This window comes from Streptomyces sp. NPDC037410, from assembly GCF_055602235.1.
Window position 1 is genome coordinate 1 of the sequence record NZ_JBVJWR010000001.1, and the last position, 54,895, is coordinate 54,895.

47 protein-coding genes and 1 pseudogene are annotated in these 54,895 nt (G+C 72.7%); 28 read left to right on the forward strand and 20 right to left on the reverse strand.

Features of this window, described 5'->3' with window-relative positions:
- Positions 1–132: pseudogene (locus ACZ7HT_RS00005) on the forward strand (SAM-dependent methyltransferase); the annotation flags it as partial.
- A 125-nt stretch (positions 133–257) separates the two neighbouring features.
- On the opposite strand, the gene ACZ7HT_RS00010 reads toward ACZ7HT_RS00005, so the two are convergent.
- A complete protein-coding gene (locus ACZ7HT_RS00010) occupies positions 258–614 on the reverse strand; it encodes a HesB/IscA family protein (protein ID WP_015033024.1) in 357 nt (118 codons plus the stop codon).
- Between the two features lie 239 nt (positions 615–853).
- On the opposite strand from ACZ7HT_RS00010, the gene nadA reads away from it, so the two are divergent.
- The gene (gene nadA / locus ACZ7HT_RS00015) at positions 854–2,032 is read left to right on the forward strand and encodes a quinolinate synthase NadA (RefSeq protein WP_471158047.1); all 1,179 of its coding nucleotides are present in this window, start codon (positions 854–856) and stop codon (positions 2,030–2,032) included.
- Positions 2,033–2,104: 72 nt separating this feature from the next.
- Here the strand turns inward: nadA and ACZ7HT_RS00020 are convergent, their stop codons facing one another.
- The 5 genes from ACZ7HT_RS00020 to ACZ7HT_RS00040 form a co-directional block, all read right to left on the reverse strand.
- Entirely contained in the window at positions 2,105–5,227 is a 3,123-nt protein-coding gene (locus ACZ7HT_RS00020; RefSeq protein WP_471158049.1) for an efflux RND transporter permease subunit, read from the reverse strand.
- 178 nt (positions 5,228–5,405) lie between these two features.
- Entirely contained in the window at positions 5,406–6,095 is a 690-nt protein-coding gene (locus tag ACZ7HT_RS00025) for a response regulator (RefSeq protein ID WP_471158051.1), read from the reverse strand.
- Positions 6,092–7,348 (reverse strand): sensor histidine kinase, encoded by a 1,257-nt coding sequence (locus ACZ7HT_RS00030; RefSeq protein WP_471158053.1) that lies wholly within the window; start codon positions 7,346–7,348, stop codon positions 6,092–6,094. The genes ACZ7HT_RS00025 and ACZ7HT_RS00030 overlap by 4 nt, the downstream gene beginning before the upstream one ends.
- 275 nt (positions 7,349–7,623) lie before the next feature.
- Positions 7,624–7,902, reverse strand: coding sequence for a PspA-associated protein PspAA (gene pspAA / locus ACZ7HT_RS00035; protein ID WP_471158055.1), 279 nt, complete (start codon positions 7,900–7,902; stop codon positions 7,624–7,626).
- A gap of 38 nt (positions 7,903–7,940) precedes the next feature.
- Entirely contained in the window at positions 7,941–8,720 is a 780-nt protein-coding gene (locus ACZ7HT_RS00040) for a PspA/IM30 family protein (RefSeq protein ID WP_471158057.1), read from the reverse strand.
- A 272-nt stretch (positions 8,721–8,992) separates the two neighbouring features.
- Here ACZ7HT_RS00040 and ACZ7HT_RS00045 point away from each other — a divergent pair, with 272 nt between their 5' ends.
- The 3 genes from ACZ7HT_RS00045 to ACZ7HT_RS00055 all read left to right on the forward strand — a co-directional run bounded on the left by ACZ7HT_RS00045 (position 8,993) and on the right by ACZ7HT_RS00055 (position 11,586).
- Complete coding sequence (locus ACZ7HT_RS00045; protein ID WP_471158059.1) at positions 8,993–9,598, forward strand: DUF3043 domain-containing protein; 606 nt, start codon at positions 8,993–8,995, stop codon at positions 9,596–9,598.
- Positions 9,599–9,663: 65 nt separating this feature from the next.
- On the forward strand, positions 9,664–10,440 hold the full coding sequence (locus ACZ7HT_RS00050; RefSeq protein ID WP_471158061.1) for a class I SAM-dependent methyltransferase: 777 nt from the start codon (positions 9,664–9,666) through the stop codon (positions 10,438–10,440).
- A gap of 72 nt (positions 10,441–10,512) precedes the next feature.
- Positions 10,513–11,586, forward strand: a complete 1,074-nt coding sequence (locus ACZ7HT_RS00055; protein WP_471158063.1) for a S1C family serine protease — start codon at positions 10,513–10,515, stop codon at positions 11,584–11,586.
- Between the two features lie 353 nt (positions 11,587–11,939).
- Here ACZ7HT_RS00055 and ACZ7HT_RS00060 read toward each other — a convergent pair whose 3' ends face one another.
- Positions 11,940–12,146, reverse strand: a complete 207-nt coding sequence (locus tag ACZ7HT_RS00060; RefSeq protein ID WP_319308805.1) for a hypothetical protein — start codon at positions 12,144–12,146, stop codon at positions 11,940–11,942.
- Between the two features lie 80 nt (positions 12,147–12,226).
- Here ACZ7HT_RS00060 and ACZ7HT_RS00065 point away from each other — a divergent pair, with 80 nt between their 5' ends.
- The 4 genes from ACZ7HT_RS00065 to ACZ7HT_RS00080 all read left to right on the forward strand — a co-directional run bounded on the left by ACZ7HT_RS00065 (position 12,227) and on the right by ACZ7HT_RS00080 (position 17,135).
- Positions 12,227–13,432, forward strand: coding sequence for a bifunctional adenosylcobinamide kinase/adenosylcobinamide-phosphate guanylyltransferase (locus tag ACZ7HT_RS00065; protein WP_471158065.1), 1,206 nt, complete (start codon positions 12,227–12,229; stop codon positions 13,430–13,432).
- Positions 13,433–13,480: 48 nt separating this feature from the next.
- A complete protein-coding gene (gene cobT / locus ACZ7HT_RS00070; RefSeq protein WP_471158067.1) occupies positions 13,481–14,557 on the forward strand; it encodes a nicotinate-nucleotide--dimethylbenzimidazole phosphoribosyltransferase in 1,077 nt (358 codons plus the stop codon).
- Positions 14,558–14,664: 107 nt separating this feature from the next.
- On the forward strand, positions 14,665–16,428 hold the full coding sequence (locus tag ACZ7HT_RS00075; protein WP_471158068.1) for a phosphatidylglycerol lysyltransferase domain-containing protein: 1,764 nt from the start codon (positions 14,665–14,667) through the stop codon (positions 16,426–16,428).
- Positions 16,425–17,135, forward strand: a complete 711-nt coding sequence (locus ACZ7HT_RS00080; protein ID WP_471158070.1) for a hypothetical protein — start codon at positions 16,425–16,427, stop codon at positions 17,133–17,135. The genes ACZ7HT_RS00075 and ACZ7HT_RS00080 overlap by 4 nt, the downstream gene beginning before the upstream one ends.
- On the opposite strand, the gene ACZ7HT_RS00085 is transcribed toward ACZ7HT_RS00080, so the two are convergent.
- On the reverse strand, positions 17,075–17,839 hold the full coding sequence (locus ACZ7HT_RS00085; RefSeq protein WP_471158072.1) for a hypothetical protein: 765 nt from the start codon (positions 17,837–17,839) through the stop codon (positions 17,075–17,077). The genes ACZ7HT_RS00080 and ACZ7HT_RS00085 overlap by 61 nt on opposite strands.
- A gap of 67 nt (positions 17,840–17,906) precedes the next feature.
- Between ACZ7HT_RS00085 and ACZ7HT_RS00090 the strand changes: the two genes are divergently transcribed.
- Positions 17,907–18,671, forward strand: a complete 765-nt coding sequence (locus tag ACZ7HT_RS00090; protein WP_471158074.1) for an adenosylcobinamide-GDP ribazoletransferase — start codon at positions 17,907–17,909, stop codon at positions 18,669–18,671.
- 18 nt (positions 18,672–18,689) lie between these two features.
- Here ACZ7HT_RS00090 and ACZ7HT_RS00095 read toward each other — a convergent pair whose 3' ends face one another.
- From ACZ7HT_RS00095 to ACZ7HT_RS00115, 5 genes are all read right to left on the reverse strand, one after another.
- Positions 18,690–19,478 (reverse strand): endo alpha-1,4 polygalactosaminidase, encoded by a 789-nt coding sequence (locus ACZ7HT_RS00095; protein ID WP_471158076.1) that lies wholly within the window; start codon positions 19,476–19,478, stop codon positions 18,690–18,692.
- Positions 19,475–20,095: a spherulation-specific family 4 protein gene (locus ACZ7HT_RS00100; RefSeq protein ID WP_471158078.1), complete on the reverse strand. Its 621-nt coding sequence runs from the start codon at positions 20,093–20,095 to the stop codon at positions 19,475–19,477. The genes ACZ7HT_RS00095 and ACZ7HT_RS00100 overlap by 4 nt, the downstream gene beginning before the upstream one ends.
- Before the next feature lie 201 nt (positions 20,096–20,296).
- Positions 20,297–21,982 carry a hypothetical protein gene (locus ACZ7HT_RS00105; protein WP_471158080.1) on the reverse strand — a complete coding sequence of 562 codons (1,686 nt, stop codon included), beginning with the start codon at positions 21,980–21,982 and terminating at the stop codon, positions 20,297–20,299.
- Entirely contained in the window at positions 21,979–23,505 is a 1,527-nt protein-coding gene (pelF, locus tag ACZ7HT_RS00110) for a GT4 family glycosyltransferase PelF (protein ID WP_471158082.1), read from the reverse strand. The genes ACZ7HT_RS00105 and pelF overlap by 4 nt, the downstream gene beginning before the upstream one ends.
- A 26-nt stretch (positions 23,506–23,531) precedes the next feature.
- A complete protein-coding gene (locus ACZ7HT_RS00115; RefSeq protein WP_471158084.1) occupies positions 23,532–25,613 on the reverse strand; it encodes a hypothetical protein in 2,082 nt (693 codons plus the stop codon).
- A 304-nt stretch (positions 25,614–25,917) separates the two neighbouring features.
- Here ACZ7HT_RS00115 and ACZ7HT_RS00120 point away from each other — a divergent pair, with 304 nt between their 5' ends.
- The 5 genes from ACZ7HT_RS00120 (at position 25,918) to aceE (ending at position 34,691) form a co-directional block, all read left to right on the forward strand.
- The gene (locus ACZ7HT_RS00120; protein WP_471158086.1) at positions 25,918–27,426 is read left to right on the forward strand and encodes a leucyl aminopeptidase; all 1,509 of its coding nucleotides are present in this window, start codon (positions 25,918–25,920) and stop codon (positions 27,424–27,426) included.
- A 277-nt stretch (positions 27,427–27,703) separates the two neighbouring features.
- Complete coding sequence (lpdA, locus tag ACZ7HT_RS00125) at positions 27,704–29,092, forward strand: dihydrolipoyl dehydrogenase (protein ID WP_471158088.1); 1,389 nt, start codon at positions 27,704–27,706, stop codon at positions 29,090–29,092.
- A 62-nt stretch (positions 29,093–29,154) separates the two neighbouring features.
- Complete coding sequence (gene sucB, locus ACZ7HT_RS00130) at positions 29,155–30,927, forward strand: 2-oxoglutarate dehydrogenase, E2 component, dihydrolipoamide succinyltransferase (RefSeq protein ID WP_471158090.1); 1,773 nt, start codon at positions 29,155–29,157, stop codon at positions 30,925–30,927.
- Positions 30,928–31,057: 130 nt separating this feature from the next.
- Complete coding sequence (locus ACZ7HT_RS00135) at positions 31,058–31,681, forward strand: GntR family transcriptional regulator (protein ID WP_359518192.1); 624 nt, start codon at positions 31,058–31,060, stop codon at positions 31,679–31,681.
- 304 nt (positions 31,682–31,985) lie between these two features.
- Positions 31,986–34,691 carry a pyruvate dehydrogenase (acetyl-transferring), homodimeric type gene (gene aceE, locus ACZ7HT_RS00140; protein ID WP_471158092.1) on the forward strand — a complete coding sequence of 902 codons (2,706 nt, stop codon included), beginning with the start codon at positions 31,986–31,988 and terminating at the stop codon, positions 34,689–34,691.
- Between the two features lie 64 nt (positions 34,692–34,755).
- Here aceE and ACZ7HT_RS00145 read toward each other — a convergent pair whose 3' ends face one another.
- A complete protein-coding gene (locus tag ACZ7HT_RS00145; protein ID WP_471158094.1) occupies positions 34,756–36,303 on the reverse strand; it encodes an MFS transporter in 1,548 nt (515 codons plus the stop codon).
- Between the two features lie 91 nt (positions 36,304–36,394).
- Here ACZ7HT_RS00145 and ACZ7HT_RS00150 point away from each other — a divergent pair, with 91 nt between their 5' ends.
- Positions 36,395–37,363, forward strand: a complete 969-nt coding sequence (locus ACZ7HT_RS00150) for an Lrp/AsnC family transcriptional regulator (RefSeq protein WP_471158096.1) — start codon at positions 36,395–36,397, stop codon at positions 37,361–37,363.
- Between the two features lie 18 nt (positions 37,364–37,381).
- The gene (locus tag ACZ7HT_RS00155; protein ID WP_471158098.1) at positions 37,382–38,380 is read left to right on the forward strand and encodes a helix-turn-helix transcriptional regulator; all 999 of its coding nucleotides are present in this window, start codon (positions 37,382–37,384) and stop codon (positions 38,378–38,380) included.
- Here ACZ7HT_RS00155 and ACZ7HT_RS00160 read toward each other — a convergent pair.
- Positions 38,371–39,297 carry an SDR family oxidoreductase gene (locus tag ACZ7HT_RS00160; RefSeq protein WP_471158100.1) on the reverse strand — a complete coding sequence of 309 codons (927 nt, stop codon included), beginning with the start codon at positions 39,295–39,297 and terminating at the stop codon, positions 38,371–38,373. The two genes, ACZ7HT_RS00155 and ACZ7HT_RS00160, sit on opposite strands and share 10 nt — an antisense overlap.
- 99 nt (positions 39,298–39,396) lie before the next feature.
- Between ACZ7HT_RS00160 and ACZ7HT_RS00165 the strand changes: the two genes are divergently transcribed.
- Positions 39,397–39,918, forward strand: a complete 522-nt coding sequence (locus tag ACZ7HT_RS00165) for a DUF4240 domain-containing protein (protein WP_471159004.1) — start codon at positions 39,397–39,399, stop codon at positions 39,916–39,918.
- 34 nt (positions 39,919–39,952) lie between these two features.
- Here ACZ7HT_RS00165 and ACZ7HT_RS00170 read toward each other — a convergent pair whose 3' ends face one another.
- Together ACZ7HT_RS00170 and ACZ7HT_RS00175 are read right to left on the reverse strand one after the other, a co-directional pair.
- Positions 39,953–40,786: an SDR family NAD(P)-dependent oxidoreductase gene (locus tag ACZ7HT_RS00170; RefSeq protein WP_471158102.1), complete on the reverse strand. Its 834-nt coding sequence runs from the start codon at positions 40,784–40,786 to the stop codon at positions 39,953–39,955.
- Positions 40,786–41,580, reverse strand: a complete 795-nt coding sequence (locus tag ACZ7HT_RS00175) for an SDR family NAD(P)-dependent oxidoreductase (RefSeq protein ID WP_471158104.1) — start codon at positions 41,578–41,580, stop codon at positions 40,786–40,788. The genes ACZ7HT_RS00170 and ACZ7HT_RS00175 overlap by 1 nt, the downstream gene beginning before the upstream one ends.
- Before the next feature lie 127 nt (positions 41,581–41,707).
- Here ACZ7HT_RS00175 and ACZ7HT_RS00180 point away from each other — a divergent pair, with 127 nt between their 5' ends.
- On the forward strand, positions 41,708–42,373 hold the full coding sequence (locus ACZ7HT_RS00180; protein ID WP_471158106.1) for a TetR/AcrR family transcriptional regulator: 666 nt from the start codon (positions 41,708–41,710) through the stop codon (positions 42,371–42,373).
- Between the two features lie 13 nt (positions 42,374–42,386).
- On the opposite strand, the gene ACZ7HT_RS00185 is transcribed toward ACZ7HT_RS00180, so the two are convergent.
- Positions 42,387–42,887 carry a GNAT family N-acetyltransferase gene (locus ACZ7HT_RS00185; protein WP_471158108.1) on the reverse strand — a complete coding sequence of 167 codons (501 nt, stop codon included), beginning with the start codon at positions 42,885–42,887 and terminating at the stop codon, positions 42,387–42,389.
- 38 nt (positions 42,888–42,925) lie between these two features.
- Between ACZ7HT_RS00185 and ACZ7HT_RS00190 the strand changes: the two genes are divergently transcribed.
- Both ACZ7HT_RS00190 and ACZ7HT_RS00195 read left to right on the forward strand, forming a co-directional pair.
- Positions 42,926–43,846, forward strand: a complete 921-nt coding sequence (locus ACZ7HT_RS00190) for a TIGR01777 family oxidoreductase (RefSeq protein WP_471158110.1) — start codon at positions 42,926–42,928, stop codon at positions 43,844–43,846.
- Positions 43,847–44,035: 189 nt separating this feature from the next.
- Complete coding sequence (locus ACZ7HT_RS00195; RefSeq protein WP_471158112.1) at positions 44,036–45,397, forward strand: FAD-dependent oxidoreductase; 1,362 nt, start codon at positions 44,036–44,038, stop codon at positions 45,395–45,397.
- A 41-nt stretch (positions 45,398–45,438) separates the two neighbouring features.
- On the opposite strand, the gene ACZ7HT_RS00200 is transcribed toward ACZ7HT_RS00195, so the two are convergent.
- Positions 45,439–46,923, reverse strand: a complete 1,485-nt coding sequence (locus ACZ7HT_RS00200; protein ID WP_471158114.1) for a regulator — start codon at positions 46,921–46,923, stop codon at positions 45,439–45,441.
- 287 nt (positions 46,924–47,210) lie between these two features.
- Between ACZ7HT_RS00200 and lipB the strand changes: the two genes are divergently transcribed.
- The 4 genes from lipB (at position 47,211) to ACZ7HT_RS00220 (ending at position 50,345) form a co-directional block, all read left to right on the forward strand.
- Complete coding sequence (lipB, locus tag ACZ7HT_RS00205) at positions 47,211–48,032, forward strand: lipoyl(octanoyl) transferase LipB (RefSeq protein WP_471158116.1); 822 nt, start codon at positions 47,211–47,213, stop codon at positions 48,030–48,032.
- A gap of 103 nt (positions 48,033–48,135) precedes the next feature.
- A complete protein-coding gene (gene lipA / locus ACZ7HT_RS00210) occupies positions 48,136–49,104 on the forward strand; it encodes a lipoyl synthase (RefSeq protein WP_471158118.1) in 969 nt (322 codons plus the stop codon).
- 310 nt (positions 49,105–49,414) lie between these two features.
- Positions 49,415–49,630, forward strand: a complete 216-nt coding sequence (locus tag ACZ7HT_RS00215) for an SCO2195 family GlnR-regulated protein (RefSeq protein WP_471158120.1) — start codon at positions 49,415–49,417, stop codon at positions 49,628–49,630.
- A 10-nt stretch (positions 49,631–49,640) separates the two neighbouring features.
- Complete coding sequence (locus tag ACZ7HT_RS00220; RefSeq protein ID WP_471158122.1) at positions 49,641–50,345, forward strand: DUF4191 domain-containing protein; 705 nt, start codon at positions 49,641–49,643, stop codon at positions 50,343–50,345.
- Between the two features lie 62 nt (positions 50,346–50,407).
- On the opposite strand, the gene ACZ7HT_RS00225 is transcribed toward ACZ7HT_RS00220, so the two are convergent.
- Entirely contained in the window at positions 50,408–50,875 is a 468-nt protein-coding gene (locus ACZ7HT_RS00225) for an RDD family protein (RefSeq protein ID WP_471158124.1), read from the reverse strand.
- Positions 50,876–51,097: 222 nt separating this feature from the next.
- Here ACZ7HT_RS00225 and glnA point away from each other — a divergent pair, with 222 nt between their 5' ends.
- The 3 genes from glnA to ACZ7HT_RS00240 all read left to right on the forward strand — a co-directional run bounded on the left by glnA (position 51,098) and on the right by ACZ7HT_RS00240 (position 54,774).
- The gene (gene glnA, locus ACZ7HT_RS00230) at positions 51,098–52,522 is read left to right on the forward strand and encodes a type I glutamate--ammonia ligase (protein WP_471158126.1); all 1,425 of its coding nucleotides are present in this window, start codon (positions 51,098–51,100) and stop codon (positions 52,520–52,522) included.
- Between the two features lie 345 nt (positions 52,523–52,867).
- The gene (locus ACZ7HT_RS00235) at positions 52,868–53,581 is read left to right on the forward strand and encodes a cyclodityrosine synthase (protein WP_471158128.1); all 714 of its coding nucleotides are present in this window, start codon (positions 52,868–52,870) and stop codon (positions 53,579–53,581) included.
- The gene (locus tag ACZ7HT_RS00240; RefSeq protein ID WP_471158130.1) at positions 53,578–54,774 is read left to right on the forward strand and encodes a cytochrome P450; all 1,197 of its coding nucleotides are present in this window, start codon (positions 53,578–53,580) and stop codon (positions 54,772–54,774) included. The genes ACZ7HT_RS00235 and ACZ7HT_RS00240 overlap by 4 nt, the downstream gene beginning before the upstream one ends.
- Positions 54,775–54,895 lie beyond the last annotated feature (121 nt).

A 54,895-nucleotide genomic window follows, 5' to 3' on the forward strand; every position in this document is an offset into this window, starting at 1 on the left:
GTCCCCGCCGACGCGGGCCTGCCGGCCGCCGAGGAGCTGGACCGGCTGCTCGCCGCCGAGGACCGGGCCGGGCGCACGGAGTCGTACCGGCGGATCGCGGCGCTGCTGCACCTGTGCGGGGTCCGGGGTTAGAGCGGTGGGGGGGGGGACCGCGGGAGGTCATCGCCCCCCGCCCCTCCCCCCCCCCCCCCCCCCCCCGCCCCCCCCCCCCCCCCCCCCCCCCCCCCCCCCCCCCCCCCCCTCAGCCACGTACAGGCTTAGCTGAACGAGTCGCCGCAGGCGCAGGAGCCCGTGGCGTTCGGGTTGTCGATCGTGAAGCCCTGCTTCTCGATCGTGTCGACGAAGTCGATCGACGCGCCGCCCAGGTACGGGGCGCTCATGCGGTCGGTGACGACCTTGACGCCGTCGAAGTCCTTCACGACATCGCCGTCGAGCGAACGCTCGTCGAAGAACAGCTGGTAACGCAGGCCGGAGCAGCCGCCGGGCTGAACGGCGACGCGCAGGGCCAGGTCCTCGCGGCCTTCCTGGTCGAGGAGGGCCTTGACCTTGGCCGCGGCGGCGTCGGACAGGAGGATGCCGTCGCTGACAGTGGTCTTCTCGTCCGATACGGACATCTGCTTCTCTCCCGGTGTGTACGGAGACTGCTTGCCGACGGTTGCAACCGACGGTGCCCCGGAATCATTCCGGGCCGAGGAAGGGTCTTTCCTTCTTTCATGCTCGCACACCCTGTCCAGGAGCGCGGACGGCGAATTCGTCACATCGACACTATGGACATCGTCAATCTGACGTGAACCGGTTATGATAGATAGCGTCATTTCGACGAAAAGGTTTCCCCGAAGAAAGGGTGCGTGACGTGACCACCGCCCAGCCCCTGGATGTCCAGCCGACGCCGCTCGCCCTGCTCCTGCTCGGCCGCGAGGCCGACCCGAAGAGCGAGCGCGGAGTGGAGTGTCCCGGCGATCTCCCGTCGCCCTCCGACCCTGACCTCGTGGAGCGTGCCCGCGCCGCGAAGGAGAAGCTCGGGGACAAGGTCTTCGTCCTCGGCCACCACTACCAGCGCGACGAGGTCATCCAGTTCGCCGACGTGACCGGTGACTCCTTCAAGCTCGCTCGCGACGCCGCCGCCAAGCCCGAGGCCGAGTACATCGTCTTCTGCGGTGTGCACTTCATGGCGGAGTCCGCCGACATCCTCACCGGCGACGAGCAGAAGGTCGTCCTGCCCGACCTCGCGGCCGGCTGCTCGATGGCCGACATGGCCACCGCCGAGCAGGTCGCCGAGTGCTGGGACGTGCTGACCGAGGCCGGCATCGCCGAGCAGGTCGTGCCCGTCTCGTACATGAACTCCTCGGCCGACATCAAGGCCTTCACCGGCAAGCACGGGGGCACGATCTGCACCTCGTCCAACGCCGAGCGGGCCCTGAACTGGGCCTTCGAGCAGGGCGAGAAGGTGCTGTTCCTGCCGGACCAGCACCTGGGCCGCAACACCGCCGTCCGCGACATGGGCATGTCCCTGGACGACTGCGTGCTCTACAACCCGCACAAGCCGAACGGCGGTCTCACCGCCGAGGAGCTGCGCGCCGCCAAGATGATCCTGTGGCGCGGCCACTGCTCGGTCCACGGGCGCTTCTCGCTCGACTCGGTGAACGACGTGCGCGAGCGCATCCCGGGCGTGAACGTGCTCGTCCACCCCGAGTGCAAGCACGAGGTCGTCGCCGCCGCGGACCACGTGGGCTCGACCGAGTACATCATCAACACCCTGGAGGCGGCCCCGGCCGGTTCCAAGTGGGCCATCGGCACGGAGCTGAACCTCGTCCAGCGGCTGGCGAACCGATTCGCCGACCAGGACAAGGAGATCGTCTTCCTCGACAAGACGGTCTGCTTCTGCTCGACCATGAACCGCATCGACCTCCCCCACCTGGTGTGGACCCTGGAGTCCCTGGCCGAGGGCAACCTCGTCAACCAGATCCAGGTCGACAAGGAGACGGAGAGCTTCGCCAAGCTCGCCCTGGAGCGGATGCTGGCTCTGCCGTAACGATTCCTCGTACGGACACACGGAAGGGGCGCCCCGCACACCGCGGGGCGCCCCTTCGTCATGCCGTACGGATCAGACCGCGGCCGGCTCCTTGGCCTGCGGCGGGACCGGGGCCTCGCCGCCCGCCTTCTTCTCCCGCTTCGCCGCCTTCTTCTTCGCGCGGCGCTCCTTGCGGAGCTCCACCATCGCGTAGAGCGTCGGGACGAGGAGGAGGGTGAGCAGCGTCGAGGTGATCAGACCGCCGATCACCACCACGGCCAGCGGCTGGGCGATGAAGCCGCCCTCGCCGGTGACGCCGAGGGCCATCGGCAGCAGGGCGAAGATCGTCGCCAGGGCGGTCATCAGGATCGGGCGGAGCCGGTGCCGGCCGCCCTCGACCACCGCTTCGACGACGCCCAGGCCCTGCGCCCGGTACTGGTTGATCAGGTCGATCAGGACGATCGCGTTGGTGACGACGATGCCGATGAGCATCAGCATGCCGATCATCGCCGGGACGCCCATCGCCGTGCCGGTGGCCACGAGCAGACCGATCGCGCCGGTCGCCGCGAACGGGATCGAGACCAGCAGGATCAGCGGCTGGACCAGCGACCGGAAGGTCGCGACGAGCAGCATGAAGACGATCGCCACGGCGGCGAGCATCGCCAGGGCCATCTTGCCGGTGGCCTCGGACTGGTCCTGGGAGACGCCGCCGATGGACGCGGTGGCACCCTCGGGCAGGTCGAGCGCGTTGATCTTCGTCTGGAGCTCGGCGCTCACCGCACCGGTGTTGTCCGTGGTCGGCTTCGCCGTGATCGTGGCGGCGCGGGCGCCGTCGATCCGGGTCATGGAGACCGGTCCCGGGACCAGGTCGACGTGCGCGATGTCGCCGAGCTTCACCGGGCCGAGCGGCAGAGCCTTCAGCGCGGCCAGCGTGGTGGCCGGGTGGGCCGAGGTGATCAGGACGTCCCGCTCGGTGTCGTCGAGGACCGCCTTGGCGGCCGGGGTGCCGTGCACCGCCTGGGCCACGACCATGCCGAGGGTGGTGTCGTCGAAGCCGGCGTCGGCCGCCTTCTCGTTGGCCCGGACCGAGATCCGCGGCACGGACTGGGACAGGTCGCTGCGCACGTCGGAGACGTTCTTCAGCTTGGCGACGGCCTGCGTGACCTGCTCGGCCGCCTTCTTCAGGGTCGCCGGGTCGGCGGCCTTGACGACCACGCTGAGGTCCTGGTTGCCGAAGCCGTCACCGGCGGCGACGCTCGTGTCGCCGATGCCGTCGAGCCTGCCGAGCGCCGCGTGCAGGGCGTCCCGGGTCTTCTCGTACGAGGCGGAGTCCTCCAGGGTCACCTGGTACGACGCCTGGTTGGAGCCGGTGCCGCCGCCGAAGGCCGCCATGAAGCCGGAGGAGCCGACGGTGACCTGGTAGTCCTTGACGCCCTTCGTGTCGGCGAGGACCTTCTCGACCTTCTTCGCGGCCTCGTCGGAGGCGGCGAGGCTGGTGCCCGGGGCCAGCTTCTGCTTGACCGTCAGGACCTTCTGCTCGCCCTGGTCGAAGAAGTTGGTCTTCAGGAGCGGCGCCATGCCGAAGGTGCCGAAGAGGACCACGAGGGCGATGACGATGCTGGTGAAGCGGCGCCGGGTGGCGAACCGCAGCACCGGCACGTACGCGCGCTGCAGGCGGCTCTTCGTCTCCTTCTCCTCGGCCAGCCTGCGGGCCTCCTCCGGGTCCGCGGAGGTGCCCTTGGGGGCGCGCAGGAACCAGTACGACAGGACCGGGACGACCGTCAGCGAGACGAGCAGCGAGGCGAGCAGCGCGGCCGTGACGGTGAGGCTGAAGGAGCCGAACAGCTCGCCGATCATGCCGCCGACCAGGCCGATCGGCAGGAAGACGGCGACGGTGGTGAGGGTCGAGGAGGTGACCGCGCCGGCGACCTCCTTGACCGCGGTGATGATCGCGGCCTGCCGCTCCTCGCCGTATCCGAGGTGCCGCTTGATGTTCTCCAGGACCACGATCGAGTCGTCGACGACCCGGCCGATGGCGATGGTGAGCGCGCCGAGCGTCAGCACGTTCAGGGAGAGGTCGCGGGTCCACAGCACGATCAGGGCGAGGACGACCGAGAGCGGGATGGAGACCGCGGTGACCAGCGTGGAGCGGAGCGAGGCCAGGAAGACCAGGATGACGAGGACGGCCATGACGAGGCCGAGCGCGCCCTCGGTGGTGAGGCCGGAGATCGACTTGGCGACGGCCGGGCCCTGGTCGGAGACGACGGTCAGCTCGGCGCCCGCGCCGAGGTCCTTGCGGAGCTCGGGCAGCTTGTCCTTGACGGCGTCGGAGATGGCGACGGCGCTGCCGTCCTTGTCCATGGTGGCCATGACGGCGAGGCTGGGCTTGCCGTTGGTACGGGTCAGGGAGACCGGGGTGGCCTCCGTCTGCCGCACGGTGGCGACGTCGCCGAGCCGGACCGCCTTGCCCTTCGCGGGCTTGATCCGCAGGTCCTGGATCTGCCGCAGCGAGGTGTAGCCGCCGCCGACCTGGACGGTGCGGCTCTTGCCGGCCTCGGAGAAGGCGCCGGCGGGCATGGTGCCGCCGCCGTTGCGGATGGCCTCGGCGAGCTTCATCGGGCTCAGGCCGGCCGCGGCGAGCTTGCGGTCGTCCGGGGTGACGGAGACCTGGACGTCGCGGACGCCGTCGACGTTGACGTGGGAGACGCCGTCGATGTCCTCCAGGGCCGGGACGACGGTCCGGTCGAGCTGGTCCGCGAGGGCCTGCTGGTCCTTGTCGGAGCTGACGGCGAGCACGACGGTCGGGATGTCGTCGGTGGAGCCGGCCACCACCTGCGGGTCGACCGAGTCCGGCAGCTGGGCGCGGGCCCGGTTGACGGCCTGCTGGACGTCGGCGACGAGCTGCTTGGTGCCCTCGTCCCCGTAGTCGAAGCTGGCCATGATGACGGCGCTGCCCTCGGAGGCGGTGGACGTGATGCCCTTGATGCCGTCGACGGCCTTGAGGTTGTTCTCCAGCGGCTGGACGACCTGCTTCTCGACCACATCGGGAGAGGCGCCCTGGTACGGGGCGAGGATCGAGACCATCGGCAGCTCGATCGAGGGGAACAACTGCTGCTTCAGCTGCGGGATCGCGATCGCCCCGAACACGATCGCGACGATGGACATCAGCCCGATCAGGGCCCGTTGCGCGAGGCTGAATCTGGACAGCCAGGACATGGGGTCTCTCTTCTGTGGCGTACTCGTCGGCAGGCGGGAGCAGCCAAGACCCCGGTCCGGACCCGCTGGATCCGCCCGGAGGTGCCCCCCGTCCCTACGATCTGCCATCGGGGGGCGGAATTCCTCGCCCCCCGGGTCCACTTCCTTATCCCGCGCATACTCCGTCTGGAGTACGAGCTCACTCCACCCGGGGGCGTACGAGACCGGACTCGTACGCCGTGACCACCAGCTGGGCCCGGTCGCGGGCGCCCAGCTTGGCCATCGTCCGGTTGACGTGTGTCTTCACGGTGAGCGGGCTGACGTCGAGCCGCTCGGCGATCTCGTCGTTCGACAGACCGCCCGCGACCAGGACGAGGACCTCGCGCTCCCGGGCGGTGAGCGCGCCGAGCCGCTCGGTGCGGGCCCCGCCGGCCGCGTCCGCGGGGTCCGCGCCGGAGCCCTGGGCGAGGAAGGAGGCGATCAGGCCCTTGGTGGCGGCCGGCGAGAGCAGCGCCTCCCCGGCATGGGCGATGCGGATCGCGCCGAGGAGCTCCTCCGGCTCGGCGCCCTTCCCGAGGAAGCCCGAGGCGCCGGCGCGCAGCGACTGCACGACGTACTCGTCGACCTCGAAGGTGGTCAGCATGACGATCCGCACGTCGGCGAGCTCGGGGTCCGCCGTGATCATCCGGGTGGCGGCGAGGCCGTCCGTGCCCGGCATGCGGATGTCCATCAGGACGACGTCGGGCCGGGTGGACCGGGCCAGCGCGACCGCGCCGTCGCCGTCGGGCGCCTCCCCGACCACCTCCATGTCGGGCTCGGAGTCCACCAGGACCTTGAAGGCGCTGCGCAGCAGGGCCTGGTCGTCGGCGAGCAGTACGCGGATGGTCATGCGCGGTCCTCCCCCGTGCGGGACGTCACCGGCAGTATCGCCTGGACGCGGAAGCCGCCACCGTAGCGGGGGGCGGCGGCGAGGGTGCCGCCGAGCGCGCCGACCCGCTCCCGCATGCCGAGCAGTCCGTGGCCGCCCACCGGGGGCTGCTCGGCGGCCGGCGGCGGGACGGCGGGGGGCGTGCCGTTGTCGAGGACGGTGATCTCGACCGTACGGCCCACCCGGACGACGCTCACCTCGGCCTTCGCGTCCGGTCCCGCGTGCTTGCGGACATTGGTCAGGGCCTCCTGCACGATCCGGTACGCGGCCAGGTCGACGGTCGCGGGCAGTGTCAGGCCCTCGTCGGCGCGGGCCAGGGTGACGGGGAGACCGGCCTTGCGGAAGCTGTCGAGCAGCCCGTCGAGGACCGCGAGGCCCGGCGCGGGCTCGGTGGGGGCCTCCGGGTCGCCGGACTGGCGCAGCAGGCCGACGGTGGCGCGCAGCTCGTCCAGGGCGGAGCGGCTGGCCTCGCGGACGTGCGCGAGGGCCTCCTTGGCCTGGTCGGGGCGCTTGTCCATGACATGGGCGGCGACGCCGGCCTGCACGTTCACCAGGGCGATGTGGTGGGCGACGACGTCGTGGAGGTCGCGGGCGATCCGCAGCCGCTCCTCGGCGACCCGGCGCCCGGCCTCCTCCTCGCGGGTCCGCTCGGCCCGCTCGGCGCGCTCCGTCATCGCGTCGATGAAGGCCCGGCGGCTGCGGACCGCGTCCCCGGCGGCCGCGGCCATCCCGGTCCACGCGAAGACGCCCAGGTTCTCCTGCGCGTACCAGGGGGTCGGCCCGAAGGCCATGGCGGCGACCGTGAGCACCGCCATCGTGGCCAGGCCGACCCGCCAGGTGGTGGGCCGGTCGGTGCGGGCGGCGACCGTGTACAGCGCGATGACGGCGCTCATCGCGATCGGGGCGGGCCGGTTGTCGTTGATGAGCTCGAACAGGGTGATCACGACGGTGAACGCGAGCACCGCGAAGGGCTTGCGCCGGCGGCACACCAGCGCGGCGGCCCCCGCGATCATGATGACCACGCCCCAGGCGCTGGGCGCCTTGTCCCCGAAGGTCGGCCCGTCCGGGCTGCCGTGCGGATCGGTGAACGACCCGGCGACCATCGCGACGAGCGCGCCGGCGGCGATCACGGCGTCGAAGGCGAGGGGGTGAGCGCGAAACCAGTCGCGGGCGCGGGCGTAGGGGGTGCCGGTGGCGGGGCCGGGTGGGGTCACGGGGACAACGGTACGGCGCGCCCGTGTGGGCAATCGTCCCGCAGGGCGGGACGGGTGGGCACACGGGACGGCGCCCTCCAGCGGCGCCTCCGCGTTCCGCGCCTGAACCCGCACCACCAGTGGCGGCGCACAGCCTGGTGCGGGTCAGCGCGCGGAAGCCTCTGGCGCCGGCGGGCGCGGGTCCGTTGTGCCCACCCTCCCCCAAGCTCTCGGCTTCGCTCGAGCAGGGGGGACCCCCATCGCCCCAGCGGAACGATTGCCCACGACGGGGCGGGTCAGCCGGGGATCAGGCCGTCGTCGAAGAGCATCGCGCGGACCTCGTCCAGGGTCGCGTCCTCGGACGGGAGGATCAGCTCCGAGGGCTCCAGGGCGGCGTCCGGGAGCGGCTCGCCGAGACGGCGGACGGCTTCGAGGAGGGCGCCCAGCGTGCGCCGGAACCCTTCCTCGTCCCCCGCCTCCATCTCCGCGAGCAGCTCGTCGTCCAGCTTGTTCAGCTCGGCGAAGTGGCTGTCGGCCAGCGTCAGCTGGCCCTCCCCCATGATCCGTACGATCATGACGCGTCCTGTCTGTCGCCTGTCGCCCGAAGCCGAGGCTACTTCTCGAAGCGCGGGCGGTCCTGCGGCGCCGCCGCGCCACCGCCCTCGATGGCCTGCTGCTGCGCCGAGGAGCCGCCGGCCAGCTCGGCCTTCATCCGCTGGAGCTCCAGCTCGACGTCCGTGCCGCCGGAGAGGCGGTCCAGCTCGGCCTGGATGTCGTCCTTGCCCAGGCCCGACTGGTCGTCGAGCGCGCCCGAGGCGAGCAGCTCGTCGATCGCGCCGGCGCGTGCCTGGAGCTGGGCGGTCTTGTCCTCGGCCCGCTGGATCGCGAGACCGACGTCGCTCATCTCCTCCGAGATGCCGGAGAAGGACTCGGCGATCCGGGTCTGCGCCTGGGCCGCCGTGTAGGTCGCCTTGATGGTCTCCTTCTTGGTGCGGAAGGCGTCCACCTTGGCCTGCAGCCGCTGGGCGGCGAGGGTGAGCTTCTCCTCCTCGCCCTGCAGCGTCTGGTGCTGCACCTCCAGGTCGCTGACCTGCTGCTGGAGCGCGGCCCGCCGGGACAGCGCCTCGCGTGCCAGGTCCTCGCGGCCGAGGGCGAGGGCCTTGCGGCCCTGGTCCTCCAGCTTGGCGGACTGGCCCTGCAGCTGGTTCAGCTGGAGTTCGAGCCGCTTGCGGGAGGTGGCGACGTCGGCGACGCCCCGTCGCACCTTCTGCAGCAGCTCCAGCTGCTTCTGGTAGGAGTAATCGAGCGTCTCGCGCGGATCCTCGGCCCGGTCAAGGGCCTTGTTCGCCTTCGCGCGGAAGATCATCCCCATACGCTTCATGACACCGCTCATGGGCTTCGCGCGCCCCCTTCTGACGGACTTCGGCTCCAGCTCTCCAACAGGATCCACAGTACGGGCCCTGCTTCCATTACCGCACTGTTCGGAGCGGGATGCGCTCCTCCCCAAGGACGACTGCGCGGGGTGTTCCCTCCCGCGCAGGGAGTAGGTGGATCTCGGGGAGACCGCCTCCGTCCTCACGTACGTACGCCCCAAGACGCCGTCCGTTAGCGGATCGTTCCCGGCTCGCATGGGGTTCATGCCCGCCACCCCGTACCCTTGTTTTTGTGTTCCGTAGCCGTTCGAAGGATGAGAAGGCCCCCACCGACAAGGTGACGGCGGACCTCTCCAGCAACCAGCCCCGCGACCCCGAGGCCCCCAAGGGCCGCCCGACGCCGAAGCGGAGCGAGGCGCAGTCCGTGCGCCGTCGCGCCGCGACGGTGCCGACCGACCGCAAGGAGGCCGCCAAGCGTCAGCGCGAGGCACGCCGCTCCGACATGGCCCGGCAGCGCGAGGCGCTGGCGAGCGGCGACGAGCGTTACCTGCCCGCCCGCGACAAGGGTCCGGTCCGCCGTTTCGTGCGCGACTTCGTCGACTCGCGGTTCGCGATCGCCGAGTTCTTCCTGCCGATGGCCGTGGTGATCCTCGTGCTGTCGCTGTTCGGCAACGCCAACCGGTCGCTGCAGAACATCTCCCTGCTGCTGTGGCTCGGTGTGATCGTCCTGATCGTCATCGACTCGATCGGCATCTGGATCCGTCTGCGGAAGCAGCTGAACGAGCGCTTCCCGAACGAGCCGAAGCGCGGCGCCATCGCCTACGGCCTGATGCGCACGCTCCAGATGCGCCGACTGCGTCTGCCGAAGCCGCAGGTCAAGCGCGGAGAGCGGCCCTGAGCGCCGACAGCTCGGAGTTCGACGGGCGCGCGTTCGGCGAGGCCACGTCGGAGTCGGGAGGCCCCGTGCTGCCCGTCGTCGCGCACTGGCCCGCCGGTCCCGGCGGGCTGCGCGACACCATCCGGCAGGAGATCGTCGCCCGTCAGCTCGACGAGCAGATATCCAGCCGCTACCCGGTGGGGCAGCGGCTGCGGATCCTCGACGCGGGCATGGGCCAGGGCACCCAGGCCCTGCGCCTCGCCCGCGCCGGACACACCGTGACCGGTCTCGAGGCCGATGCCGAGCTCCTGAAGGCGGCCCGTGAGTCGCTGGCGACGGAGCCCGCCGGGATCCGCGAGCGGGTCCGGATGATCGAGGGCGACGGACGCGAGACCGGGGTGCACTTCCTGCCCGGCAGTTTCGACGTGGTCCTCTGCCACGGCGTGCTCATGTACGCGGACGAGCCCGACGCGCTGCTCGCGGGCCTGGCCCGGATGCTGGCCCCCGGCGGCCTGCTGTCGCTGGTGGTGCGGAACGCGGAGGCCCTGTCCATGCGGCCGGGGCTCGCCGGGGACTGGTCGGGCGCGCTCGCGGCCTTCGACTCGGACGTCTACACCGACGACAACGGCGTGAAGGTGCGGGCCGACCGGCTCGACGCGCTCACCTCGACGCTCGCGGGGATCGCGGCGCCGCTGCACGCCTGGTACGGGGTGCGGGTCTTCACCGACGACGTCCCCGCCGACGCGGGCCTGCCGGCCGCCGAGGAGCTGGACCGGCTGCTCGCCGCCGAGGACCGGGCCGGGCGCACGGAGCCGTACCGGCGGATCGCGGCGCTGCTGCACCTGTGCGGGGTCCGGGGTTAGAGCGGTGCTCGCGCACCCCTGATCGGGTGCGCTCGCCGGGCCGGGGGCGGGGCGGAATCGGATACTCCGGACATGGACGTCTTCCGTGCCGATGCCCGTGCCCGTCGTCTTCTGCTTCCCCTCGCCGCCGGGGCCTGCGCCGTCGCACTGGTCGGCGGCTGCTCCTCCGCCGGGGGCGCGGCCGCGCCGGAGCGCGCCACCGAGACGCCGGCGCCGCACGTCTCCAACGAGCTCCAGGACGACTACCAGACGGTCATCAAGAACGTCCTGCCGTCGGTCGTCCAGATCGAGGCGTCGAACAGCCTCGGGTCCGGGGTCGTCTACGACGACAAGGGCCACATCGTCACCAACGCGCACGTGGTCGGCCAGGAGAAGGGCTTCAAGGTCACGGCGGCGACCGGCGGGCAGTCCGTGACGGCACGGCTCGTCTCCTCCTACCCCGAGCAGGACCTCGCCGTGCTCAAGCTGGACACCGTGCCGCAGGGGCTCAAGGCCGCGAGGTTCGGCGACTCCGCCGAGGTCGACATGGGGCAGATCGTGCTCGCGATGGGCTCCCCCCTCGGCCTGTCCGGCAGCGTCACCCAGGGCATCGTCTCCGCGACCGGCCGCACGGTCAGCGAGGGGCGGGACGGCGGCGGGACCGGCGCGACCATCGCGAACATGGTCCAGACGTCGGCCGCGATCAACCCCGGCAACAGCGGGGGCGCCCTCGTGAACCTCGACAGCGAGGTCATCGGCATCCCGACGCTCGCCGCGACCAACCCCGAACTCGGTGGCGGCTCGGCGCCCGGCATCGGCTTCGCGATCCCCGCGTCGATGGTGCGGACGGTCGCGGACCAGATCATCAAGAACGGCAAGGTGACGGACTCGGGGCGGGCGGCCCTCAACATCACCGGCCGTACGGTCCTCGACGACAGCTACGAGCCGGCGGGCGTCGCGGTCGTCGAGGCGCCGGCGAACGGGGCGGCGGGGAAGGCGGGCCTGAAGCCGGGCGATGTGATCACCCGCCTTGGCGAGACCGAGATCACGACGATCACGTCGCTGTCGGAGGCGCTGGCGTCGATGCGGCCGGGGGATGTGGTGACGGTGGAATACGTCCGAGGCGGCACCTCCCACAAGACCCGGGTCACCTTGGGCGAACTGTAGGCACGGCGCCCGCACCGACGTGGGCCCGCGCCCGCGTGGGACCCAACACCCGGGGCCCTCGTGTGGCCCCCGCGCCCGTGTGGGGCGGTGCCCCCGCCCATGTGGGCAATCGTCCCGCTGGGCGGGACGGGTGGGCACACGGGACGGCGCCCTCCAGCGGCGCCTCCGCGTTCCGCGCCTGGACCCGCACCACCAGTGGCGGCGCACAAGGTGGTGCGGGTCAGGCGCGGGAGCCTCTGGCGCCGGCAGGGCGCGGGTCCGTTGTGCCCACCCTCCCCCAAGCTCTCGGCTTCGCTCGAGCAGGGGGGACCCCCATCGCCCCAGCGGAACGATTGCCCACAACGGGGGGCGCTCTAGCCCTCGGCGTCCAGCGGCATCGGGCCGTAGATCTTCGTCCCGTCCTCCGACAGCGTCACCTGGTCCGCGCCGCCGCCCAGGAGGTCACGCCAGTTTTCGCCGATCCAGCTCTCCGCGTCGCCCTGGGTGGTGAACTCCTCGGGGGTCACCACCGGCTCGACCTCCGTGCCGTCGGACTTCTCGAACCGCCACGTCCATGCCATGTCAGCCTCCGGATGATCGGTTTCCTGCCCGCAGCGTAGCCGGGCGCGCACGCCTCGCGGTGGCGCGGGAGGATCTGAGGGTGGAACTGACTCTGCTCGGCACCGGCGCCCCCCTCGGACTCCCCCGCCCCGACTGCCCCTGCGCCGTGTGCGCGCTGTCCCGTGGGGCGGGGGCGAGGGCCGCGACCTCCCTGCTGGTGGACGGGGCCCTGCTGCTCGATCTGACCCCGGGGGCCGCGCTCGCCGCCGCCCGGTCGGGGCATTCGCTGGTGGGGGTGCGGCAGGTACTGCTGACGCATCCGCACGACGGGCCCGCCGTCGAGGTGCCTGCCGGGCTGCCCACCGCCGGGCGGGTGCCGGACGGACGCGAGTTGACGCTGATCAGCGGGCACCGGGTGCGGGCGGTGTCGATGGACTCCCCCGGGACGGGCTACGAGGTGACCTCCACCGACGGTGAGCGGCTGCTGTATCTGCCGCCGGGCGGCGCGCCCGCGGGGATCGCGGACGAGCACCATGCCCCGTACGACATGGTCGTCGCCGATGTCACGGGGCGGCCGGACGGTCTCGCCCGGCTGCGGGCGGCGGGAGCGGTCGGTCCGGCGACGGAGGTGATCGCCGTGCACCTGGACCATGACGTGCCGGCGGGCGCCGAGCTGGACCGGCGGCTCGCGGCGGCGGGGGCGCGGGCGGTGCCGGACGGGACGACGCTGTACGTCGGCGACTACCACGAGGTGCCGGACGTGCCCCGGCGGACGCTGGTGACGGGCGGGGCCAGGTCGGGGAAGTCGGTGGAGGCCGAGCGGCGTCTGGAGACCTTCCCCGAGGTGCTGTACGTGGCGACGGGCGGCACGCGGGAGGGCGATCCGGAGTGGGCCGAGCGGGTCGGGCTGCACCGGGAGCGGCGGCCGGGTTCGTGGCGTACGGCCGAGACCTCCGAGCTCGTACCGCTGCTGAGGGAGGAGGACGGTCCCGCGCTGCTCATCGACTGTCTGTCGCTGTGGCTGACGGACGCGATGGACCGGGCCGGCGCGTGGGACGACGAGACCTGGGCGAACGGCGGGCAGGCGGCGCTGCGGGAGCGGACGGCGGAGCTGGTGGCGGCGGTGCGGGCGACGAGCCGCACGGTCGTGACGGTGACGAACGAGGTCGGCTCGGGGGTCGTTCCGGCCTCGGCGGCGGGCCGGCGGTTCCGGGACGAGCTGGGCCGGCTGAACGCGGCCTTCGCGGACGAGTGCGAGCAGGTCGTCCTCGTGGTCTCCGGGCAGGCGCTCGTGCTGCGCGGGTAGGGTTGCCGATCGCTGATGGCCCTCGCTGACTCGTCCCTAGGCGGAACCTTGAACCTCGACGACTTCTCCGATCTGATCGAGCGCCCCGACGGCGGCATTCGGCGTGACGCCGAGGAGCGCCGGGAGCGGCTGAGCGTGCCGCCGGGGGCGCTGGGACGTCTTGACGAGCTGGGCGAGTGGCTGTCGGCGGCGCAGGCCTCGGTCAAGGTGCGGGCGATCGAGGAGCCGAAGGTCGTGCTGTTCGCGGGCGACCACGGGGTGGCCTCGCTCGATGTGTCGGGGCGTGCGGCGGGTACGGCGTACGAGCTGGTGCGGGCGGTGCTCGACGGGTCGAGTCCGGTGGCGGTGCTCGCCCGCTCGACGGGCGTGCCGGTGCGGGTCGTGGACGCGGGTCTCGACTGCGATCCGGAGCTGCTGCCGGCCGAGGTGGTGCGGCACCGGGTGCGGCGCGGCAGCGGCCGGATCGACGTGGCTGACGCGCTGACGGCCGAGGAGACCGAGGCGGCGGTCCGGCTGGGCATGGCGATCGCCGACGAGGAGGCGGACTCGGGCACCGATCTGGTGGTGCTCGGGGATCTGAGCGTCGGCGGGACGACGGCGGCGTCGACGCTGATCGCGGCGCTGTGCGGGACGGACGCCTCGGTGGTGACGGGCCGGGGCGGTGCCGGGATCGACGATCTGGCCTGGATGCGCAAGTGCGCGGCGATCCGGGACGCGCTGCGGCGGGCCCGGCCGGTCCTGGGCGACCAGCTGGAGCTGCTCGCGGCGGTCGGCGGGGCGGACCTGGCGGCGATGACCGGTTTCCTGCTCCAGGCCTCGGTGCGGCGGATGCCGGTGATCCTGGACGGTGTGGTGGGCGCGGCCTGTGCGCTCGTGGCGCAGCGGGCGGCGTTCCGGGCGCCGGACTGGTGGCTGGCGGGGCAGGTGAGCGGGGAGCCGGCGCAGGCGAAGGCGCTGGACCGGATGGCGCTCAACCCGCTGCTCGATCACGGCGTCCATGTGGGTGAGGGAACCGGGGCATTGCTCGCACTTCCCCTCGTTCAGGCCGCGGCGGCGTTCGCCGCGGAGCTGCCCGAACGTCCGGACCCGACCCCTCCGGCTACCGACGGCGCCGCCGGGGCCTGAGCGCGGGCCCCTTCGAACGACCGGTTCCGGGGCGGTCGCGGGCGACGCGCGCGTGACCGCCTGGGGCGTCTCCACACCGCAAGCAACGCCCCATATGATCGCTTTTCATGGGAGAAGTCCGCTTGTCTGCCGAAGCAGCACCCCGGGGTACGACCGCGCGTTCACAACGCGGCGCCGCCTTCGCCGTCTGGTACCTGCGGGTCGTCACGTTCATCAACTTCCTGAGCGCCGTCTGGGTCTCGTTCGGCAACGACCTGCGCCGGCACAACGAGGACAACTACTTCACCCCGTACATGCTCACCGCGGGCTTCGCCTCGGGTGTCTTCACCCTCTTCCTGGCGATCACCATGCGGCGCCGCAAGCGGGCCGCGTGGATCCTCAACCTGGTGCTCAGCAGTCTCTTCCTGATGCTCTTCGCCCTCTTCATGGCCTTCCCCGAGATCCGGCACCACGCCCAGAACTGGATCTCGCTGGGCCTCACCGCCGTGTTCGTCCTCGCGCTGCTGGTCAGCCGCAAGGAGTTCTACGCGAAGGGCGACCGCTCCAACCCGAGGCTGGCGGCGGGGGTGGCGGTCGGCGGACTGCTCGTCACCTCGCTGCTCGCCGCCCTCCTGGTGACCGTCACCGACGACTCCCCCGTCCCCTCCACCTTCATGGACCGCTGGAAGTACGGCCTGCTGCGGCTCGTCACGCTGGCCTCCGACGACTCCGGCTTCCCCAACATCAGCACCCCCGGCTGGGTCGACGTCACCATCAACGTCCTGTCCACGCTGCTGATCATCGCGGTGCTCTTCGCCGCCTTCCGCTCCCGGCGGGCCGTCGACCCGCTGACCGAGGAGGACGAGGACCGGCTGCGGCTGCTGCTCGACAAGCAGGGCGAGCGCGACTCGCTCGGCTACTTCGCGCTGCGCCGCGAGAAGAGCGTCGTGTGGTCGCCGAGCGAGAAGGCGGCCATCGCCTACCGGGTGGTCGGCGGGGTCTCGCTGGCCTCCGGCGACCCGATCGGCGACCCCGAGGCCTGGCCGGGCGCCATCGAGCCCTGGCTCGCCGAGGCCCGCGAGCACGGCTGGATCCCGGCGGTGATGGGCGCGAGCGAGGAGGCCGGGGTCATCTACGCCCGGCACGGTCTGGACGCCCTGGAACTGGGCGACGAGGCGATCGTGGAGACCGACGAGTTCACCCTGGACGGCCGGGCCATGCGGACCGTCCGGCAGGCCTTCAACCGGGTGAAGCGGGCCGGGTACGAGGTGCGGATCCGGCGCCACGAGGACATCCCAGGCGACGAGATGGCCGAGCTCCTCCGCAAGGCGGACGACTGGCGGGACGGGGCCACCGAGCGTGGCTTCTCGATGGCGCTCGGCCGGCTCGGCGACCCCAGGGACGGCCGCTGCGTGATGCTGGAGTGCACCGACGACAAGGGTGAGTTGCGGGCGCTGCTCTCCTTCGTGCCGTGGGGACCGCAGGGGCTCTCGCTGGATCTGATGCGCCGTGACCGGGACTCCGAGAACGGCCTGATGGAGTTCATGGTCATCGAACTCCTGCAGCGGGCCAAGGAGATCGGGATCACTCAGGTCTCGCTCAACTTCGCGATGTTCCGATCCGTCTTCGAACGTGGCTCGAAGCTCGGGGCGGGACCCGTGCTGCGCATGTGGCGTTCACTGCTCAGTTTCTTCTCCCGCTGGTGGCAGATCGAGTCGCTGTACCGCGCCAACGCCAAGTACCGACCGATCTGGGAGCCCCGATTCATGCTCTTCGAGAAAAGTGCGGACCTGCTGCGGATCGGCCTCGCGGCCGGTCGGGCCGAGGGCTTCCTGGAAGCCCCCGGTCTGCCGAAGTGGATGCACCGCAGACATCTGGAGAGCGGGCGTTGAGCAAAGCCCTCAAGGGTTTCGCCCGGCGCGAGTGGGGGCCGCTGTTCACCACCGTACGGACGGCGCTCGTCACCAGGAGGTGGGGGGCGGTTCCGATGACGCTGGCCGCCGTCTGTCTCACCGCCCTGTTCCAGCTCGTACAGAACCAGGACTGGGGCTATCAGCCGGTCCAGGACATCGGTTCCGTACGGGCCGAGGACCCCCTGTGGCTGTCGCTGCTGCGGACCCCGCTCTCACTGTTCGTGCCCGCGCTCGACCTGCCCGTCTGGGGCGCCCTCGCGCAGATCCTGCTGGTGTTCGGGATCGCCGAGATCTGCCTCGGGCGGTGGCGGACGCTCGGCGTCGCCCTTCTGGCGACGCTGGCCGGCACGCTCTACGCGCGCGTGGGCATCGCCCTCGGCCCCGACAACCCCTTCGGACTGCCCGCCACCGACGCGCAGGTCGTCGACACCGGCCCCTCGGCCGCCGTGGTGGGCCTCGCGGTCTACGTCTGCTGGCGGTACGGGGCGCGCTGGACGGGCGCGCTCGTGGTCCTGGCCATGGTGATCGAGGTGGTGATCAAGGCGAACCTGGCGGGCAAGGAGCACATCGCGGCGATCGCCGCCGTCCTCGTCCTCATCGCGGTCCAGGCCTGGCGCGAGCGGGGTCAGGACGGTGTCGAGCCACGCCCTGGCACCCGCTCCTGGAAGCCGCCGATCAGGTCCTGAAAGCGGCGGCGCAGCTTGGTCCAGCGCTTGTCGTGGCGGTACGCGCGGATCCGGGACCTGGCCCTGGCCCGGTGGCGGCGGCCGTAGAAGCGGCGGGACCACCAGGAGCCGGGGCGGGCGAGGCGCACGGCGCCGACGATCGCCACGAACGGGACCAGGACCCCGAACAGGGCCATCCGGGTCTTCCCCTTGACCAGGGTCACCAGGACGAGCACGAAGTTCAGCACGATGCTGAGGATGAAGGCGGCCCGGTCCTGGCGCTCCTCCGGCGACACGTCGTTGACGCCGAGCGGCGAGAAGCCCATGAGCGTGAGCCCCGCGAGGGCCGTGGCGAGCACGACCAGCTCGACGCTCTTGCGGCCCTCGTCCGACCAGTACACGTCGTCGAGATGGAGGATGAGCGCGAACTCGTCCAGGACGAGCCCCGCGCCGACCCCGAAGACGACGGCGAAGACGGCCGCGGCGACGCCGTGCCGGTCGCTGGCCACCGCGCCGAATCCGCCGAGGACGGTGAGGATGATGCCCGGCACGACGTGATGGATGTGGACGCCTCCCGAGGAGACGTTCCCGAAGGGCCCCTTCCCCGCCCGGATGAGCCGGGTGACGGTACGGGTGACCAGGAATGTCAGGACGAAGGAGGTCAGAGCGAGCAGCATCGGGAGCTTGCCCGGCTCGACGATGTTCCGGGAGAACCAGTGACCCATGCCACCCACTTCCGATATGCGGCGTATGCGCAATCTACCGTTCAGGGGCGGCGATTACCCTGCCCGGATGGACGGCCTGCGTTTCGCCTTCGGGACCCTCACCGTGTTCCCCGCCCGCATCACCCGCTGGGACCGGGACGCGGCGCGCGCCGGCATGCTCTGCGCCCCGGTCGCGGGCCTGGCCGTCGGGCTCTGCGCCGCCGCGGCCGGCGGAACGTTCCTGCTGTTCGGCTCCGGTCCGCTGCTCGCCGCCGTCGCCTCCACCGCCGTCCCCGCCCTGCTCACCCGGGGCCTCCACCTCGACGGCCTCGCGGACACCGCCGACGGCCTCGGCAGCGCCAAGCCCGCCGAGGACGCCCTGCGGATCATGAAGCAGTCGGACATCGGGCCGTTCGGCGTCATCGCCCTGGTCCTCGTCCTGCTCGCCCAGGTCGCCGCGCTGTACGAGCTGTACGGGGAGAGCTGGGCGCACGGCACGACCGCCGCGGCCCTCGCCGCCACCGTGTCCCGTCTCGCCCTCACCCACGCGTCCCGGCACGGAGTCCCGGCGGCCCGCCCCGAGGGTCTCGGCGCGATCGTCGCCGCGACGGTCCCGACCCGCTCGGCGACCCTCATGACCGCCCTCGTCCTGGTCCTCGGCGCCGCGGCGGGCCTGCTCCTCTCCCCGTACGACGCCGTCCGCGACGTCCTGGCGGCCGGCGCGGGCCTGGGCGCGGCGGCGCTGCTGCTCCGCCGGTGCGTGCGGCGCTTCGGCGGGGTGACGGGCGATGTGTTCGGCGCGGTGGAGGAGACGGCGGCGACGGTCGCGCTGGTCGCGCTGACGCTGGGCTAGGGCCTGTCGGAGAGGCCGCTAACAGGGCTGGCGCCAGGCGTCGAGCTCGTACCGCTTCCGCATCGAGCTGAGGCCCAGTTTCCGGGCCTGCGGGCAGAACTGGCCCGTCGTCAGCTCGTACTCGACGTGGAAGACGGCCTTGCCCGCCGTGACGAACGGGACGAGGGCGTCGCACTCCTCGTACTCCGCGCACTGCTCGTTCACCGCGAAGTCGAAGTCCGGGAGCAACTGCGGGATCTGGTCCAGGTCGTTCTTGAGGCCGACCGAGAGGCCGCGGTCGTGGGCCATCGTGGCGATCAGGCGGTTGTAGCGGAGCTGGTCGGCGGCGGTCAGGGGGAAGCCGGTGCGGTTGCGGTGGCCGTCCATGTTGTCCGGTTCGACGGCGTCGAAGCCCTTGTCGCGGCACATGTCGAGGCGCTTGGCCATGATCGGCCCGAGGACGTCGGTGCGGCGGACGTCGAGCCAGCGCTCGCCCGGCCAGCCGTTGCCCCGGCCGAGGACGGCCGCCGGGAAGTCTCCGGCGTCGGGGCGGAACTTCTCCCAGGCGCCGGTGGAGACGTAGCAGATGACCTTGCGGCCCCGCCGGTGCAGGTCGGCGACGGTCGAGGCCGGGTGGTCGAAGCCGTCGACGTCGTACACGGGGACGTCGACGGACGGGTCGAGCGTGCCGCTGAGCTGCCACTGCCAGGTGAGTCCCGGCGCCGGGCGCCAGCGGTCCCCGGCGGTCTTGGAGTCCGGGTCGGGGGCGGCCGTGCAGGCGGTGGCGAGCAGCAGCAGGCCCGCGAGCAGCGGGAGGAGGCGTCTCATCGGGCGGGCTCCAGGAGGTGCGGGAGGGTGCCCCAGGGGTGCGCGCCCGTGCCGGGAACGGCGCAGTGCACCGGGGTGGCCGGGCGGAAGCCCGCGGGGGCCGCGTACACGAGGTGGCAGTAGTGGGCGGCGACCGGCAGGTCGAGCGTCCGGTACGTGTCCCAGGGGCCCTCGAAGGTGACGAGGAGGTCCGCCTGCGCCTCGTAGCCGGGGTCGGGGTGGGCCCCGTGGTTGAAGACGAGGGTCGCGGCCCCGGCGGCCCGGGCGGCGACCGCGATGCGGCGGTAGTGGGGAAGGGCGGCGGGCGCGGTCGCCACCTGGTCGAGGAAGGCGCCGTCGGCTCCGTACCAGTCGCGGTGGCGGACCAGTTCGGTGACGACCTCGGCGTGCGGGCGGCGGCCGTAGGAGGTGTCCACGTAGCCGAGGAGCCGCACCCCGGCCGCCCGCAGCCGCCCGGCGGCCTCGGCGAACGCCGGGTCGGGCGCCTCGCCGGCGCCGCTCGCCGGGTTGAGGACGACGCCGTACAGGGTCGGCGCCGCGTCGACGAGCGCCGACCAGGCCTCGGGACGCTCGGCCGGGTGCTCGTAGTACGGCACCAGGAGGGAGGGGTTGGTCATGGCTTCCTAGGGGGTGTCTTGCCGGTCAGGCCGGATCAGGGAGCGGCGTCTGGTGCCTGGGGTCTCCCCAGGCCCGCCAGGGCCGAGGGGACGCATCGCAAGGCGGAGGAGGGAGTCATGGCGGAGCCATGGCGAGTGACGACAACGCGGCGAGGCGCGGCACCAGACGCCGCGAGCCCGGCCTGATCGGCAAGACACCCCCTAGGCGCGGTGGGCGGTCGGGCGTACGAGGAGGGCACAGGTCAGGGCGGCGAGGACGGCCGCCGCTCCCCCGGCGGTCAGCGGGCCCGCCGCCGGGTGCACGGTCTGGGCGGCCGCGGCGAGCAGGCAGACGGTGGCGGCGCTGAGGACCGCGCCGAAGGCCTGGAGCAGCAGCCCGAGCCAGAGCACGGTCCCGATCAGGAGCAGGGTGACCAGGCGCGGGAGCGTCGGGAGTGGCGCCCCGGGCCAGGCCAGGGTCGCGGCGAGGGTGAGGGCGAGGAGCACGGTGAGGTAGCCGCCGAGGCAGAGCACGAGGGTGCCGGTGACCGCCCGGCGGAACTCGTGGGCGGTGGTGAGGGTCCGCAGCCGGGTCAGGGCCCCGTACCGGAAGCGGTGCAGGAGCCACTCGGCGGGCCCCATGGAGAGGGTGAGCGCGATGACCGCCCCCGCCCCGGTGACCAGGGTGTCGGCCACGCCCGCGTGCAGGACGAGCAGGCCGCTGCCGAGGCCGAAGAGGCCGTACGGGAGGGAGGCGGCGCGCGGGGGGCCGCCGCGGCCCGCCGCGCCCCGGCGGGCGCCCGGGCGCAGGACGAGCGCGGCGAGGCCGACGGACGCGGCGAGGGAGGCGAGGAGCAGTCCGGCGCGCAGCGCGTCCGGCAGGTCCCAGCGGAGGGCGGGGGCGGCGCCGGTGAGCGGCAGCAGGGCGCCGAGCAGGGCCCGTTCGCGGCCGAGGACCAGGAGCACGGTCGCGGCGGCGAGGTAGAGGGACTGTCCGGCGGCGAAGACGGCGGCCGGGGTCTCGCCGGGCGCGGCGGTGGCGAGGGCGACGGCCGTCCCGGCGAGGGCGCCGGCCGGGGCGCCGGTGAGCAGGGTGCGGGCGGCGGCGGCCCGGTCGCCGAGCCCGAGCCAGGTGTACGCGCGGTGGGAGAGGGCCTGGTTCCAGACCCAGCCGGTGATGGCCCCGGCGAGCAGCGGGACCGTTCCGGCGGGGAGCCCGAACCGGCCGTGTGCCGCGCCGAGGAGGGGCGCGGCGAGGGCGTACGCGAGGCCGGGGAGCGCGAAGACGAGTCCGCGCAGCAGGCAGCCCGCGAGCTCGCTGTGCCAGGCGGCGCCGGAGGGCGGGGCCGAGGGTTCGGGGTGGCGCCGCTCCACGCGCGCGTAGAGGTCCTCGGCGAGGGAGAAGGAGTCGGCGCGGCCGTAGGTGAGCCGGATGTGCTCGTCGGTCATGCCGTCGGACTCGAGGATCGCGGCGATCTCGTCGGGGTGCACGGCGGCGGCGACGAACCCGTCGAGCCGCCGGGCGAGCTCGTCGAGCGGATCCTCGGCGAGCCCGCCGCCCTCGCTTCCGGCGGGGGTCGGGGTGGTCGGGTCCGGCTGCCCGGCGGCGCCTCGCGTGGCCGAGGGCCCGGCAGAACCACCCGCGGCGGAAGGCCCGGCGGGGCCGGCCGGATGGCCGTCGGAGGCGGGGGGCCACGCCCCCTCGCCCCCGGTGTCCGGGGCGAGCCCCCCGGAGCCGGGCCCGGCCTGCCCGACCGGCTGCGCGGCTCGCCCGGCGGCACCCGCCCCAGGCGCCGGGGACGGAGCCTCGTGAGGCGGGTGACCCGGCGCGCGCTCGCGCCGCGGTCGTGGGATCGCTGCCAGTGGTGTCTCGCCCGTCGGGGGTTTCAGCCAGAGGGAGCCGCTCATGCCGGGGTGCCTCCTGGGACGAGGGCCGGGGAGGTGCGGCGCGGGGAGGGGATGCGCAGGCGCAGGGGTGCGGGGGTGAGGGGCATGGGCGGGCGGGCGCCCGCCAGTTCGCGGTAGATCTGGCGGAAGCCGTCCACCGAGCGGTGCAGGGTGAACTGGTCGATCACGCGCTGCCGGGCGAGGCGGCCGAGTTCGGCGCGGCGGGCGCCGTCCGAGAGGAGCGCGGAGACGGCGGCGGCCATGACGGCCGGTTCGCGGGGCGGGACGACGATCCCGGTGTCGCCGACCGCCTCCCGTACGCCTCCGACGTCCGTGGAGACGGTGGCGCGGCCGCAGGACATGGCCTCGATGAGGGAGAAGGGGAAGCCCTCGCTGATGGAGGAGAGCATGACCACGCTGCCGGCCGCGTAGGCGGAGGGGACGTCGGAGATGCGGCCCTCGAAGGTCACGCCGTCGGCGACGCCCAGTTCGGCGGCGAGTTTCTCCAGGCGGGTCAGGTAGTCCTCGTTCCCGGCGGGGACCGGGCCGAACAGACGGAGCCTCAGCTCGGGGAGTTCGGCGCGGGAGATCGCGTACGCCCTGATCAGGGTCTCCAGGTCCTTGATGGGGTCGACGCGGCCGCACCAGCTGAGGGTGGGGGTCCCGGGTTCGGGTCCGGCCTCGGGGAAGAGGGCCGGGTCGACGCCGTTGTAGACGGTGCGGATGCGGTCGGCGGGGGCTCCGCCGCGCTCCTCCCAGCGCCGGTTGTACTGGTTGCAGGGGGTGATGAGGTCGGCCTTGACGTAGCCGAGGGTGTTGAGCTCGCGGTAGAAGCCGAGCATGAGGGCCTTGACGGGCCAGCGCTGCGCTTCGGTGCGGTAGCCGAGGTAGCGCTCGCGGAGGTAGATGCCGTGTTCGGTGAGCAGGAAGGGCACCCCTTCGAAGTGCTGTGCGGCGAGCGCCGGCAGCGTGGCGAGGCCGCTGGAGACGGCGTGCGCGACGCCGCCGGTGGCTATCCGGGCGGCGAGCGGACGCAGGGCGTGTTCGAGCAGGTCGGTGGCGGTGAGCGCGTCGTGGACGGTGGGCCCGGCGGCGAGCGTGGGCAGGTGCGGCATGGTCCAGATCCACATGAGGGAGCGCAGGGCCGGCTCGGAGCGGAGGGCGGCGGTGAGCCGTCCCTGCCGGGCGAGTGCGGCGAGTTCGTACAGGCTCGCGCCGAAGTCGCGGCCCGCGTCGGGGTCGAGGAGGGCGAGCAGGAGCCCTTCGTACGCGTCGAGGAAGCGGCGGCGTTCGCGCCCGCGCAGGGGCCGGCGCGCGGCCGGTCCCTGCGGGGGTCCCCAGAGGGGGTAGGCGGTGTGCCGGGTGACGTTGGGCGGCAGCTCCCAGGTGACGGGTTCGCGGCCGCTGCCGGTGAGCGCGAGGATCTCGAAGTGGACCTCGGGCATGCCGCGGACGAGCTGGTCGCACCAGGTGCTGACGCCGCCGTGGACATGCGGGTAGGTGCCTTCGGTGAGCATGGTGACGTGACGGCCACTGCTCGGCATGAGCGGGTCCCCCCAGGACGTGCTGGTCAGGCGGTCGGGAGCGTGAGTGTGACGGCGGTCTGGAGCAGGTCGGGCGTGGTCCAGGCGGAGCGGGTGCCGGCGTAGGCGGTGCCGAAGGCGGTGCTGCCGAGGAGGGCCCGCTTGCGGGTGCCCTCGGGGGCGGTGACGGGCACGGTGACGCCGGAGGGCGCCTTGACGGTGACCGTGGTGCCGATGCGGTAGGCGGTGACCTTTCCGGCGGCGACGGCCTGGTCCCAGGCGGTGCGGCGGGCCAGTTCGGTGCCGACGTCCTTCTGGGCCGGGTTCACCAGGGGTGTGTTCGCCGCGAACAGGGCCCGGTAGTCGGCGAGCACGCGGTCGAGGACGGGGTAGAGGAGCCGCTCCTCGGCGAGGTTGGACTGGTGCACGTAGTGCGGCCGGGGGTCGTTGCCGAGGACGTGGGAGAGGGCGGTGCGGGCCTCCTGCGGCACGATGTGGTCGGCGTAGCCGGTGGCCGTGGGGAGCGGGGCGGGCAGGCAGGTGGAGGCGGGGTTGGACTCGCAGACGCCGCTGCCGCCGTCGGCGCGTGAGGTGTAGATCCAGTTGTACTCGTCGGTCATCTCGGCGGCGGTGCCCACGTTGTAGTACACGTTCATGGGGTAGCGGGGCACGGTCTTCGCGGCGCCGGTGCCCACGGGGCGCTGCTGCGGCTCGCGGGAGTTGTCGCTCGCGGTCCACTTCACGCCGTTGTCGGCGAGGGCGGCGGCGAGGCCGGGATTGTCGGCGGGCTGCTGGGGCAGGGTCCTGAGGCCGGAGTGCTCGCCGGTGACGAGTTCGGAGCGGTCGACGGAGATGCCCTTGCCGGCGGCCCAGTTGTAGTTGTCGCGGATCTGGCCGGAGATCTCGGAGCGGCTGACCCAGAGGGTGGTGCCGGCGGTGTCCTTGGCGCACTGCCAGGGGACGACGGTGTTGTCCTGGACGCAGCCGAGGAAGGGGTGGGTGTAGGTGTGGTTGATCCACCGGTACTGGGCGCGGTCGGCGACGAGCCGGTCGGTGAGCGGGTCGGTGCCGCCGTGCTCGGTCTTCCACTGCTCGCCCTGGCCGCCGTTGTAGACCATGTCGAGCGTGAAGCCGGAGGACTTCTGCCAGGCGGCGGCGTACTGGGCGTCGGCGGCCGTCATGCGGACCGGGTTGACGGCGTCGTCGCCGCCGCCGACGCAGTCGAAGTCGCCGGGGGTGCAGTTGAGCGCGGGGTCCCAGCGGGCGTCGGGCGCGAAGACGTCGTCGACGTGGACGGAGAGGTAGTTGCGGCTCTGCCCGAGGTGGACGCCCTGGGTGAGCCAGTCGACGATGCCGCGGGCGAGGGCGCGGAACTGCCGCTGGTACCGGTTGTAGGCGAAGGTGACGACGAGCTCGCGGCGCCCGTCGGCGGCGTACTCCCCGACGAGGCTGGCCCGGCCGCCGCCCTCGACGGGCATGTCGAGGTAGCTGGTGTAGCCGGCCCGCGGGCGGCCGGCGTAGCCGTAACTCTCGGCGATCGAGGGGTCGTTGTCCTCGAAGGCGAGCGCCCCGGCGAGGTACCGGAAGGGACCCGCCTGTCCGGCGGCGGTGACGCCGGCGGTGGTCCCGTCGAGGACGCCGGACCAGCCGCCCTGGTCGGTGTAGTCGAGGCCGACGCCGGGGTGCGACCAGGTGTAGGCGTCGACCTGCGGGATCCCGAAGGTCCGCTCGTACGCCTTGAGCGCGGTCTGCTCGGCGGAGTCCGGGCCGAAGACGCTCTCGTGGGGCAGGACGACGCCCTGGTACTTGGCGCGGGGCCGCCCGTCGACCGTGTCGCTGAGGAAGGCCGCGTCGAGGACGGGCCGGTTCGGGTCGCCGAAGTCGATCCTGCGGTACGGGACGCCGGAGTTCTGGAGCTCCGCGGTGATCGCGCCGACCGCGCTGCCGCCGTCGTCGACGACGAGGACGGTGAGGTCCACGCGGGGCGCCGTCTCGGCGACCGCCTGCGCCGAGGGGACGACGGTGGCGAGCAGCGCGGCGGCGGCGAGGGCCGCGATCCGGCCCGTGCGGGACGCGGTGCGAGCGACGCCCGGCGCGGTTCTGGGCGTACGGATTCGGTCGGAGTCCATGGCGGGTGTCCCCCCTCGACGGGCCCCGCCCGAACCGGCGGGACGCGTGGAGATGTCGCAGATGAGGCGAAGGACGGTGTGTCGTCCTTGCGTGAATGAGGCGAGTGTGACCGGGCCACGGAGGCCGGAAGGGTAAACATGAAAGAGACACCACGGATGAGTGAATCAACGCCGCCGTGAGCGAACCGGGTGAGCGAGCGTAGGCTCGTTCTCGGCGCTCCCCGGGCCGAAATACGATGCGGCGGGCACGGTCGGCCCATCCCTCGACCGCCACAGAACTCAATGGAAGCGAGATTTCACCACCGTGACTGCTCTCACTCTCAGCACTGCCGGCGCGGCGACGCTGCGCGCCGACGCCCTCGTCGTCGGCGTCGCGAAGTCCGGGAAGACGCTGGTCGTCGCCCCGGGCGCCGAGGCCGTCGACAAGGCCTTCGACGGCCGGCTCGCCGCCGTCCTGGAGACCCTGGGCGCCTCGGGTGCCGAGGGTGAGGCGACGAAGCTGCCCGCCCCCGCCGGTCTCAAGGCCCCCGTCGTCCTGGCCGTCGGCCTGGGTTCGGCCCCCGAGGACGGCGAGTCCTACGACGCGGAGATCCTGCGCCGCGCCGCCGGCGTCGCCGCCCGCATCCTGACCGGCTCGAAGAAGGCCGCGTTCGCGCTGCCGATCGCCGCCGCCGAGGACGCCGCCGCCATCGCCGAGGGCGCCCTGCTCGGCGCGTACTCCTACACCGCGTACCAGGAGAACGGCAAGGACGCGAAGAAGCCCCTCGCCGAGGTGGCCCTGCTCGGCGCCAAGCCCCGCGACAAGGCCTTCAAGGCCGCCGCGGAGCGCGCCCAGGCCGTCGCCGAGGAGATCAACCGCGCCCGCGACCTGATCAACCAGCCGCCGAACGACCTGTACCCGGCGACCTTCGCCGCCGCCGTGCAGGCCGCCGGCAAGGAGTACGGCCTCAAGGTCCAGGTCCTCGACGAGAAGGCGCTCACCAAGGGCGGCTTCGGCGGCATCCTGGGCGTCGGCAACGGCTCGGTGAACCCGCCGCGCCTGGTCCGCGTCGCCTACACGCACCCGAAGGCGGAGAAGACCCTCGCCCTGGTCGGCAAGGGCATCACCTACGACTCGGGCGGCATCTCCCTGAAGCCGGCCGGCCACAACGAGACGATGAAGTGCGACATGGCCGGCGCCGCCGCCGTGTTCTCCTCCGTCGTCGCCGCGGCCCGCCTCGGCCTCGAGGTCAACGTCACCGGCTGGCTCGCCCTCGCGGAGAACATGCCGTCCGGCGCCGCCACCCGCCCGGGTGACGTGCTGCGCATGTACAGCGGCAAGACCGTCGAGGTCCTGAACACCGACGCCGAGGGCCGGCTCGTCCTCGCCGACGCGCTGACCAAGGCCTCCGAGGAGCACCCGGACGCGATCGTCGACGTGGCGACCCTGACCGGCGCCATGGTCCTGGCGCTCGGCGACCGCACCTTCGGCATCATGGCCAACGACGACGACTTCCGGACCGCGATCCACGAGATCGCCGAGGAGGTCGGCGAGCAGTCCTGGCCGATGCCGCTCCCCGCCGACCTGCGCAAGACGATGGACTCCCCCACCGCCGACATGGCGAACATGGGCGTCCGGATGGGCGGCGGCCTGGTCGCCGGTCTCTTCCTCCAGGAGTTCGTGGGCGAGGGCATCACCTGGGCCCACCTGGACATCGCGGGCCCGGCCTTCCACGAGGGCGCCCCGTACGGCTACACCCCGAAGGGCGGCACCGGCTCCTCGGTCCGCACCCTGGTGAAGCTGGCCGAGCGCACGGCGGCCGGCGAGCTGTAGTCCGTACGCCCCGAAGGCCCCGGTCAGTGGACCGGGGCCTTCGTGCGTGTTCGCTCGCGACGAAATCCGTAGGTTCGTACGCGTCCGTGACCCGGCCGTACGGACGATCGGCCGTCTCAGACCACGGCCCCGCGTCCCGTCGTCCGTCAACAAGTGCGAAGATGGGTTCTCGGCAGGACAGGGCCCCCACCACAGGGCCGAAATAAAGCGGCCGGACACCAGCCGCCGCCAGGTCACCGACGACCGGCGACGAGCGCACATGCATGGAGGACGTGACGTGGCGAACGACGCCAGCACCGTTTTCGACCTAGTGATCCTCGGCGGCGGTAGCGGCGGTTACGCCGCGGCGCTGCGCGGAGCGCAGCTGGGCCTGGACGTCGCACTGATCGAGAAGAACAAGCTCGGCGGCACCTGCCTGCACAACGGCTGCATCCCGACGAAGGCCCTGCTCCACGCCGGCGAGGTCGCCGACCAGGCGCGCGAGGCGGAGCAGTTCGGTGTCAAGGCCTCTTTCGAGGGCATCGACATCAAGGCCGTGCACAAGTACAAGGACGACGTGATCTCGGGCCTGTACAAGGGCCTGCAGGGTCTCGTCGCCTCCCGCAAGGTGACGTACATCGAGGGCACCGGCCACCTGTCCTCCCCGACCTCCGTCGACGTGGACGGCCGTCGCGTCGAGGGCCGCCACATCCTGCTGGCCACCGGTTCCGTGCCGAAGTCCCTGCCGGGCCTGGAGATCGACGGCAACCGGATCATCTCCTCGGACCACGCGCTGACCCTGGACCGGGTCCCGGAGTCCGCGATCATCCTCGGCGGCGGCGTCATCGGCGTCGAGTTCGCCTCCGCGTGGAAGTCCTTCGGCACCGACGTCACGGTGATCGAGGGCCTGAAGCACCTCGTCCCCGTCGAGGACGAGAACAGCTCGAAGCTTCTTGAGCGCGCGTTCCGCAAGCGCGGCATCAAGTTCAACCTCGGCACCTTCTTCCAGTCCGCCGAGTACACCGACAGCGGCGTCAAGGTCACCCTGGCCGACGGCAAGACCTTCGAGGCCGAGGTGCTCCTGGTCGCCATCGGCCGCGGCCCGGTCTCCGCCGGTCTCGGTTACGAGGAGCAGGGCGTCGCGATGGACCGCGGCTACGTCCTGGTCGACGAGTACATGCGCACCAACGTGCCGACGATCTCGGCCGTGGGCGACCTCGTCCCGACGCTCCAGCTCGCGCACGTCGGCTTCGCCGAGGGCATCCTCGTCGCGGAGCGGCTCGCGGGCCTCAAGCCCGTGCCGATCGACTACGACGGCGTGCCGCGGGTGACGTACTGCCACCCCGAGGTCGCCTCCGTCGGCATCTCCGAGGCCAAGGCCAAGGAGATCTACGGCGCGGACAAGGTCGTCGCCCTGAAGTACAACCTCGCGGGCAACGGCAAGAGCAAGATCCTCAAGACCGCGGGCGAGATCAAGCTCGTCCAGGTCAAGGACGGTGCCGTGGTCGGCGTCCACATGGTCGGTGACCGCATGGGCGAGCAGGTCGGCGAAGCGCAGCTGATCTACAACTGGGAGGCGCTGCCGGCCGAGGTCGCGCAGCTCATCCACGCCCACCCGACGCAGAACGAGGCGCTCGGCGAGGCCCACCTGGCCCTGGCCGGCAAGCCTCTGCACTCCCACGACTGACGCTCACGTCATCACAGGGCGCGACGACCACTTTCCGCAATTCGTTAGGAGCAACTGAAACCATGTCGGTTTCCGTAACCCTGCCGGCGCTCGGCGAGAGCGTCACCGAGGGCACCGTCACCCGCTGGCTCAAGGCCGAGGGTGAGCGTGTCGAGGCCGACGAGCCGCTGCTCGAGGTCTCGACCGACAAGGTCGACACCGAGATCCCCGCCCCCGCCTCGGGCATCCTGGCCTCCATCAAGGTCGCCGAGGACGAGACGGTCGAGGTCGGCGCCGAGCTGGCCATCATCGACGACGGCACCGGCGCCCCCGCGGCCGCCCCGGCCCCCGCCGCCGAGGCCGCTCCGGCCCCGGTCGCCGAGCCGGCCCCCGTCGCCGAGGCCCCGGCCGCCCCGGCCCCCGTGGCCGAGGCTCCGGCCGCCGCCCCCGCCGGTGCCGCCCAGGGCACCGACGTCGTCCTGCCGGCGCTCGGCGAGTCCGTCACCGAGGGCACCGTCACCCGCTGGCTGAAGTCGGTCGGCGAGACCGTCGAGGCCGACGAGCCGCTGCTCGAGGTCTCCACGGACAAGGTCGACACCGAGATCCCCGCCCCGGCCTCCGGCGTTCTCCTGGAGATCGTCGTCGCCGAGGACGAGACCGCCGAGGTCGGCGCCAAGCTGGCCGTCATCGGCGCCTCGGGTGCCGCTCCGGCCGCCGCCGCTCCGGCTGCCCCGGCCGCGCCGGCCCCCGCCGCCGCTGCCCCGGTCGCCCCGGCTCCGGCCGCTCCGGTCGCCGCCCCGGCCCCGGTCGCGCCCGCCGCCCCGGTCGCCGCTCCGGCTCCGGTCGCCGCCGCCCCGTCGATCGCCCCGGCCGTGGTCACCCCGGTCCCGGCGGCCCCCGCCGCCGCTCCGGCCGAGGACGGCGCCTACGTGACCCCGCTGGTCCGCAAGCTCGCCACCGAGAACGGTGTCGACCTGGCGACCGTCAAGGGCTCCGGCGTCGGCGGCCGCATCCGCAAGCAGGACGTCCTCGCGGCCGCCGAGGCCAAGAAGGCCGCCGCTGCCGCCCCCGTCTCCGTAACTGCCGCAGGCCATGCCGCCGCCGCACCGAAGACCCCCGCCCTGGAGGTCTCCCCGCTGCGTGGCCAGACGGTCAAGATGACCCGCATGCGCAAGGTCATCGGCGACAACATGATGAAGGCGCTGCACGGCCAGGCCCAGCTGTCCTCGGTCGTCGAGGTCGACATCACCAAGCTGATGAAGCTGCGCGCCCGTGCGAAGGACGCGTTCGCCGCCCGTGAGGGCGTCAAGCTCTCCCCGATGCCGTTCTTCGTGAAGGCGGCGGCCCAGGCGCTGAAGGCCCACCCGGTCATCAACGCCCGGATCAACGAGGACGAGGGCACGATCACGTACTTCGACTCGGAGAACATCGGCATCGCCGTGGACTCCGAGAAGGGCCTGATGACCCCGGTCATCAAGGGTGCGGGCGACCTCAACATCGCCGGCATCTCCAAGGCCACCGCCGAGCTGGCCAGCAAGGTCCGCGGCAACAAGATCACGCCGGACGAGCTGGCCGGTGCGACCTTCACCATCAGCAACACCGGTTCGCGCGGTGCGCTGTTCGACACGATCATCGTCCCGCCGAACCAGGTCGCCATCCTGGGCATCGGCGCCACGGTCAAGCGTCCGGCCGTCATCGAGACCGCCGAGGGCACCGTCATCGGCGTCCGCGACATGACCTACCTGACGCTGTCGTACGACCACCGTCTGGTGGACGGTGCCGACGCGGCCCGCTACCTGACCGCCGTCAAGGCGATCCTGGAGGCCGGCGAGTTCGAGGTCGACCTCGGTCTCTGAGCAGCCCTCCGCGTAGTTCCCCGAGGCGCAACGTAACGAGCCTCACCTGCGGCGCCCCCGTCCAGAAGTGTTTCCGGACGGGGGCGCCGCCGTATTGTCTAAGTGTCAACACTCCCCGAGGAGCCGCTTCATGACCGTCCCCGTCGTCCACTCGCTGCGCGAGCAGATCCGCGAGCACATCGTGGAGGGGATCGTCAGCGGCCGCTGGAAGCCGGGCGAGCGCATCGTGGAGCGCCGTATCGCGACCGAGCTGGAGGTCTCCCAGACCCCCGTCCGCGAGGCGCTGCGCGAGCTGGAGTCGCTGCGGCTGATCGAGTCCGCGCCCAACAAGGGCGTCCGGGTGCGCAACCTCACCGCGGCCGACCTGGAGGAGAGCTACCCCGTACGGGCCGGTCTGGAGCAGATCGCGGCCGAGCTGGCGGCCGGGCGGCTCGCGACGGACTGCTCGGCCCTTGAGCCGCACGTGGCGGCCCTGTACGAGGCGGACGCGGCCATGGACGGCACGGCGCAGGTCCGGCACACGGTGGCCTTCCACCGGGAGCTGGTGAAGGCGGCCGGGAACGGCGTCCTGCTGCACACCTGGGAGACGCTCGGCATCGAGGTCTTCACGGCCCTGTCGATCCGCTGGCTGGGCACGGTCCAGAAGTCGTACGCGGAGGAGCACCAGGAGCTGGTGGAGGCCTTCCGGCGGGGCGACCCGAACATCGGCGCCCTGGTGAAGGCGCATGTGCTGGGGTGCGCGCCGAGGGCGTGATCCGGCCAGACACCCAGACACGCAGATATGAGGACGAGCGGGTCCGCCTTCGGGCGGGCCCGCTCGTTTGTGCGAGAGCGGGCTCAGATTTCAGCTCTACCTGCGAAAACAAGGCACCGGGTGCCCTTCTCGGCGGCACCCTGTGCCGACTTTGGTGCTCCGGGCATCTTTTTCTTGATGAGGCTTTGATCGATCATCGATCGACGGCTTACAGTCTTCGGCGGGCCGTCACCCGGCCCTTCGCCCTGTCCTGCCAGACAAGGCCCCCTTATCTCCACCCCCATCTGTCCGGAAGGCGGCGATCATGACCGATCCCGTAGGCAAGATTCCGAGCGAGCTCGACCAGCTCCCGGACCGTGACACCGAGGAGACCGCCGAGTGGGCGGCCTCCCTGGACGCCGTCACCAAGGCCGCCGGCCCCCACCGGGCCGCCTACCTGATGCGCCGTACCCTCCAGCACGCCGAGGGCGCGGGCCTCGCCCTGCCGAAGCTCCTGGAGACGGACTACGTCAACACCATCCCCACCTCCGCCGAGCCCTCGGTCACCGAGTTCGGCGGCGACGAGGAGATGGAGCGGAAGATCACCGCGTGGAACCGCTGGAACGCGGCCGCGATGGTCACCCGCGGCTCCAAGCACGGCGTCGGCGGCCACATCGCCACCTTCGCCTCCGCGGCCTGGCTCTACGAGACCGGCTTCAACCACTTCTTCAAGGGCAAGGAAGCCGACGGTTCCGGCGACCAGCTCTACATCCAGGGCCACGCCTCCCCCGGCATCTACGCCCGCGCCTTCCTCGACGGGCGCCTGAACGAGGCCCACCTCGACAACTTCCGGCAGGAGTCCGGCGGCAACGGCCTGCCCTCCTACCCGCACCCGCGCCGCCTCCCCTGGCTGTGGGAGTTCCCCACCGTCTCCATGGGTCTGGGCCCGCTCTCCGCGATCTACCAGGCGCGCTTCAACCGCTACCTGACCAACCGCTCCATCAAGGACGTCTCCGCCTCGCACGTGTGGGCGTTCCTCGGTGACGGCGAGATGGACGAGCCCGAGTCGACCGCGGCCCTCGCCCTGGCGGCCCGCGAGGGTCTGGACAACCTGACCTTCGTCATCAACTGCAACCTGCAGCGCCTCGACGGCCCGGTCCGCGCCAACTTCAAGATCGTGCAGGAGCTGGAGGCCCAGTTCCGCGGCGCCGGCTGGAACGTCGTGAAGTCGCTGTGGGGCAACGCCTGGGACGAGCTGTTCGCGCTCGACACCACCGGCGCCCTCGTCCGCCGCCTCCGCGAGGTGCCGGACGCGCAGGTCCAGACGTACCAGACCCGCGACGCCGCCTACATCCGCCAGGACTTCTTCGGCAAGGACCCGGCGCTCGTCGCGATGGCGCAGCTGCTGTCCGACGACAAGATCCTCGAGTGCTTCCACCTCTCCCGCGGTGGCCACGAGCCGCGCAAGGTGTACGCCGCGTACAAGGCCGCCCTGGAGTTCAAGGGCGCGCCGACGGTCATCCTCGCGCAGACCGTCAAGGGCTTCACCCTGGGTGAGGGCTTCGCGTCGAAGAACGCGAACCACCAGATGAAGAAGCTGACGACGGACGAGTTCAAGAACATGCGTGACCTTCTTGAGCTGCCCATCTCGGACGCCCAGTTCGTCGACGGACAGGTGCCGTACGGCCACCCCGGCGCCGACTCCCCCGAGGTCCGCTACCTCCAGGAGCGCCGCGCGGCCCTCGGCGGCCCGGCCCCGGCCCGCCGCACCCACCCGCTCGCCCCGCTGCCGGCCCCGGCCGACAAGGCGTTCGCGGCGTTCGACAAGGGCTCCGGCGCGCAGTCGATGGCCACGACGATGGCGTTCGTGCGGCTGATGAAGGACCTGATCCGCGACAAGGAGACCGGCAAGCGCTGGGTCCCGATCGTCCCGGACGAGGCCCGTACCTTCGGTATGGAGTCGCTGTTCCCGTCGCTCGGCATCTACTCGCCGAAGGGCCAGACGTACGAGCCGGTCGACCGCGACCAGCTGATGTACTACAAGGAGGCCGTCAACGGCCAGATCCTGAACGAGGGCATCACCGAGGCCGGCTCGATGGCCGACTTCATCGCCGCGTCCACCGCGTACTCCACGCACGGTGAGGCGATGATCCCGTTCTACATCTTCTACTCGATGTTCGGCTGGCAGCGGACCGCCGACCAGATGTGGCAGCTCGGCGACCAGCTCGGCCGCGGCTTCCTCGTCGGCGCCACCGCCGGCCGCACCACCCTGACCGGTGAGGGCCTCCAGCACGCCGACGGCCACTCCCCCGTCATCGCGGCCACCAACCCGGCCGCCCTGACGTACGACCCGGCGTTCGCCTACGAGGTCGCGGTCATCGTCAAGGAGGGACTGCGCCGGATGTACGGCGAGGCCGCCGAGGGCGAGGACCAGAACGTCTTCTACTACCTCACCGTCTACAACGAGCCCATGCCGCAGCCGGCCAAGCCGTCCGGCATCGACGAGGGCATCGTCAAGGGCCTCTACCGCTTCAATACGGCGGAGTCGGCCGGTCTCGACCTGCCCGCGAACGCCTCGCGCATCCAGCTGCTCTCCTCCGGCACGGCCATCCACTGGGCCCTGGAGGCGCAGCGGCTGCTCGCCGCCGAGTGGGGCGTGGGCGCCGACGTGTGGTCCGCGACCTCCTGGACGGAGCTGCGCCGCGACGCGCTGGAGGCCGACGCGGCCCTCCTGCGCGGCGAGGAGCAGGTGCCGTACATCCGCAAGGCCTTGGAGGGCATCGAGTCCCCGGTCCTCGCGGTCTCCGACTACATGCGCCAGGTCCCGGACCAGATCGCGCAGTGGGTCGAGCAGGACTGGTCCTCGCTGGGCGCCGACGGCTTCGGCCTCTCGGACACGCGCGACGCGGCCCGCCGCCACTTCGGCGTCGACGCCCAGTCGATCGTCGTCGCGGCCCTGGCCCAGCTGGCCCGCCGCGGCGAGGTCCCGGCCTCGGCCGTGAAGGAGGCGCGCGAGCGCTACGGCCTGTAAGGGCCTCCCATCCGTCCGAGGGGTCGCTTCCGTACGCACATACGGGGGCGGCCCCTCGGTCGTCTCAGCTTCCGGCTCCTCGGTTCGCGGTACGGGGCCGGGCCAGCATCGCCCAGGCCGCGGGTGCGGTCGCCGCGAGCAGGACGGCCGCCGTGCCCAGGGCCGGGAGGGCGTCCGCGCCGGTCAGGTAGACGCCGCCGACGACGGCGACGCCGAGGGTGCCGCCGAGCTGCTGGACGGCGTTGAGCAGGCCGGCGGCCGAGCCCGCCTCCTGGTCGGAGACCGGGCGGAGGGCCAGGGTGAAGAAGGGCGCGGTGAAGAGGCCCACGCCGACGCCGCCGAGGGCGAGCGCGAACGGCAGGCCGACGGGGTACTGGCCGGCCGGGGCGGCCCGGTAAGCGAGCGCGGCGGCGGCCAGGGCGGCCGCGAGGGTGACGAGCCCGGCGACCAGGACGCGGGCCCCGCCGTACCGGGGGACGAGCCGGCCGCCGGCGGCGAGGGAGCCGGCGGCGAGGCCCGCGGACCAGGGCAGCAGGGTGAGACCGGCGGCCAGCGGCCCGCGCCCCAGGCCCAGTTCCAGCTGCAGCACCACGGTGATCATGACGCCGTTCATGACGGCGAAGAACAGCGTGGAGGTGGCGAGCGCGGCGGGGAAGGCCCGCCCCCGCAGCAGCGAGGGCTCGACGAGCGGGGTGCGGCCTGCGGCCGCCGTACGGCGCTGGTGGGCGACGAACCCGGCCAGGACGAGCGCGCCGAGCCCGGCGACGGCCCAGGCTCCGGCACCGGGCGCCCCCGTGCCGGCCGCGAGCGGGACGACGAGCAGCGCGGTGCCGGTCATGGCCAGGGCGGTGCCGAGGCGGTCGAGACGCGGTCGTACGGGGGCCCGGTCCTCGCGCAGCCTCGGGGCGAGGGCCAGGACGGCGGTGGCGAGCGGCAGGTTGACCAGGAACACCGCGCGCCACGAGGTGCCGAGGACGTCGGCGTGCGTGAGGACACCGCCCAGGACCGGCCCGAGGACGGCGGACAGACCCATCACCGGCCCGATGGTCCCCAGGGCCCTGGGGAGTTCGTCGCCGTCGAACATGGCCCGTATGAGCCCGAGGGTCTGCGGGATGATCAGCGCGGCGGCCAGGCCCTGCGCCGCCCGCATCCCGATGAGGACACCGGTGCCCGGGGCGAGCGCGCAGGCCAGCGAGGCGAGGGCGAAGGCGGTCACGCCGATCCGGAAGACGCGGCGGCGGCCCGCGATGTCGCCGATCCGGGCGGCGGCGAGCAGCCCGAGGGCGAAGGCGAGGGTGTAGGCGGCGCTGTACCAGGGGATCGCGGCGGCGGCCCCGCCCAGGTCGGCGTGGATGACGGGCCCGGCGACCTGGACGATCGTGGCGTCGAGCAGGTTCATGGCCTCGGCCAGGAGCAGGGCGACGAGGGCGGTCCATCGGGCGGCGTACGGGGCGGGGGGCCGCGCGGGGGCGGGGGCAGAGGCGGAGGTCGGGTCCGGGGCAGTGCCGGCGGGCGTCGGCCGGGGCACGGTCCGCTCGGGCGCCGACCGGGGCACGGTCCGCTCGGACGTCGGCCGGGGTGCGGTCGGGTCGGGCATGGGCTGTCGTGGCATGGACACACCGTGAGCCCGCCACCCGCCGCGGTTCCATGTTCCGCGGACAGATCAGCGATTCCTTCCATCCCGACCCGCTACCGTGCGGGACATGCTCATCCCCGACGAGCTCGACCGCGGTCTCATCCATGCCCTCCACGTCGACGCCCGCGCCCCGTTCACGCTCATCGCCGAGGTGCTCGGGTCGTCCACCCAGACCGTCACGCGCCGCTACCGCCGGCTGCACGCCGAGGCCGGGCTGCGGGTGGTCGCGCTGCCGGATCCGCGGAGCGCGCGTACGGACCAGTGGTTCCTGCGGCTGACGGCCGCCACCCGTACCGCCCACGACCTGGCGGCCGCGCTCGCGCGCCGGGCCGACACCTCGTGGGTGCGGCTGACCTCCGGCGGCACCGAGATCGTCGCGATCGTCCACGCCGCGCCCGGCGGCCCGGACGCCCACTCCCTGCTGCTGCGCGACATCCCGCGCACCGCCGGCGTCACCGCCGTCTCCGCGCACTATCTGCTGCACACCTATCTCGGCGGGCCCACCCCCTGGCGCGGCCGGCTCGGCGTCCTCTCCGCCGAGCAGGAGGGCCGGCTGCGCGCCGGGGCCGTCCCGGCGGCGGACACCGGTCCGCACGAACTCACCGACGCCGACCGCCGGCTGCTCGGCGCGCTGCGCGCGGACGCCCGGGCCGGCTACGCGGACCTGGCCGCCGCGACCGGTTCCACGCCCGCCACCGTCGCCCGCCGGCTGACCGCGCTGCGGGCGCGCGGCGCGCTGTTCTTCGACGTCGACATCGAGCCGGCCGTGCTCGGCGTCACCGTCTCCGCGCTGCTGTGGATGCAGGTCGCGCCGAGCCGCCTCGACGAGGTCGCCACCGCCCTGGCCGGCCATGACGAGCTCGCCCTCGTGGCCGCCACCACCGGCCCCACCAACCTGGTGGCGCACGCCCTGTGCCGGGACGCCGAGGCCCTGCACCACTACCTGACCCGGCGGGTCGCCCTCGACGCCATCACCCGGATCGAGACGGCGCCCGTGCTGCGGACGTACAAGGCCGCCGCCACCCTGCGCGGCTGAGCGCACGATGATGGACGCATGCGTGCCGCCCGCCTGATCAAGATGGTCCTGCTCCTCCAGAACCGGCCCTCCATGACGGCCGCTCAGCTCGCCGCCGAGCTCGAGGTGTCGGAGCGGACCGTCACCCGGGACGCGCTGGCCCTGTCGGAGGCGGGCGTGCCGGTGTACGCGGACCGGGGGCGGGCCGGCGGGTACCGCCTGGTCGGCGGCTACCGCACCCGGCTGACCGGGCTCGGGCGCGGTGAGGCGGAGGCGCTGTTCCTGTCCGGACTGCCGGGCGCGCTGCGGGACATGGGCCTGGAGGACGCGGCGTCGGCGGCGCGCCTCAAGGTGTCGGCGGCGCTGCTGCCCTCGCTGCGGGACGCGCACGAGTCGGCGGCCCGGCGCTTCCTCCTGGACGCGCCGGGCTGGTTCCAGGAGCCGGAGACGCCGGAGCCGCTCGCGCCGGTGGCGGAGGCGGTGTGGGACGACCGCCGGGTGTCGGCCCGGTACCGGCGCGGGGACGGCGAGGAGGTGGAGCGGGAGCTGGAGCCGTACGGCCTCGTCCTGAAGGCGGGCGTCTGGTACGTGTGCGCACGCGCCGGCTCGTCCTTCCGTACGTACCGGGTGGACCGGTTCACCTCGGTGGCCGTGGGCGAGGAGCGCTTCGACCGGGACCCGGTCTTCGATCTGCCGGTCTTCTGGGAGGAGCGGTCGGCGGAGTTCGCCCGCTCCCTGCTGCGTACGGAGGTGGTCGTACGGCTCTCGGAGGCGGGCGCCCGTCGTCTGCCGTACGTGACGGACCGGGCGGCCGCCGAGGAGGCGCTCGCGGCGGGGACCGCCGAGGGCGGCCTGGTGCGGGTCGTCCTGCGGGTGGAGAGCGAGGAGGTCGCCTTCGGCCAGCTGCTCGGGCTCGGCCCGGAGGTGGAGGTGCTGGCCCCGGCCGCGCTCCGGGAACGGTTCGCGGAGGCGGCCCGGGGCCTGGCGGAGCTCTACCGGAAGACGCGGGGGGCCGGGTCGGCGGAGCTCTACCGGTAGTCCGCCGGGTCCTGCTCCCCGTTCTCGCTCGCGACGATGAAGCCCCAGGCGTCCGGGCGGGAGCCGTCCGCGTCGGTGAAGCCGTATGTGGCGGCGAGCTGCGCGCTGGAGAGGGACCGTCCGGTCCAGCGGTGCCGGTCGGGGTCGGCGGCGAGGGCGGCGACGGCCCGGCCGACGTACACCGGCGACTCGGAGACTCCGAAGTCGGGGATCTTCTCCGTGGCGTCGCGCCAGTTCTCCTCGGTGACGCCGAAGCCGGCGAGCATCTGCTCGGACCTGAGCCAGCCGGGAGTGACGACGACGGCCGTTCCGCCGTACTCCTCCAGCTCCTGGGCGAGGCCGAAGGCCATCCGGATCGGGGCGTTCTTGGCGAGGTCGTAGTAGAGGTTCTCGCGGAAGTGGGTGCTGTTGTACGCGGCGGTGCCGTCGGTGACCTCGACGACGAGCCCGCCTGGGTTGCGGATCAGGAGCGGGACGGCGAGGTGCGAGGTGATGGCGTGGGTCCGCACGCCGAGTTCGAGCATCCTGAGGCCGCCGGCGAGGTCGAGCTCCCAGGTCTTCTTGCCGAAGGAGGGTCCGACGAGGTGCTCGCCGCCCCACACGTCGTTGACGAGGACGTCGAGCCGGCCCCGCTCGCGGTCGATCCGCTCGACGAGGGCACGGACCTGGTCGGGGTCGAGGTGGTCGGTGGGGACGGCGATGCCCTCGCCGCCGGCGGCCGTCACCAGTTCGGCGGTCTCCTCGATGGTCTCCGTGGCGCGGCCGACCTCGCTGACCTTCTCGCGGGTGGTGCGGCCGGTGACGTACACGGTGGCTCCGGCGGTGCCGAGCTGGACGGCGATGGCCCGCCCGGCGCCCCGGGTGGCCCCGGCGACCAGGCAGATCCGTCCGCGCAGAGGGGTGGTTTCAGTCGTCATGGGCGTCAGCCTGTCAGGGAATCCGGACATCTTCTGTCCGGTTTCATTTCGGGCTTTCCGGGTGCGTCGGACTCCGCGAGCCACGATGCTGGTCCCGTGATGGACGAGACCGAGTTCTGGGAGCTCATCGACGCCACCCGCGAGGAAGCCGAGGGCGACCCCGAGGAGCAGGCCGACCTGCTCGTGGAGCGGCTGACCCGGCTCGACCCCGACTCGGTGCTGGACTACGCGCGCCATTTCGAGGCCCGTTTCAACCGCGCGTACCTCTGGGACCTGTGGGGCGCGGCGGCGGTGCTCTTCGACGGGGCGGGCGAGGAGATCTTCGACTCGTTCCGCTGCTGGCTGATCGGCCAGGGCCGGGAGGTGTACGAGGGGGGCGTGCACGATCCGGACGCGCTGGCGGAGCTGATCGGCGACTTCGACGTGGAGATCGACGGGGACGGCGAGGAGATCGGCTTCGCGGCGGACGAGGCGTACGAGCGGCTGACCGGCGGCGAGACGCCCGACCTGGGCATTCCGATGCCGGGCGGGGAGCCGCTCGGCACCCCCTTCGACCTGGCGGACGACGACGTGCTCGCGGCCCGCTTCCCCCGGCTGTGGGAGCGCTTCGGGACGGTGTAGGTCCCGGGGGCGGGGCCCCCGGAACCCGTGCGTATCACCCCAGCTGGAGCCGGGGGTTCTCCTGGCCGAGGATCATGTCGGTCCTCGCCTTGAGAGCCGGGAAGAGCTGCTCGGGCTGCGGGATCGCCCAGTACTTCCCCTCGGCGATCATCTCGAAGACCCGCTCGGCGTGCTCCTCGGGCGTGAGCCCGTGCTCGTCGGCCATCGCCTGCAGCTGGTCGTTGACGGCGACGATCTCCGGCGGGGCGGTCTCCCCGGGCCTGGCGGCCTTGAAGATCTCGCTCTTGACCGAGCCGGGGGTCACGACGGACACCTGGATCGGGGCGCCCTTCATCTGCATCTCGTAGTGCAGCGACTCGGTGAGGGCGAGCGTGCCGAACTTGGTGACGCTGTACGGCGCCATCAGCGGGCTCGGCAGCATGCCGCCGATCGAGGAGACGTTGACGACCCAGGCCTTCTCGCCGCGTTCCAGCATGCGCGGGACGAAGGCCCGGATGCCGTTGACGTATCCGCCGATGTTGATCCGGAGCATGGCGTCCCAGCGTTCGGCCGGGATCTCCCAGGAGTAGCCCATGGCCATGATCCCGGCGTTGTTGACCAGCAGGTCGACGGCGCCGTGGCGGGTGTACGCGGTGTCGGCGAGGGCCTCGACCGAGGCGGGGTCGGCGACGTCGGTGACGACGGCGGTGACCTCGGCTCCGGTGGCGGACAGCTCGCCGGCGAACTCGGCGAGGCGCTCGGCTGCGATGTCGGCGAGGACCAGCTTCATGCCGAGCCCGGCGGCGTGCCGGGCGAGACCGGCGCCGATCCCGGAGGAGGCGCCGGTGATGACGGCCGTACGGCCGCCGAAGACCTCGCGGGCGGACATCAGAAGTGGGTCCCGCCGTCGATGCGGACCTCGGTGCCGGTGATGAACTTCCCGTCCTCGGAGGCGAGCATCGCGACGACGCCGGCGACGGTCTCGGGGCCGGCGAAGCCCTGGCCGAGGGCGGGGGCGAGCTTGGCGAAGAGGGACCAGTCGGTGTCCTCGGGCAGGCCGGGGCCCTGGGACTGCCGGGAGGCGCCGGAGCCGTCGGTCATGCCGGAGGAGATGGAGCCGGGCTGGACGGCGGTGAAGCGGATGCCCTGCTTGGCGTACTCGGCGGCGAGCGCGTGGGTCATGGACTGGATGCCGCCCTTGCTGGCCGCGTAGGCCGCCATGTAGGGGTGGGCGAACATCGCGGAGGTGGAGGAGAAGTTCACGACGGCGGAGTCGTCGCCCTCCAGGAGCGCCGGGATCGCCTCGCGGATCATCAGGAAGGTGCCGGTGAGGTTGATCCGGACGACCTGCTCGAAGGAGTCGAGGGTGGTCTCGTGGGTGTGCGAGGAGCGGAGGATGCCGGCGGCGTTGACCAGGACGTCCAGGCCGCCGAGGGCCTCGACGGCGGCGGCGACGCCCTCGCGTACGGAGGTCTCGTCGCCGATGTTCACGACGAGGGTGGTGAGGCGGTCGGCGGCGTCGCCGGCCTTGGCGACGGTGTCCTTGAGGCCGGCCTCGCTGATGTCGGCGGCGACGACGCGGCCGCCCTCGGCGAGCATGCGCAGGACGGTGGCCTGGCCGATGCCGGAGCCGCCGCCGGTGATGAGGGCGCGGCGTCCTTCGTAACGAGTCAGCTGGTTCATGTCGACAACCTCTCGATGTCAAGCTTTCCGGGGGTACTGCCACCGTACGCCTGAGTGGCACGTTTTGCCACAGTTGCATGACATGCACCTTCGACATGCTCGACAGGCGCAGGCGTACGCTTCGTGGGTGAGCACCAAGCCCGTGGGCGCCACGCCCCCCACCCCCTCGCTCCCCTCGCTGACGGAGCGCCGCAAGGCCGCCACCCAGCTCGACATCGCCCGCGCCGCCGCCGAGCTCTTCACCGAGCGCGGCCCCGACGGCACCACGGCCGAGGAGATCGCCCAGCGGTCCGGCGTCGCCCTGCGCACCTTCTACCGCTACTTCCGGTCCAAGCAGGACGCCGTCGCCCCGCTCCTCTCCGGCGGCGCCGACCGCTGGCGGGCCCTCCTCGCCGCGACCGAACCGGGCGCCGGCGTGCCCGAGGCCCTGGAGCGCTCGATCGCCGCGTCCCTCACCCCCGCGAGCGCGGCCGACGCCGAGGGCCTGCGCTGGACGCGCGGACTCCTGCGGGCCGCCGCCGAGGACCCCGCCCTCCGGGCCGTCTGGTACCGGGTCAACCAGGAGTCCGAGGAACGCCTCCGCGACGTCGTCGCCGGACTCGCCGGACCGGACGCCGACCCGCTGGAGGTGCGCCTCGCGGCGGCGGCGGCCACCGACGCGATCCGGATCGCCCTGGAGAGCTGGGCGGAGACGGACGCGCCGGAGCACGGGGCCGGCGCGCCGGCCGCCCTCGCGGTCCGCTGCCTGCGCGAACTGATGGGCGGGATGAGGCTGCTCGCCTCGGAGCGGTGACCGGCCGTCGGCGTCAGACCAGCGACCGGCCCATCAACACGTCGTCCACATAGGCCCCGTCGAGGAACATCTCCCCCGGCAGCACGCCCTCGACCCGGAAGCCCTCGGAGGCGTAGAGCGCGCGGGCCGGCGCGTTGTGCCCGAGGACCCGCAGGGTGATCCGGACGGCGCCCTCCTCCCGGGACCGGTCCATCACGGCCCGCAGCAGCGCCCGGGCGACGCCCCTGCCCCGGGCGGAGGCGGCGACGGCGAGGCCCTGGATCTGACGGACGTGGGCGTTGACGAGGAGCGGGGTCGGCTGCACCGCCCGGACGTAGCCGACGATCGCCCCGCCGTCCTCCGCCACGAGGAACTGCTCCGGCCCGTTCCGCTCGCCGAAGAAGGGCGCGCCCGGCTCCGGGGCGGGCATCACGGCGTGGAGGGTCGACCAGGTGGCCCGGTCGAGCTCCGAGAGCGCGGCGTCGTCGTCCGGCACGGCGGTCCGTATGCGTATCTGCGTCTCTGACTCGATCATGAAGGCCACTGTGCCACGCGCCCGCCGGGGAGGGCAGGATGGTGACCATGCAGCGTTCCGCCCCTCGCAAGCGCGTCGCCGTCACCGGCGCCTCCGGACTCATCGGCGCGGCCCTGGTCCGCTCCCTGCGCGCCGACGGCCACGACGTCCTCCGCCTCGTCCGCCGCCCGGCCCGGACCGCCGACGAGGTCGAATGGGACCCCAAGCGGCTGTACGTGGACGCCGCCGGGCTCGTCGGCGTCGACGCCGTCGTCCACCTGGCGGGCGCCGGCGTCGGCGAGCGCCGCTGGAACGAGGCGTACAAGAAGGAGATCCGGGACAGCCGGGTCCTCGGCACGACGGCCATCGCCCAGGCCCTCGCCTCCCTCGCCGCCCCGCCGGAGGCACTGGTCTGCGGCACGGCACTCGGCTGGTACGGGGACACCGGCACCCGCGCGGTAGACGAGAGCGCCCCCGCCGGTACGGGCTTCCTGCCCTCGGTCTGCGTGGAGTGGGAGGCCGCGGCCGCCCCCGCCGAGGAGGCCGGCATCCGCGTCACCTACGCCCGCACCGGCCTCGTCGTGGCCCGCGAGGGCGGCGCGTGGGGGCGGCTCTTCCCCGTCTTCCGCGCGGGACTCGGCGGACGGATGGGCGACGGCCGCCAGTACTGGTCGTACATCTCCCTCCACGACGAGGTGGCCGCCCTGCGCCACCTCGTCGACACCCCGGCCCTCTCGGGCCCGGTGAACCTGACGGCCCCCGACCCCGTCACCAACCGCGAGGTGACGGCGGCGATGGGCCGGGTCCTGCGCCGCCCGACGCTCTTCACCGTGCCGGCACCAGCCCTGAAGGTCGTCCTCGGCGACTTCGCGGCGGATGTGCTGGGCAGTCAGCGGGTCCTGCCGGGGCGCCTGTTGGAGACCGGATTCGACTTCGCCTTCCCGACGATCGACGACTCGATCCGCGCGGCGCTGCGGTAACGCGGGCCCCTGCGCTCCCCCGTGCTGCGTGCACCCCTTCGCGCGCGGGCCGACTTCCCGCACGGCGCTGCCTAGGCTCGACGCCCACTGTCGAGGCCCACTGTTCGATACGAACGCGAACTTGGGCATTCCGGGGGCCCGTTGGGGGCATAAGGCCTCCCACCGGCGCGCCGACCTGGGGAGGGGCACGTGCTCAGTACCGCAAGTACCGCACAGCACAGGGACGTCGTGGAGACCGTCGACGTCGTCATCGTAGGAGCCGGGATCGCGGGGCTCGCGGCCGCGCACCAGCTGACCGGCGCCGGGCTCGCCGTCGCCGTCCTGGAAGCGGAACCGCGGGTCGGCGGCCGGCTGGCCACCGACCTCGTCGACGGCTTCCGGCTCGACCGTACGGGCCCGCTGCTCACCCTCTCGCCCGAGGAGCTCCGGGCCACGCCGGGGCTCGCCGGTCTTCCGCTGCGCCCGTTCGCCCCCGGGGTGCTCGTGCACAGCGACGGGCGGTACGCGCGGTGGGGCGTCCCGCACCCGCGCCGCACCCCCGGCCACCGGGGCGGCGGGGTCCACCGTGGCGTGGGGGGAGCGTTCAGTGTGGCGCGCGCCCTCGCGAGCGCCCCCCGCAATCCGGCCGCCTCGCTCGACCAGGCGCGGCTCGGCGCCTCCCTCGTCCGGCTCGCCGCGACCCCGACCGCGCGGCTGCTCGCCCGGCCCGAGCGGACCGCCCGGGAGGCCCTGACCGCGCGGCTCCCCGCCCGTACGGTCCAGGGGGTGCTGCGGCCGCTGCTCGCCGCGCTCCTCGCCGACCCGGACCTCGGCATGTCCAGCCGGCAGGCGGACCTGGCGCTCCGGGCGTTCGCCCGGGGGCGGCCGGCCGTCCCCGAGGGCGGCTCCGCGGCGCTCCCCGAACGGCTCGCCGCCGCGCTGCCGCCGGGCACGGTCCGCACGGGCGTCCGGGTCACGGACGTGTCGGTCTCCCGGGTCGCGACGGCCGAGCACGGCGTCATCGGCTGTCGTTCCGTGCTCCTGGCCACGGGGGCGCGCATGGCGGCGTCCCTGCTGCCCGGCCTGCGGGTCCCCGCCTTCCACCCGGTCACGGTCCTGCACCACACGGCCCCCGTGGCGCCGTACGCCGACCCCACCCTCCTCCTGGAGTCCGACCCCGGCGGGCCGGTCGCCCACACGGCGGTCATGAGCGCCGTCGACCCGTCCCGGGCCCCGGCCGGGCGGGCCCTCATCACCTCCACGGTCCTCGGCACGCCCCCGGACGACACGGAGCGGCGGGTCCGCAAACACCTCGCCACGCTCTACGGCACGTCGACGGACGACTGGGAACTCCTCGCCCTCCGCCACACCCCCGACGCGGTGCCCTCCATGCCGCCCCCGCACGACGCCCACCGCTCGGTCCGGCTCCTGGCGGGGCTGTACGTGTGCGGCGACCACCGGGACGTGAGCACGCCCCAGGGAGCCCTCTCGTCGGCCCGCCGAGCGACGACGGCCCTCCTGACGGACCTGAGGATCCCCCACCCGACCCCGGCCACGGACAGCGCCGCCTGACCGCCGCCGTTGTGGGCCCGCGCCCGGCGGGGGCGGGCGCGTCAGCCCAGGGCCGCGACCCGGTCGCGGTACGTGCGGGCCGCTGCCGCGTCGCGGTACGGCTCCAGGCGGCGCTCGAAGTCGCGGACGTACTCCACCGCCCGCGCCGACCGCATCTCCGAGGCCTGCTGCGCCGCCTCCGCGCCCAGCGCGCACGCCTGGTCCAGTTCCCCCAGGGCCAGGCGGGACGTGGCCAGGACGACCCGGCAGAAGAGGCGGCTGCGGGCGAAGCCGGGGGCCCGGAGCTGGAGGGCGCGCTCGGCGTGCTGCGCGGCGGGGCGGTACTGCTGGAGGTCCCGGTGGCAGTGCCCGAGCTCGTCGGCGAGCTGCGCCTCGTCGAAGTGGCGGGCCCAGTACGGGACCTCGTCGCCGGGCCGGGCCGCCTCCAGGGCCCGTTCCGCGCGGACGAGGGAGGCGCTGCAGGCCCGTGCCTCGCCGAGGACCGCGTGGCCCCGCGCCTCGACGGCGTGCAGCATCGCCTGGACGACGGGCGGCGCGGCGGGGCCGACGCCCTGCTGGGCGACCCGGGCGAGCTGCACGGCTTCCCGGCCGTGGCCGAGGTAGACGGCCTGGCAGCTCATGGTGAGGAGCACGTACGAGCCGTAGGCCCGGTCCCCGGCGGCCTGGGCGAGGCGCAGTGCCTGGACGAAGTACCGCTGGGCGAGCCCGTGGGCGGCGATGTCGTACGAGGTCCAGCCGGCGAGCCGGGTGAGGTCGGCGGCGGCGGCGAAGAGGCGGCGGCCGGTGGACTCCCCGTACGTGCCGCGCAGCATGGGCTCGGCCTCGTGTTCCAGGTAGCGGACGAGGGCCTGGCGGGCGTGGCCGCCGCCGTAGGCGTGGTCGAGGGTGCGGAAGAGTTCGCCGACGGAGCGGAGGGCTGCGATGTCGCCGCTGGAGACCCGCTGGCCGGGGCCCCTGTCCGTACCGCGCTGGCGGGGCACGGAGAAGCGGCTCTGGGGCGGGACCCGGGGGTCCTGCGGGAGTGCCCCGACGGGACCCGCGGCGGCGCGGGGCGCGGAGGGGGCGGGTTCGCCGCGGCCGACCCGGTCGTCGGCGCGGCCGATGAGCCAGTCGCGGCTGGGGACGACGAGTCCGGCCGGGGTGAAGGCGATCTTGCGGAGTTCGGCGTGGCTGCCGGAGTCCTTGCGCCACAGGCCGCTGACGATGTCGACGGCCTCCTCGGGGGTGGCGGCGAACTCCAGGCCCGCGTAGACGGGCGCGCAGGCGTCGAGGCCGAGGTCCTGGGCGGAGAGGCGGCGGCCGAGGCGGCGGGTGAAGACCTCGGCGATGAGGGCGGGGGTGGTGCCGCGCGGCTGCTGTCCGCGGAGCCAGCGGGTCACGGAGGTCTTGTCGTACCGCAGGTCGAGGCCGTGTTCCAGACCGAGCTGGTCGACCCGTCTGGCGAGCCCCGCGTTGGAGAAGCCGGCTTCGGCGATGAGCGCGGCGAGCTGGCGGTTCGGGATGCGCTGCGGTGGTCGTTCCGTCATCAGCTGTGCGGTCTCCTGCCTTCCGGGTCCGGGCGGCAGCCCTGTCGGACCCTCATGGAACGGCGTGAATTTAGCGGTCCCCACGGCCCGTACCGCCACCTTCGCCCCACATTCATCCGATCGTGTGAGGATTGACGGCATCGCTGACGTAGGCGCCCCCGTCCACCTGCCGGAGTGGCGTCCCCCGCGCCGCCGTACAGTGGCATGGGCGCGAATGACGCATGGTGCCGAGCCGGCCCGGGATGATCCCCGGTCCCCGTCGGAGGCACCCAGGAGGAGGCATGGCCGTGAGTGAGCTGCGATTCGTCCGCCTTGGGTTCGGCGCGGAAGCCGTCGACTACCAGGTGGCCTGGGACAGGCAGCGTGAGGTGCACGCCGCGCGGTTCGCCGACGAGATCGACGACACCTGTCTGCTCCTTGAGCATCCGCCGGTCTACACGGCCGGCCGGCGCACGCAGGAGAGCGAGCGGCCGCTGGACGGGACTCCGGTGGTGGACGTGGACCGCGGCGGCAAGATCACCTGGCACGGCCCCGGCCAGCTGGTCGGCTACCCGATCATGAAGCTGCCCCGCCCGGTGGACGTCGTCGCGCACGTGCGCCGCCTGGAGGAGGCCCTGATCCGCACGGCCGCCGACTTCGGTCTGGAGACGACGCGGATCGAGGGGCGCAGCGGCGTCTGGGTCCTCGGCGACCCGGTCGAGCAGCGGCCGTCGATCGGCGGGCTCTCCCTGGACTTCGACCCGCGGCTCACGGACGAGGAGTTCGACCCGCGCCTGAACGGCCCCGAGTACGCCCCGTCCAACGCCGGCCAGCGCCGCGAGGACCGGAAGCTCGCCGCGATCGGCATCCGGGTCGCCAAGGGCGTCACCATGCACGGCTTCTCGTTCAACGTGAACCCGGACAACACCTGGTTCGACCGGATCATCCCGTGCGGCATCCGCGACGCGGGCGTGGCCTCCCTGGCCAACGAGCTCGGCCGGGACATCACGATCGAGGAGGCGCTCCCCGTCGTCGAGAAGCACCTGCGGGACGTGCTGGAGAACGCCGACCCCAAGCCGCGGGAGGTCGAGCGCGAAGACGCGGGCCGGACGGTACCGGCCTCGGCCTGAGGAATGCCGAGCCCTGGCCACAGGTTGGCCAGACGTAGGCAAGGCATGGAAGCAACGGGCGTACCCTGGTGTGCGCCGAAGAATCGAAGCTACAGGAGCCGATGTGTCCGCAGTCGCCCCCGACGGACGCAAGATGCTGCGCCTGGAGGTCCGGAACGCCCAGACCCCCATCGAGCGCAAGCCCGAGTGGATCAAGACCCGCGCGAAGATGGGTCCCGAGTACACGAAGATGCAGGGCCTCGTGAAGAGCGAGGGCCTGCACACGGTCTGCCAGGAGGCGGGCTGTCCCAACATCTTCGAGTGCTGGGAGGACCGCGAGGCGACCTTCCTCATCGGCGGTGACCAGTGCACCCGGCGCTGCGACTTCTGCCAGATCGACACGGGCAAGCCCGAGGCGCTGGACCGTGACGAGCCCCGCCGCGTCGGCGAGTCGGTCGTCACGATGGACCTGAACTACGCCACCATCACGGGCGTCGCGCGCGACGACCTGGAGGACGGCGGCGCCTGGCTGTACGCCGAGACCGTGCGCCAGATCCACCAGCAGACGGCGGACCGCGCCGAGGGCCGGACCAAGGTCGAGCTGCTCGCCCCCGACTTCAACGCGGTGCCGGAGCTCCTCAAGGAGGTCTTCGACTCCCGCCCCGAGGTCTTCGCGCACAACGTCGAGACCGTCCCGCGGATCTTCAAGCGGATCCGTCCGGGCTTCCGTTACGAGCGCTCCCTGGACGTCATCACCCAGGCCCGTGACTACGGTCTGGTCACGAAGTCCAACCTGATCCTCGGCATGGGCGAGACCCGCGAGGAGATCAGCGAGGCCCTGCGGCAGCTGCACGAGGCGGGCTGCGAACTCATCACGATCACGCAGTACCTGCGCCCGTCGGTCCGGCACCACCCCGTGGAGCGCTGGGTGAAGCCGCAGGAGTTCGTGGAGCTGAAGGAGGAGGCCGACGAGATCGGTTTCTCCGGTGTGATGTCGGGCCCGCTGGTCCGCTCCTCGTACCGCGCGGGCCGGCTGTACCAGCAGGCGATCGAGAAGCGCGGCGCGGTCGACAACGCGACGCAGGCGGTCTGAGTCCGCTCCAGGACGCCCAGGGCGTTCAGGACGCTCAGGACGCTCAGGACCGTGTGAATCCGAGCACAAGCAGTTACCGGCCAGTAGAGGCCGGATCCGGCGCGGCCCGTACGCCTCCGCAGCTCAGCGGGGGCGTACGGGCCGCTTCGGCGTGCGCACGGTCCTCCACATGGCCGCATCAACGTTTCATCAGTGTTTGACCACCGGGTCACGCACTGGTAACACCGATCTGTGAGCCTGGTTTCACTCACCGCCATCACTCGCTCACACCCCCCACCTCGTCTCACCCGCAATCGAGGGAGGACCCCGCATGCCGGCCGCATCGACGCACGTCCGCGTCAGCGCGATCCCGTCCGTCACCGACGCCCTGAGGGCCGTGGAGGCCCTGCTCCTGGGCGCCGGCCAGCGCACAGCGCGGCGCAACGCCTGGAACTCCGTCCTGGAGGACCGCCGCCGCGCCAAGGACCGGGTGGAGGCCCAGCACGTGATGGAGGTCGCGTCGGGCCGGGCTTCCCGGGCCACGTAAACTTCTGGACATGGCGAGGAAGGCAAACACGGGCAGCGCTGACGCTGCGAACCCCGGGCGACTGAAGCAGATCGCCCTCACGTACCAGATGACCCGGAAGGCCGACCCGAAGGTCGGTCTCGTCGTCGCGGGCGTGGGCATCGGCGTACTCGGTGTCCTCCTCGCGATCGGCTTCCTCATCGGTCATCCGGTCTACCTGGGCATCCTGGGCCTGGTCCTGGGACTCCTGGCGGCGGCCATCGTCTTCGGGCGGCGTGCCGAGCGCGCGGCCTTCGGGCAGATGGAGGGCCAGCCGGGCGCGGCCGCGGCGGTGCTGCAGAACGTCGGGCGCGGCTGGACGACGACCCCCGCGGTCGCGATGAACCGCAGCCAGGACGTCGTGCACCGCGCGGTCGGCCGGGCGGGCATCGTCCTGGTGGCCGAGGGCAACCCGAACCGGGTGAAGACCCTGCTGGCGGCCGAGAAGAAGCGGATGAGCCGCGTCGTGGTGGACGTGCCGGTGCACGACATCATCGTCGGCGACGGCGAGGGCCAGGTGCCGCTGAAGAAGATCCGTACGACCATGCTCAAGATGCCCCGCGTGCTCACCGGCCCGCAGGTGACCGCGGCCAACGACCGGCTGCGGGCGATGGGCGACCTGATGAGCAACATGCCGCTGCCGAAGGGTCCGATGCCGAAGGGCATGCGGATGCCGCGCGGCGGAAAGACGCGCTGACACCCGACCTGACGAGAAAGGCCCCGGACCGCACGGTCCGGGGCCTTTCTCGTATGCGATTCTCAGATGCGGACCTGGACGGCGCCGGCGAGGCGGTCGTGGAGGCCCCGGCCGTCGCGGTCCCAGATGAGGGCCGGGAGGGCGAGGCAGACGAGCAGGGAGCGGAGCACGACACGGAAGGCGCCGAGCCGGCCGCCCCCCACCGAGGCCACGCGCAGGCCGAAGAGCCGCTTGCCGGGGGTCGAACCGAGGGTGCCGACGGTCAGCACGCTCAGCACGAAGAGGATCACCACGGCCCAGTTCGCGTTGGTCTGGTCATAGCGGTGGGTGATCAGGCCGTATGCGATCAACGCGCAGAGGGCCCAGTCGACGGCGAGGGCGCCGAGGCGCCGCCCGGGGCGGGCGATCGAGCCGGGGCCGGTCTCGGGCAGCCCGAGCTGCTCGCCGCGGTAGCCGAAGTCGACGCCTGCGTCCTCGGCCGCCGCGCGGGGGCCGGAGAGCCAAGATCCGAGTGCTTGCCTGTTGTCCACCCGACCACGGTACTGTGCCCGTTTTTGATCACTTCGGCCCGGGTGCGCGTAGGGCGTCGGAGAGGCGGAACAGCACCCGGGCCGGTTAACTTCGACGAAACAATTGGGTCATGCTTGAGAAATCCCGTCTGCCTATGGTCGGGTCCAGCGTGTGCCACCGCACTGGCCGCATGACCGAGCTGCAAGCCCGCCCCTCCCCGGGCCGGGAGTAGGAGGAGTTGGATGTCCCAGAACAACGGGTTCCAGAACGCCGACGAGGTCAACAAGTTCATCAAGGACAACGACGTCAAGATGGTCGACGTCCGGTTCTGTGACCTCCCGGGCGTGATGCAGCACTTCACGATCCCGGCGACGGCCTTCGACCCGTCCGAGGAGCTCGCCTTCGACGGCTCGTCGATCCGCGGTTTCCAGGCCATCCACGAGTCCGACATGGCGCTCCGCGCCGACCTGTCGACGGCCCGCGTGGACCCCTTCCGCCGCGACAAGACGCTGAACATCAACTTCTTCATCCACGACCCGATCACGGGCGAGCAGTACAGCCGTGACCCGCGGAACATCGCGAAGAAGGCCGAGGCGTACCTCGCCTCCACCGGCATCGCCGACACCGCCTACTTCGGCCCCGAGGCCGAGTTCTACGTCTTCGACTCGGTCCGCTTCGAGACCTCCGCGAACCAGGGCTTCTACCACATCGACTCCGAGGCCGGCGCCTGGAACACCGGTGCGGAGGAGAACAACCGCGGCTACAAGGTGCGCTACAAGGGCGGCTACTTCCCGGCCCCGCCGGTCGACCACTTCGCCGACCTGCGCTCGGAGATCTCCCTGGAGCTGGAGAACGTCGGCCTGCAGGTCGAGCGCCAGCACCACGAGGTCGGCACCGCCGGACAGGCCGAGATCAACTACAAGTTCAACACGCTGCTCGCCGCGGCCGACGACCTGATGCTCTTCAAGTACATCGTGAAGAACGTCGCCTGGCGCAACGGCAAGACCGCGACCTTCATGCCGAAGCCGATCTTCGGCGACAACGGCTCGGGCATGCACGTCCACCAGTCGCTGTGGGCGAACGGCGACCCGCTGTTCTACGACGAGACGGGCTACGCGGGCCTCTCGGACACCGCCCGCTACTACATCGGCGGCATCCTCAAGCACGCCCCGTCGCTGCTCGCCTTCACCAACCCGACGGTGAACTCGTACCACCGCCTGGTCCCGGGCTTCGAGGCCCCGGTCAACATGGTGTACTCGCAGCGCAACCGCTCCGCCGCCATGCGCATCCCGATCACGGGCTCGAACCCGAAGGCCAAGCGCGTCGAGTTCCGCGCGCCGGACCCGTCCTCGAACCCGTACCTCGCCTTCTCGGCGCTGCTCCTCGCGGGCCTCGACGGCATCAAGAACAAGATCGAGCCCGCGGAGCCGATCGACAAGGACCTGTACGAGCTCGCTCCCGAGGAGCACGCGAACGTCCAGCAGGTCCCGACCAACCTGGAGGCCGTCCTCAACGCCCTCGAGGACGACAACGAGTACCTCCAGGCCGGCGGCGTCTTCACCTCGGACCTCATCGAGACCTGGATCGACTACAAGCGCACCAACGAGATCGCCCCGATCCAGCTGCGCCCGCACCCGCACGAGTTCGAGCTCTACTTCGACCTCTAAAGCGCGGATCGCACGCGACGAAGGCCGCCGCCCCCGGAACTCCGAGGGCGGCGGCCTTCGCCGTTCGCCGTTCGCCGGAGCCGCTCATCGCGAGAGCGCCTCACGACGCTGCCGCGGGACGCCCCGCGCGCCGGTGCACGGACTCCACGTGGCGGACACCGCGAAGCGGGTCTCGTTGCTTTCGGCCAAGATCACGAAAATATGAACAGCTGACGAACTATCACCCGTACCTACGGGTAGGGGGTTCACGCTCCGCGACGGGTCGATAGCGTGTCGTCGTCGCTGCCGCCACACCCGGAGCACTGGGCTCCGCTGGGACTAGCTGGCGCGATGAGGACTGCCTACGTGACTCAGGCGGCTTTCGCCCCTGCCGAGACGCTCCGACTCCAGCCGTACACCGATCACTGCCGCGTCATCGCCGACGAGGGCGCGCACGTGGTCATCGGCGTCTCCCCGGGGAACAGTTATTTCACCGCCCAGCGGCTGCGCGAGCTGACGCGCTGGGGCTTGGACCACTTCGAACAGGTCGACCTCGTCTACACCGATCTGCATGTCGACGACATGTACGGGGCGCTGGGGTACGGGGCCGACGAGGCGCGACGGAAGGCCGTGAAGAACCTGCGGGGGGTGCGGGCCAAGGTCGGGGCGGCCGTGACGGAGGCCGATCCCACGGGGGTACGGGTCCGGGCCCGCGGGATGTCGGAGTTCGGGGACGTGCCGGCCTACCGGGAGCTGCACCGCACGGTGCTCGACGCGGTGGCGGCGGACCCGGTGGTGCGGGAGACCTGCGACGCGCTGACCGGGATCTTCCTGGCCGGGAAGCTGGCGCCGGGGCAGGTCGTCGACGAGCGGCAGCGGGAGGTGTGCCGGGCGTACATCTGCGCCGAGGTACCGCTGTTCCTGGACACGCCCGCGATCCTCGGGGTGCCGTCCTCGCTCAACTGCTACCACCAGGCACTGCCGTTGGCCGATCTGCTGTACGGGCGGGGGTCCGGGCTGCGGGCCTCGCGCAACCAGGGCCACGGCATCCTCACGCCCGTCGAAGGAGTCTCCGCATGAGCACCGCCACCGCAAGCGCACTGCCCGCGTTCCCCTTCGACTGGGACGGGACCCGGCTGCCCGCCGAGATCGCCGGACTGCGCGCCGAGCCGGTCCGGAAGGTCCGCACGATCGCCGGGGCGGAGGCCTGGCTGGTCTCCTCGTACGAGCTGTGCAGATTCGTCCTGGAGGACCAGAGGTTCAGCCTGAAGGACACCTCCGCGCCCGGGGCGCCGCGGCAGTACGCGCTGACGATCCCGCCGCACGTCGTGAACAACATGGGCAACATCACCGGCGCCGGGCTGCGCAAGGCCGTCATGAAGGCGATCAACCCGAAGGCGCCCGGCCTGGAGGAGTGGCTGCGGGCGCGGGCCGGGTCCCTGGTGGACGCGCTGGTCGCCGAGGGGGCGCCCGGGGAGCTGCGGGGCGCCTACGCCGATCCGTACTCGTCGGGGCTGCACTGCCGGATGCTGGGCATCCCGGAGGAGGACGGGCCGCGGCTGCTGCGCAGTCTGGACGTCGCCTTCATGAACGCGCCGCGAGAGATCGAGGCGGCCCGGCTGAACTGGGACCGGGACATCGCGTACATGACGGAGCGGCTCGACGATCGGGCGACCGGCGGGCTGATGGCGGAGCTCGCGGAGCTGCGCGAGGACCCCGACTACGCGCACCTGACGGACGAGATGCTGGCGACCGTGGGCGTGACGCTGTTCGGGGCCGGGGTGATCTCCACCGCCGGGTTCCTGACGATGGCGCTCGTGTCGGTGCTGACCCGGCCGGACGTGCGGGAGGCGCTGACCGCCGGCGGCGCGGGCGCGGTCGCCGGGGCGATGGACGAGCTGCTGCGGGTGAACCTGTCGATCGGCGACGGGCTGCCCCGGGTCGCCTTGGAGGACGTACGGCTCGGCGACGTCGACGTACGGGCCGGTGAACTGGTCCTCGTGCTCGTGGAGGCGGCGAACCACGATCCCGAGCGCTTCCCCGACCCGCTGGCCTTCCGGCCGGACCGGGAGAACGCCGGCGACCACCTCTCCTTCGGCGGCGGCTCGCACTACTGCCCGGCGACGGCGCTCGGCAAGCGGCACGCCGAGATCGCCCTGGAGACGCTCCTCGACCGGCTGCCGGGGCTGCGGCTCGCGGTGCCGGTCGAGCAGCTGGTGTGGCGCACCAACTTCATGAAGCGGCTTCCGGAACGGCTGCCGGTGGCCTGGTAGCGGGCGGGATCGACCGCGAGATCGTACGGGGGTGGGGGGGGGGGGGGGGGGGGGGGGGGGGGGGGGGGGCCGGGGGGGGGGGGGGGGGGGGGGGGCGGCCCCCGGTCGTGGGAGGGGCGGG

Bases quoted from the DNA above. Each gene is read 5' to 3' on its own strand.
- ACZ7HT_RS00200 (WP_471158114.1), bottom strand. From the start codon at position 46,923: ATGACGGAACGACCACCGCAGCGCATCCCGAACCGCCAGCTCGCCGCG.
- ACZ7HT_RS00100 (WP_471158078.1), bottom strand. From the start codon at position 20,095: ATGACCAACCCCTCCCTCCTGGTGCCGTACTACGAGCACCCGGCCGAG.
- ACZ7HT_RS00010 (WP_015033024.1), bottom strand. From the start codon at position 614: ATGTCCGTATCGGACGAGAAGACCACTGTCAGCGACGGCATCCTCCTG.
- ACZ7HT_RS00055 (WP_471158063.1), top strand. From the start codon at position 10,513: ATGGACGTCTTCCGTGCCGATGCCCGTGCCCGTCGTCTTCTGCTTCCC.
- ACZ7HT_RS00240 (WP_471158130.1), top strand. From the start codon at position 53,578: ATGAGCACCGCCACCGCAAGCGCACTGCCCGCGTTCCCCTTCGACTGG.
- ACZ7HT_RS00165 (WP_471159004.1), top strand. From the start codon at position 39,397: ATGGACGAGACCGAGTTCTGGGAGCTCATCGACGCCACCCGCGAGGAA.
- ACZ7HT_RS00145 (WP_471158094.1), bottom strand. From the start codon at position 36,303: ATGCCACGACAGCCCATGCCCGACCCGACCGCACCCCGGCCGACGTCC.
- ACZ7HT_RS00115 (WP_471158084.1), bottom strand. From the start codon at position 25,613: ATGGACTCCGACCGAATCCGTACGCCCAGAACCGCGCCGGGCGTCGCT.
- ACZ7HT_RS00160 (WP_471158100.1), bottom strand. From the start codon at position 39,297: ATGACGACTGAAACCACCCCTCTGCGCGGACGGATCTGCCTGGTCGCC.
- glnA (WP_471158126.1), top strand. From the start codon at position 51,098: ATGTCCCAGAACAACGGGTTCCAGAACGCCGACGAGGTCAACAAGTTC.
- ACZ7HT_RS00135 (WP_359518192.1), top strand. From the start codon at position 31,058: ATGACCGTCCCCGTCGTCCACTCGCTGCGCGAGCAGATCCGCGAGCAC.
- ACZ7HT_RS00040 (WP_471158057.1), bottom strand. From the start codon at position 8,720: ATGAGCGGTGTCATGAAGCGTATGGGGATGATCTTCCGCGCGAAGGCG.
- ACZ7HT_RS00175 (WP_471158104.1), bottom strand. From the start codon at position 41,580: ATGAACCAGCTGACTCGTTACGAAGGACGCCGCGCCCTCATCACCGGC.
- ACZ7HT_RS00075 (WP_471158068.1), top strand. From the start codon at position 14,665: ATGGGAGAAGTCCGCTTGTCTGCCGAAGCAGCACCCCGGGGTACGACC.
- ACZ7HT_RS00090 (WP_471158074.1), top strand. From the start codon at position 17,907: ATGGACGGCCTGCGTTTCGCCTTCGGGACCCTCACCGTGTTCCCCGCC.
- ACZ7HT_RS00190 (WP_471158110.1), top strand. From the start codon at position 42,926: ATGGTGACCATGCAGCGTTCCGCCCCTCGCAAGCGCGTCGCCGTCACC.
- pspAA (WP_471158055.1), bottom strand. From the start codon at position 7,902: ATGATCGTACGGATCATGGGGGAGGGCCAGCTGACGCTGGCCGACAGC.
- ACZ7HT_RS00220 (WP_471158122.1), top strand. From the start codon at position 49,641: ATGGCGAGGAAGGCAAACACGGGCAGCGCTGACGCTGCGAACCCCGGG.
- aceE (WP_471158092.1), top strand. From the start codon at position 31,986: ATGACCGATCCCGTAGGCAAGATTCCGAGCGAGCTCGACCAGCTCCCG.
- ACZ7HT_RS00060 (WP_319308805.1), bottom strand. From the start codon at position 12,146: ATGGCATGGACGTGGCGGTTCGAGAAGTCCGACGGCACGGAGGTCGAG.
- ACZ7HT_RS00155 (WP_471158098.1), top strand. From the start codon at position 37,382: ATGCGTGCCGCCCGCCTGATCAAGATGGTCCTGCTCCTCCAGAACCGG.
- ACZ7HT_RS00150 (WP_471158096.1), top strand. From the start codon at position 36,395: ATGCTCATCCCCGACGAGCTCGACCGCGGTCTCATCCATGCCCTCCAC.
- ACZ7HT_RS00215 (WP_471158120.1), top strand. From the start codon at position 49,415: ATGCCGGCCGCATCGACGCACGTCCGCGTCAGCGCGATCCCGTCCGTC.
- ACZ7HT_RS00025 (WP_471158051.1), bottom strand. From the start codon at position 6,095: ATGACCATCCGCGTACTGCTCGCCGACGACCAGGCCCTGCTGCGCAGC.
- ACZ7HT_RS00105 (WP_471158080.1), bottom strand. From the start codon at position 21,982: ATGAGCGGCTCCCTCTGGCTGAAACCCCCGACGGGCGAGACACCACTG.
- ACZ7HT_RS00085 (WP_471158072.1), bottom strand. From the start codon at position 17,839: ATGGGTCACTGGTTCTCCCGGAACATCGTCGAGCCGGGCAAGCTCCCG.
- ACZ7HT_RS00020 (WP_471158049.1), bottom strand. From the start codon at position 5,227: ATGTCCTGGCTGTCCAGATTCAGCCTCGCGCAACGGGCCCTGATCGGG.
- ACZ7HT_RS00095 (WP_471158076.1), bottom strand. From the start codon at position 19,478: ATGAGACGCCTCCTCCCGCTGCTCGCGGGCCTGCTGCTGCTCGCCACC.
- sucB (WP_471158090.1), top strand. From the start codon at position 29,155: ATGTCGGTTTCCGTAACCCTGCCGGCGCTCGGCGAGAGCGTCACCGAG.
- ACZ7HT_RS00170 (WP_471158102.1), bottom strand. From the start codon at position 40,786: ATGTCCGCCCGCGAGGTCTTCGGCGGCCGTACGGCCGTCATCACCGGC.
- pelF (WP_471158082.1), bottom strand. From the start codon at position 23,505: ATGCCGAGCAGTGGCCGTCACGTCACCATGCTCACCGAAGGCACCTAC.
- ACZ7HT_RS00185 (WP_471158108.1), bottom strand. From the start codon at position 42,887: ATGATCGAGTCAGAGACGCAGATACGCATACGGACCGCCGTGCCGGAC.